48 protein-coding genes are annotated in these 50,367 nt (G+C 70.4%); 37 read left to right on the top strand and 11 right to left on the bottom strand.

Translation table 11 applies throughout. The annotated features are described in order from the left end of the window. The 6 genes from VEC03_RS18040 to VEC03_RS18015 form a co-directional block, all read left to right on the top strand. Nucleotides 1-1,019, top strand: a 1,019-nt coding sequence (locus tag VEC03_RS18040; RefSeq protein WP_324918412.1) for an ABC transporter ATP-binding protein, incomplete at its 5' end; no start/stop codon positions are given. After that, nucleotides 1,019-1,771: an ABC transporter ATP-binding protein gene (locus VEC03_RS18035; RefSeq protein ID WP_324918409.1), complete on the top strand. Its 753-nt coding sequence runs from the start codon at nt 1,019-1,021 to the stop codon at nt 1,769-1,771. The genes VEC03_RS18040 and VEC03_RS18035, both read left to right, overlap by 1 nt. A 16-nt stretch (nt 1,772-1,787) precedes the next feature. After that, on the top strand, nt 1,788-3,503 hold the full coding sequence (locus tag VEC03_RS18030; RefSeq protein ID WP_324918406.1) for an acyl-CoA dehydrogenase family protein: 1,716 nt from the start codon (nt 1,788-1,790) through the stop codon (nt 3,501-3,503). Between the two features lie 9 nt (nt 3,504-3,512). Then, a complete protein-coding gene (locus VEC03_RS18025; protein WP_324918403.1) occupies nt 3,513-3,998 on the top strand; it encodes a MarR family winged helix-turn-helix transcriptional regulator in 486 nt (161 codons plus the stop codon). A 72-nt stretch (nt 3,999-4,070) separates the two neighbouring features. Next, the gene (locus VEC03_RS18020; RefSeq protein WP_324918400.1) at nt 4,071-4,439 is read left to right on the top strand and encodes a hypothetical protein; all 369 of its coding nucleotides are present in this window, start codon (nt 4,071-4,073) and stop codon (nt 4,437-4,439) included. Nucleotides 4,440-4,560: 121 nt separating this feature from the next. Beyond that, on the top strand, nt 4,561-5,151 hold the full coding sequence (locus tag VEC03_RS18015; protein WP_324918397.1) for a peroxidase-related enzyme: 591 nt from the start codon (nt 4,561-4,563) through the stop codon (nt 5,149-5,151). A gap of 30 nt (nt 5,152-5,181) precedes the next feature. Here VEC03_RS18015 and VEC03_RS18010 read toward each other — a convergent pair whose 3' ends face one another. Continuing rightward, nucleotides 5,182-6,063 (bottom strand): N-formylglutamate amidohydrolase, encoded by an 882-nt coding sequence (locus VEC03_RS18010; protein WP_324918394.1) that lies wholly within the window; start codon nt 6,061-6,063, stop codon nt 5,182-5,184. A 29-nt stretch (nt 6,064-6,092) separates the two neighbouring features. Here VEC03_RS18010 and VEC03_RS18005 point away from each other — a divergent pair, with 29 nt between their 5' ends. Next, nucleotides 6,093-6,935, top strand: coding sequence for an alpha/beta hydrolase (locus VEC03_RS18005; RefSeq protein WP_324918392.1), 843 nt, complete (start codon nt 6,093-6,095; stop codon nt 6,933-6,935). Between the two features lie 16 nt (nt 6,936-6,951). Here VEC03_RS18005 and VEC03_RS18000 read toward each other — a convergent pair whose 3' ends face one another. Then, a complete protein-coding gene (locus tag VEC03_RS18000; RefSeq protein WP_324918389.1) occupies nt 6,952-9,612 on the bottom strand; it encodes a bifunctional acetate--CoA ligase family protein/GNAT family N-acetyltransferase in 2,661 nt (886 codons plus the stop codon). A gap of 90 nt (nt 9,613-9,702) precedes the next feature. On the opposite strand from VEC03_RS18000, the gene VEC03_RS17995 reads away from it, so the two are divergent. The 6 genes from VEC03_RS17995 to VEC03_RS17970 all read left to right on the top strand — a co-directional run bounded on the left by VEC03_RS17995 (nt 9,703) and on the right by VEC03_RS17970 (nt 19,894). Further along, nucleotides 9,703-10,428 carry an ABC transporter ATP-binding protein gene (locus VEC03_RS17995; protein WP_324918386.1) on the top strand — a complete coding sequence of 242 codons (726 nt, stop codon included), beginning with the start codon at nt 9,703-9,705 and terminating at the stop codon, nt 10,426-10,428. Between the two features lie 4 nt (nt 10,429-10,432). Continuing rightward, nucleotides 10,433-12,799: an ABC transporter permease gene (locus VEC03_RS17990; protein WP_324918383.1), complete on the top strand. Its 2,367-nt coding sequence runs from the start codon at nt 10,433-10,435 to the stop codon at nt 12,797-12,799. Between the two features lie 5 nt (nt 12,800-12,804). Then, nucleotides 12,805-13,998: an efflux RND transporter periplasmic adaptor subunit gene (locus VEC03_RS17985; RefSeq protein WP_324918381.1), complete on the top strand. Its 1,194-nt coding sequence runs from the start codon at nt 12,805-12,807 to the stop codon at nt 13,996-13,998. Further along, a complete protein-coding gene (locus tag VEC03_RS17980) occupies nt 13,995-15,413 on the top strand; it encodes an AAA family ATPase (RefSeq protein WP_324918378.1) in 1,419 nt (472 codons plus the stop codon). The genes VEC03_RS17985 and VEC03_RS17980 overlap by 4 nt, the downstream gene beginning before the upstream one ends. 129 nt (nt 15,414-15,542) lie before the next feature. Further along, nucleotides 15,543-19,265, top strand: a complete 3,723-nt coding sequence (locus tag VEC03_RS17975; protein ID WP_324918376.1) for a hydantoinase B/oxoprolinase family protein — start codon at nt 15,543-15,545, stop codon at nt 19,263-19,265. 68 nt (nt 19,266-19,333) lie between these two features. Then, entirely contained in the window at nt 19,334-19,894 is a 561-nt protein-coding gene (locus tag VEC03_RS17970) for a DUF4019 domain-containing protein (protein WP_324918374.1), read from the top strand. Between the two features lie 19 nt (nt 19,895-19,913). Here VEC03_RS17970 and VEC03_RS17965 read toward each other — a convergent pair whose 3' ends face one another. The 6 genes from VEC03_RS17965 to VEC03_RS17940 form a co-directional block, all read right to left on the bottom strand. Then, nucleotides 19,914-20,741 carry a hypothetical protein gene (locus tag VEC03_RS17965; protein ID WP_324918371.1) on the bottom strand — a complete coding sequence of 276 codons (828 nt, stop codon included), beginning with the start codon at nt 20,739-20,741 and terminating at the stop codon, nt 19,914-19,916. Between the two features lie 106 nt (nt 20,742-20,847). After that, nucleotides 20,848-21,561 carry a DUF4142 domain-containing protein gene (locus tag VEC03_RS17960; protein ID WP_324918368.1) on the bottom strand — a complete coding sequence of 238 codons (714 nt, stop codon included), beginning with the start codon at nt 21,559-21,561 and terminating at the stop codon, nt 20,848-20,850. An 84-nt stretch (nt 21,562-21,645) separates the two neighbouring features. Next, nucleotides 21,646-23,013 (bottom strand): hypothetical protein, encoded by a 1,368-nt coding sequence (locus VEC03_RS17955; protein ID WP_324918365.1) that lies wholly within the window; start codon nt 23,011-23,013, stop codon nt 21,646-21,648. 206 nt (nt 23,014-23,219) lie between these two features. Next, a complete protein-coding gene (locus VEC03_RS17950; protein WP_324918362.1) occupies nt 23,220-24,089 on the bottom strand; it encodes a ZIP family metal transporter in 870 nt (289 codons plus the stop codon). A gap of 102 nt (nt 24,090-24,191) precedes the next feature. Next, entirely contained in the window at nt 24,192-25,088 is an 897-nt protein-coding gene (locus VEC03_RS17945) for a dienelactone hydrolase family protein (RefSeq protein WP_324918360.1), read from the bottom strand. A gap of 225 nt (nt 25,089-25,313) precedes the next feature. Beyond that, nucleotides 25,314-25,991, bottom strand: coding sequence for a response regulator transcription factor (locus tag VEC03_RS17940; RefSeq protein WP_324918357.1), 678 nt, complete (start codon nt 25,989-25,991; stop codon nt 25,314-25,316). A 230-nt stretch (nt 25,992-26,221) separates the two neighbouring features. Between VEC03_RS17940 and VEC03_RS17935 the strand changes: the two genes are divergently transcribed. The 17 genes from VEC03_RS17935 to VEC03_RS17855 all read left to right on the top strand — a co-directional run bounded on the left by VEC03_RS17935 (nt 26,222) and on the right by VEC03_RS17855 (nt 41,333). After that, nucleotides 26,222-26,503, top strand: a complete 282-nt coding sequence (locus tag VEC03_RS17935; protein ID WP_324918354.1) for a PilZ domain-containing protein — start codon at nt 26,222-26,224, stop codon at nt 26,501-26,503. A 187-nt stretch (nt 26,504-26,690) separates the two neighbouring features. Continuing rightward, nucleotides 26,691-27,275 carry an A24 family peptidase gene (locus tag VEC03_RS17930; protein WP_324918351.1) on the top strand — a complete coding sequence of 195 codons (585 nt, stop codon included), beginning with the start codon at nt 26,691-26,693 and terminating at the stop codon, nt 27,273-27,275. A 31-nt stretch (nt 27,276-27,306) separates the two neighbouring features. After that, nucleotides 27,307-28,146: a Flp pilus assembly protein CpaB gene (gene cpaB / locus VEC03_RS17925; RefSeq protein ID WP_324918348.1), complete on the top strand. Its 840-nt coding sequence runs from the start codon at nt 27,307-27,309 to the stop codon at nt 28,144-28,146. Nucleotides 28,147-28,213: 67 nt separating this feature from the next. Next, a complete protein-coding gene (locus VEC03_RS17920; RefSeq protein WP_324918346.1) occupies nt 28,214-30,154 on the top strand; it encodes a type II and III secretion system protein family protein in 1,941 nt (646 codons plus the stop codon). 17 nt (nt 30,155-30,171) lie between these two features. After that, nucleotides 30,172-30,459, top strand: a complete 288-nt coding sequence (locus tag VEC03_RS17915) for a hypothetical protein (protein WP_324918343.1) — start codon at nt 30,172-30,174, stop codon at nt 30,457-30,459. A 149-nt stretch (nt 30,460-30,608) separates the two neighbouring features. Beyond that, nucleotides 30,609-30,803 carry a Flp family type IVb pilin gene (locus VEC03_RS17910; RefSeq protein WP_324918340.1) on the top strand — a complete coding sequence of 65 codons (195 nt, stop codon included), beginning with the start codon at nt 30,609-30,611 and terminating at the stop codon, nt 30,801-30,803. A 93-nt stretch (nt 30,804-30,896) separates the two neighbouring features. After that, nucleotides 30,897-32,147, top strand: a complete 1,251-nt coding sequence (locus VEC03_RS17905) for a Tad domain-containing protein (RefSeq protein ID WP_324918337.1) — start codon at nt 30,897-30,899, stop codon at nt 32,145-32,147. A 9-nt stretch (nt 32,148-32,156) separates the two neighbouring features. After that, entirely contained in the window at nt 32,157-32,600 is a 444-nt protein-coding gene (locus tag VEC03_RS17900) for a TadE family protein (protein ID WP_324918334.1), read from the top strand. Next, nucleotides 32,597-33,046, top strand: coding sequence for a TadE family protein (locus tag VEC03_RS17895; protein ID WP_324918332.1), 450 nt, complete (start codon nt 32,597-32,599; stop codon nt 33,044-33,046). Before VEC03_RS17900 ends, VEC03_RS17895 begins: the two co-directional genes overlap by 4 nt. Before the next feature lie 13 nt (nt 33,047-33,059). Then, nucleotides 33,060-34,211 carry an AAA family ATPase gene (locus VEC03_RS17890; RefSeq protein ID WP_324918329.1) on the top strand — a complete coding sequence of 384 codons (1,152 nt, stop codon included), beginning with the start codon at nt 33,060-33,062 and terminating at the stop codon, nt 34,209-34,211. A gap of 1 nt (nt 34,212) precedes the next feature. Further along, nucleotides 34,213-35,622, top strand: coding sequence for a CpaF family protein (locus VEC03_RS17885; RefSeq protein ID WP_324918327.1), 1,410 nt, complete (start codon nt 34,213-34,215; stop codon nt 35,620-35,622). 7 nt (nt 35,623-35,629) lie between these two features. Further along, nucleotides 35,630-36,625 (top strand): type II secretion system F family protein, encoded by a 996-nt coding sequence (locus tag VEC03_RS17880; protein ID WP_324918324.1) that lies wholly within the window; start codon nt 35,630-35,632, stop codon nt 36,623-36,625. An 11-nt stretch (nt 36,626-36,636) separates the two neighbouring features. Then, the gene (locus tag VEC03_RS17875) at nt 36,637-37,551 is read left to right on the top strand and encodes a type II secretion system F family protein (protein ID WP_324918321.1); all 915 of its coding nucleotides are present in this window, start codon (nt 36,637-36,639) and stop codon (nt 37,549-37,551) included. 4 nt (nt 37,552-37,555) lie between these two features. After that, nucleotides 37,556-39,079 (top strand): hypothetical protein, encoded by a 1,524-nt coding sequence (locus VEC03_RS17870; RefSeq protein WP_324918318.1) that lies wholly within the window; start codon nt 37,556-37,558, stop codon nt 39,077-39,079. 18 nt (nt 39,080-39,097) lie between these two features. Continuing rightward, nucleotides 39,098-40,165 (top strand): glycosyltransferase family 2 protein, encoded by a 1,068-nt coding sequence (locus VEC03_RS17865; protein WP_324918316.1) that lies wholly within the window; start codon nt 39,098-39,100, stop codon nt 40,163-40,165. Then, complete coding sequence (locus tag VEC03_RS17860) at nt 40,162-40,902, top strand: class I SAM-dependent methyltransferase (protein ID WP_324918313.1); 741 nt, start codon at nt 40,162-40,164, stop codon at nt 40,900-40,902. The genes VEC03_RS17865 and VEC03_RS17860 overlap by 4 nt, the downstream gene beginning before the upstream one ends. After that, nucleotides 40,899-41,333 carry a GtrA family protein gene (locus VEC03_RS17855; protein WP_324918310.1) on the top strand — a complete coding sequence of 145 codons (435 nt, stop codon included), beginning with the start codon at nt 40,899-40,901 and terminating at the stop codon, nt 41,331-41,333. The genes VEC03_RS17860 and VEC03_RS17855 overlap by 4 nt, the downstream gene beginning before the upstream one ends. Nucleotides 41,334-41,349: 16 nt before the next feature. Here VEC03_RS17855 and VEC03_RS17850 read toward each other — a convergent pair whose 3' ends face one another. Continuing rightward, complete coding sequence (locus VEC03_RS17850) at nt 41,350-41,916, bottom strand: hypothetical protein (RefSeq protein ID WP_324918307.1); 567 nt, start codon at nt 41,914-41,916, stop codon at nt 41,350-41,352. Between the two features lie 131 nt (nt 41,917-42,047). Continuing rightward, nucleotides 42,048-44,858: a DNA polymerase I gene (gene polA, locus VEC03_RS17845; protein WP_324918304.1), complete on the bottom strand. Its 2,811-nt coding sequence runs from the start codon at nt 44,856-44,858 to the stop codon at nt 42,048-42,050. 79 nt (nt 44,859-44,937) lie between these two features. Here polA and VEC03_RS17840 point away from each other — a divergent pair, with 79 nt between their 5' ends. From VEC03_RS17840 to VEC03_RS17815, 6 genes are all read left to right on the top strand, one after another. Continuing rightward, a complete protein-coding gene (locus tag VEC03_RS17840; protein ID WP_324918301.1) occupies nt 44,938-45,267 on the top strand; it encodes a hypothetical protein in 330 nt (109 codons plus the stop codon). A 12-nt stretch (nt 45,268-45,279) separates the two neighbouring features. Then, nucleotides 45,280-46,242, top strand: coding sequence for a homoserine kinase (locus VEC03_RS17835; protein ID WP_324918299.1), 963 nt, complete (start codon nt 45,280-45,282; stop codon nt 46,240-46,242). Nucleotides 46,243-46,447: 205 nt separating this feature from the next. Next, the gene (locus VEC03_RS17830; RefSeq protein ID WP_324918296.1) at nt 46,448-47,230 is read left to right on the top strand and encodes a BPSS1780 family membrane protein; all 783 of its coding nucleotides are present in this window, start codon (nt 46,448-46,450) and stop codon (nt 47,228-47,230) included. Further along, nucleotides 47,227-47,982, top strand: coding sequence for an iron dicitrate transport regulator FecR (locus VEC03_RS17825; protein ID WP_324918293.1), 756 nt, complete (start codon nt 47,227-47,229; stop codon nt 47,980-47,982). The genes VEC03_RS17830 and VEC03_RS17825 overlap by 4 nt, the downstream gene beginning before the upstream one ends. Before the next feature lie 134 nt (nt 47,983-48,116). Further along, the gene (locus tag VEC03_RS17820; RefSeq protein WP_324918291.1) at nt 48,117-48,326 is read left to right on the top strand and encodes a hypothetical protein; all 210 of its coding nucleotides are present in this window, start codon (nt 48,117-48,119) and stop codon (nt 48,324-48,326) included. Between the two features lie 40 nt (nt 48,327-48,366). Continuing rightward, the gene (locus tag VEC03_RS17815; RefSeq protein WP_324918288.1) at nt 48,367-48,996 is read left to right on the top strand and encodes a cation transporter; all 630 of its coding nucleotides are present in this window, start codon (nt 48,367-48,369) and stop codon (nt 48,994-48,996) included. Between the two features lie 3 nt (nt 48,997-48,999). On the opposite strand, the gene VEC03_RS17810 is transcribed toward VEC03_RS17815, so the two are convergent. Further along, entirely contained in the window at nt 49,000-49,362 is a 363-nt protein-coding gene (locus tag VEC03_RS17810; RefSeq protein WP_324918285.1) for a hypothetical protein, read from the bottom strand. A 205-nt stretch (nt 49,363-49,567) separates the two neighbouring features. Here VEC03_RS17810 and VEC03_RS17805 point away from each other — a divergent pair. Next, a partial coding sequence (locus VEC03_RS17805) for a P1 family peptidase (RefSeq protein ID WP_324918282.1) occupies nt 49,568-50,367 on the top strand: 800 nt, incomplete at its 3' end.

The raw sequence follows: 50,367 nt of genomic DNA, 5'->3' as shown, positions 1-50,367 counted from the left end.
GCGTGGGCCACGTCTGGGGCGCCTTCGTCGGCGCCGGCGTGGTCAAGCTCATCGAGGACCAGCTGCAGGTGCTGTTGCCCAAGCTGATCGGCACCAGCGGCAACTTCGAGATCATCGTCTTCGGCCTGGTGCTGGTGGCGGTGCTGAAGTACGCGCCCAACGGCCTGTGGACCTTCGTCACCGGCTGGCTGCCGCGGCGCGACCGCGTGCGCAACTGGGCCGACGCGCCCAGGCTGCCGGCGCGCGACAAGCCGGCGCGCGGCACGCCTCTGCTGGAAGTGGACGCGGTGCGCAAGGAGTTCGGCGGGCTGGTGGCGGTCAACGACGTGTCGTTCAACATGAACGCCGGCGACATCTACGGCCTGATCGGCCCCAACGGCGCGGGCAAGTCCACCACCTTCAACCTGATCACCGGCGTGCTGTCCACCACCGCCGGCCAAGTGCGCTACCGCGGCGAGGCGCTGACCGGCCTGCCCTCGCGCCAGATCGCCCGCCGCGGCATCTCGCGCACCTTCCAGCACGTGAAGATGATCCCCGACATGACCGTGCTGGAGAACGTCGCGCTGGGCGGCTACCTGCGCGGCAGTGCCGGCACCCTGCGCGCCATGCTGCGGCTGGACCGGGCCGAGGAGCGCCGCCTGTTCGCCGAGGCCGAGCGCCAGCTGGCGCGCATCGGCATGGCCGACCGCATGCACGAGCTGGCCGGCAACCTCGCGCTCGGCCCGCAGCGCCTGCTGGAGATCGCGCGTGCCCTGTGCAGCGACCCGGCCCTGCTGCTGCTGGACGAGCCGGCCGCCGGCCTGCGCCACAAGGAGAAGCAGGCGCTGGCCGACGTGCTGCGCCAGCTCAAGGGCGAAGGCATGAGCCTGCTGCTGGTGGAACACGACATGGACTTCGTCATGGGCCTGACCGACCGCATCGTGGTGATGGAGTTCGGCACCAAGCTGATGGAGGGCACGCCGGCCGAGGTGCAGGCCAGCCCCGCCGTCCGCGCGGCCTACCTCGGGACGGAACACTGATGAGCGACAAGCTGCTGCAAGTGGCCGGCCTGCACGCCGGCTATGGCCGGGCCGAGGTGCTGACCGGCCTCGATTTCGACCTGGCACCGGGCCAGGTGGTCACCGTGATCGGCCCCAACGGCGCCGGCAAGTCCACCACGCTGAACGCGATGATGGGGGTGCTGGCCTGCCGCGGCACCCTGCGCTTCGACGGCCAGGACATCGCCGACACGACCCTGGAAGAGCGCGTGATGCTGGGCCTGGCGCTGGTGCCGGAGAAGCGCGAGCTGTTCGGCACCATGGCGGTGGAGGACAACCTGGTGCTGGGCGGCTACCGCTCGATGAAGCTGCGGGTGCCCAACTGGAAGGGCGAGCTGGAACGTGTCTACGAGCTGTTCCCGCGCCTGAAGGAGCGCCGCACCCAGATGGCCGGCACGCTCTCGGGCGGCGAGCGCCAGATGCTGGCGGTCGGCCGCGCGCTGATGTCGCGCCCCAAGCTGCTGATGCTGGACGAACCCAGCCTGGGCCTGGCCCCGCTGATCGTCAAGGAGATCTTCCGCATCATCGAGCGGCTGCGCGACCAGGGCGTGTCCATCCTGCTGGTCGAGCAGAACGCGCGCGCCGCACTGGAGGTTGCCGACTATGGCTACGTGCTGGAAACCGGCGAGATCCGCCTGCACGGCGCCGCCCGCGAACTCGCCGGCGACCCGCGGGTGATCGAGACCTATCTGGGCGCGGGCCGCAACAACGCCGCCGCTGCAGCCGCGGGCTGAGCGCGCCGCTTTTCGCATGGATTACCGACCCGACGCCGGCGACGCCCGCTTCCTGCTCGAGCAGGTGCTGGACGCTCCCACCCGGCTGCGCGCGCTCGCGCCGTTCGCCGAGGTCGACGCCGACCTCATGGGCCAGGTGCTGGACGAGGCCGCGAAGTTCGTCGGCGCTGAAATCGCGCCGCTGAATGCGGTGGGCGATGCCATCGGCGCACACTTCGAAGCGGGCACGGTCACCATGCCGCCCGGTTTCGCCGACGCCTACAAGGCCTTCCGGGAGGCCGGCTGGCCGTCGCTGGCCTGCGCGCCGGAGGACGGCGGCCAGGGCCTGCCCTGGGTGCTGGAAGGCGTGCTGTACGAATGGCTCACCGGCGCCAACCACGGCTGGACCATGGCTCCCGGCCTGCTGCACGGCGCCTACGAGTGCCTCAAGCACCACGGCAGCGAGGCGCTGAAGGCGCGCTACCTGGGCCGCATCGCCAGCGGCGAGTGGCTGGCCACCATGTGCCTGACCGAGCCGCAGGCCGGCAGCGACCTCGGGCTGGTGCGCACCCAGGCCGTGCCGCAGGCCGACGGCAGCCATCGCCTGTCCGGCACCAAGATCTTCATCTCCGGCGGCGAGCACGACCTCACCGACAACATCGTGCACCTGGTGCTGGCGCGCGAACCGGGCGCGCCCCTGGGACCCAAGGGCCTGTCGCTGTTCATCACCTCCAAGTTCCTGGATGGCGGCGTGCGCAATGCCATCGTGTGCGAGCGCATCGAGGAGAAGATGGGCCTGCACGGCAGCCCCACCTGCGTGCTGCGCTTCGAGGACGCCACCGCCTGGCGCGTCGGCGAGCCGGGCCGCGGGCTGTCGGCCATGTTCGTGATGATGAACGCGGCCCGGCTGCACGTGGCGCTGCAGGGCGTGGGCCTGCTCGACGCGGCCTGGCAGAAGGCCCATGCGTACGCCCAGGAGCGGCTTCAGATGCGCGCGCCGGGCGCGGCCCGAAGCGCGGCCGAAGCCGATCCCATCATCCGGCACCCGGCCGTGCAGCGCATCCTGGACACGGAGCGCGGCTGGATCGACGGCCTGCGGGTGCTCGCCTACCACACGGGCCTGGAGCTCGACGCCGCCCGGCACCATGCGGACGCAGGCCGGCGGCAGTCGGCGCAGCGCTGGTGCAGCCTGGTCACGCCGGTGCTCAAGGCCCTGTGCACCGAGCAGGGCGCCGGCGGCGCCAGCCGGCTGCTGCAGGTGTTCGGCGGCCACGGCTACGTGCGCGAATGGGGCATCGAGCAGCACGTGCGCGATGCCCGCATCACCCTGATCTACGAAGGCACCAACGAGATCCAGGCGATCGACCTGCTGGTACGCAAGGTGCTGCCCGACGGCGGCGCCGGCATCCAGGCCCTGCTGCAGGAACTGGCGCAGGACGTGGACGCATTGGCCGACCATGGCGCCGACACGGCGGCGCGGCTGCAGGACGCGTGCCGCCTGACGCAGGAGCTGGTACGCGCCAGCAGAGCGCGCGCAGCCCTGCCCTTCGAGGCGGCCGACGACTACCTGCGCGCGATCGGGCTGGCCCTCATGGGCTGGGCCTGGCACCGCATCGCCCGCGCGCCCGGCGCCGCGCAGGGTCGCTGGACCGGCCCGCGGCACGCGCTGGACCTGCGCGTGCTGCCCGAGTACGCAATGCGGGCCGGAATCATCCGAACGCAATGCAGCGCCGCCGGCGCGCAGGCCGCCTGAGACACCGCCATGCCCCGCGCCGCTGCGTCCCGCACCCTTGCGCACGAGGAGCCGCCGGTGGTCGAGACGGTCGACACCAGCTTCCTGGAGAGCCTGCTCGGCTACAACGCGCGCCGCGCCGCGCTGACCGTGATCGAGGTCTTCCTGCAGCGGATGGCGCCCTACCGCCTGCGGCCGGTGGACTTCTCCGTGCTGTCGCTGATCGTGCACAACGCCGGCATCACCTCGCGCCAGCTGTGCACGGCGCTGGGCATCCAGCCGCCCAACCTGGTGCCGCTGGTCAGCTCGCTGGAGAAGCGCGGCCTGATCGAGCGCAAGCCGCACCCGCGGGACGGCCGTGCCACCGGCCTGCATCCGACTTCGGCCGGCTGCAAGCTGATGGGCGAGGCCGAGCAGGCAGCCGCGCGGCTCGAAGGCGAGATGGCCGCGCACCTCACGCCTGGCGAGCACCGCACGCTGCTGCGCCTGCTGCGCAAGGTCTACCAGCGCCCTTGAGGGCGCGTCCTACAGACGGTCCGCGGCTGTCGCGGTGAGATGGGTCCATCGCGACACGATGGACGCATCACCATGGCCCGATCGAACGACACGCCCAGCGGCACCCGCACCCGCTACCGCTTCTATGCCGCCGGCGACCGGCTCTACGCCCGCAATGTCGCCGGCAAGGTGGTGGACCTGGGACGGCTGACCCGCCACGCCGACGGCAGCTGGCACTACTTCCTGGACGGCAACCAGCTCGCGGGCGGCGGCACGCCCACGCCGGAAACGGCGATGGTCGAGGCCGCACGCCGCATGGGCTTCCTGTACCTCGACGGGCAGTTCACGGCGGTGGAGGATGCACGTACGTACCCCGACCTGGACCTGGACCGGGCGCCCGCGGTCGAGATCGACGTGGACGAACTGCAGCCCGGCGAGCGCATGGAGGACGCGCGGGTCTAGTGCACGTCGACCCTTTCGATAGCCGACACGCGCGGATCGCGGATGCCCGTGCTTGCGCGGGTTCAAGAAGGGGTCGAAGCGGATGCGCTACCCTCCCCTCCTGAGATTGACAGGAGAGTCCATGAGCCAGCCCCGCTATCCCGCACCCACCCTCGAGCAGGTGCCCGAGGACATCCGCGCCCGCATCCTGGAGGTGCAGGAAAAGTCCGGCTTCGTGCCCAACGTGTTCCTCGCGCTGGCGCGCCGGCCGGCCGAGTGGCGTGCCTTCTTCGCCTACCACGACGCTTTGATGATGCCGGAGAGCGTCGGCCGGCAGAGCGGCCTGAGCAAGGGCGACCGCGAGATGATCGTCACGGCCACCAGCGCCGCCAACGACTGCCTGTACTGCGTGGTGGCGCACGGCGCGATCCTGCGCATCTACGAGAAGAAGCCGCTGGTGGCCGACCAGGTGGCGGTGAACTACCGCAAGGCCGACATCACCCCGCGCCAGCGCGCCATGCTGGACTTCGCCATGAAGGTCTGCCTGCGCGCGCAGGAGATCGAGGACGCCGACTTCGAGGCCCTGCACGCCCACGGCTTCACCGACGAGGACGCCTGGGACATCGCCAGCATCACCGCCTTCTTCGGGCTGTCGAACCGGGTGGCGAACTTCTCCAGCATGATGCCCAACCCCGAGTTCTACCTGATGGGGCGGGTGCCGAAGCAGAAGTGACCGCGTTCGGCCGCCGACTCAGTCGGCGACCTACAACCCCCGCGGATCCACCCCCAGCAGCGCCTCGCACATGGCCCGCAGGTCCTTCCGCAGGATCTGCGCCGAGGGCAGCATCTCGAACGTGCCCTCGTCCATGTACAGCTTGCGGTTGACCTCCAGCTGCAGGCTGTGGCGCTGCCGCGCCGGCTCGCCGAAGCGGCGCACCAGCTCCACGCCCTTGTACGGGAAATTCACCTCCACGTCGTAGCCGCGCCCGCGCAGGAACTCCGCCAGCCAGGCGGTGAGCCGCGGATCCGCGGTGGTGCCTTCGCGGTCGCCGATCACGAAGTCGGCGTGCGCCAGCCCCGGGTAGTCGGTCGCGTGGCTGCCGGCGATGGCGGGCATGGAGTGGCAGTTGACGTGGATGCTGTAGCCGTGCCGCGCATGGGCCTGGTCGATCGCGCTCGCCACCGCCTCGTAGTACGGCCGCCAGCAGCGCTCGATGCGCGCCGCCACTTCATGCGGCTTCAGCTTGCGCCCGTACATGGGGACGCCATGGTCGGTGTTGCGCCAGATCAGGCCCTTGCCCAGGCGCACCTTGGACAGCGCCGTCGGGTCGGTGACCCGCTCGCCCGGCCACTCGCCGTCCAGCATGTCGATGTCGATCTCGCGCTCGCTGCGGTTCGCGTCCAGGTAGCTGCGCGGGAACAGCGCCTCGATCCACGCGATGCCCAGCTCGGGGGCGAAGTCGTACAGCTTCTCCACGTGGGTGTCCTCGGCCGTGCGCAGGGCCTGCAGCTCGCAGACGTAGTCGAAGTCCTCGGGGTAGCGGGTGCCGCTGTGCGGCGAGTCGAGCACCAGCGGCGTGCGGCCGGGTTCGGTGCGGATGCAGGGTTCGGCGGCGGCAGCGGTGCCTTGCGGATCGGAAGCCATGTCCGACTCTAACGCGCCACAATGGGCCGATGCACTCGGCCACGTTCGACCTCGGCGCGGTGCGGCTGGAGGCACTCACGGCCGGACCGTCCAGAGGCCGGCTGGTGATCCTGCTGCACGGCTTTCCCGAGTCCGGCGATGCGTGGCGCGTGCAGGCCGCCGCGCTGGCCGGTGCCGGCTGGCGGGTGCTGGCGCCGCACCAGCGCGGCTACGCCGGCTCATCGAAACCGGCCGGCCTGCTGCCCTATCGCCTCGACGTGTTGGCCGCCGATGTGCTCGCGCTGGCCGATGCGGCTGGGGCCGAGACATTCAGCCTGGTCGGCCACGACTGGGGCGCCGCCATCGCCTGGCACCTGGCCAGCACCTCACCCACGCGGCTGGACCGCATGGTCGTCATGAACGGGCCGCATGCCGGCACCGTGGGGTTGCACACGCTGCTCCACCCGACCCAGCTGCTGCGCAGCTGGTACATAGGCGCGTTCCAGGTGCCCTTTCTTCCGGAGGCCCTGCTGCGCGCCGACGATTTCGCCCTGCTGCGCCGCGCGATGCGCGACACCGCGCGGCCCGGTGCGCTGCCCGACGCCCTGCTGGACCGGTACGCCGCCCAATGGGCCCAGCCGGGCGCGCTCGGTGCCATGCTCGCCTGGTACCGCGCGATCGGCCTGCAGGTGCCGACGCCGGCCCGGACCATCGAGCTGCCGGTGACGGTGATCTGGGGCGAGCAGGACCCCATGCTGGACCGCGGGCTGGCCGACGCCGCGCTGCGGCTGTGCAGCAAGGGCAGGCTCGTGGCGCTGCCCGATGCGACCCACTGGCTGCACCACGAAGAGCCGCAGCGGGTGAACGACGTGCTGCTCGAGGCGCTGGCCTAGGCGCGCTGCCCGGACCTCACCCCAGCCGCAATCGCAGCGTGGTCTGGTCGTCCCCGGGCCGCACCTCGAAGCCGAGCCGCGCGGCCAGCGAGGCCATCACCGCGTTCTCCGGCAGGCAGGTGCCGACCACCTCCCGGGTGCCGCGCTCGCGCAGGTGGCGGATCAGCTTGTCCAGCAACAGCCGGCCCAGGCCCCGGCCCTGCCACTCGCGCGCGACCTGGATCGCGAACTCCGCCACCTCGTTGTCGGGGTCGCAGATCGCGCGCACCTCGCCCGCCATCTCGCCGCTGCCGTCCTCCGGCAGGGCCACGAAGGTCATCTCGCGGTCGTAGTCGATCTGGCTGAAGCGGGCCAGCTCCGAATGCGGCACCTCGCGCCGCATCATGAAGAAGCGCAGCCGCAGGTCGCCCGGCGTGGCCGCGTCGTAGAAGGCGTGCAGGCGCGCGCCGTCCTCGGGGCGGATCGGCCGCACGCGCAGTGGCCGGCCCGCGATCGCGACCGTTTCCTCCAGCTCCTGCGGATAGGGCCGGATCGCCAGCGGCACCGCCGCCGAGGCCGCGGGACGCAGCCGCACCCGCGCGTCCAGCGCGACGGCGCCCTGCGCGTCCACCAGCAGCGGATTGATGTCGAGCTCGGCGACGCCGTCCAGGTCGCAGGCCAGCTGCGACACCTTCACCAGCGCGTCGAGCAGGGCTGCCCTGTCGGCCGCCGGCCGGCTGCGCCAGGCCCGCAGCAGCGGTTCCAGGCCGCTGCGCCCGACCAGCTCCTGCGCCAGCGCCAGGTTCAGCGGCGGCAGCGCCAGGGCATGGCGCCGATGCAACTCGACCTCGGTGCCACCGACGCCGCACAGCAGCACCGGGCCGAACACCGGATCGGTGGACAGGCCGACGATCACCTCGCGCGCCCCGGGCCGGCGCACCATCTCCTGCACCGCGAAGCCCTTGATCACGGCGTCGGGCCGCGCGGCCCGGACCCGGTCCAGCATGCGGCGCGCCGTCTCGCGCACCTCGTCGGCGTCGCCCAGGTTCAAGGCCACGCCACCGATGTCGGACTTGTGCACCACCTGCGGCGAGACGATCTTCAGCGCCACCGGAAAGCCGATCGCCTGCGCCGCGGCCACCGCTTCGTCCACGCCGGCGGCCATCTCGGTGCGCACGATCGGAATGCCGTAGGCCGCCAGCAGGCGCTTGGCCGCCACTTCGTCCAGCCACTCCAGCCCTTCGGCCGCTGCGCCCTGCAGCAGCGCCTCGGCGCCGGCGCGGTCCGGGGTGAACTCCGCCACGGCCGCCGGCGCGATCTCCTGCAGCGCGCGCTGGTTGCGCGCATGGGTGACCATCTGCAGCCAGGCAGCGACGGCGCGCTCGGGCGTGGCGTACGACGGCAGCCCCGCCTGCGCCGTGGCCTCGCGGGCCGCGGCCACAGCCGGCCCGCCGAGCCAGCAGCTCAGCACCGGCTTGCGGCTGTTCTGCATCACCGGTGCGCAGGCCTGCGCGATGGCCAGCGCCGGCACCAGCGCCGTGGGGGCATGCACGAACAGCACCGCATCGACTTCCGGCGCCTGCAGCAGCACGCGCATCGCGTCCACGTAGCGCGCCACCGGCGCGTCGCCGATGATGTCCACCGGGTTGCCGCGCGACCACGTGCCGGGCAGCACCGCATCGAGCGCGGCCAGGGTGTCGGACGCCAGTTCGCCCAGGGTACCGCCCTGCAGCGAGAGCGCATCCGCCGCCAGCACGCCGGCACCGCCGCCGTTGGTGAGGATCACGATCCGCTCGCCACCCACCGGCCGCGCCCGGGCCAGCGTCTCGGCGGCATCGAACAGGTCCTCCAGCGTGTCCACGCGCAGCATGCCGGCGCGGCGCACGGCGGCATCGAACACGCCGTCCGAGCCGGCCAGCGCGCCGGTGTGCGAGGCCGCCGCCTTCGCGCCTTCCGGCGCCCGGCCGGCCTTGACCACGATCACCGGCTTGTTGCGGGCCGCCGCGCGGGCGGCCGACATGAACTTGCGCGCCGCCTTGACCGACTCGGCGTACATCAGGATGGCGCGGGTGCCGCTCTCGCTGCCGAGGTAATCCAGCACGTCGCCGAAATCGACGTCGGCGCTGTCGCCCATGGAGATGAAGTGCGAGAAGCCGATGCCGCGCCCGCGTGCCCAGTCCAGCATGGCGGTGGCCAGCGCGCCCGACTGGGTGACGAAGGCCAGCGGGCCGGTCAGCGCCTGCGCCGGCGCGAAGCTGGCGTTGAGCCCCAGCCCGGGCAGCAGCAGCCCGATGCAGTTGGGCCCCAGGATGCGCATCAGCCAGGGCCGCGCCGCCTGCAGCATCTGCTGCTCGGAGCTGGGCGCGCCGGGCTCGGGCCGGTTCTTCAACCCGGCGCTCAGCACGACCGCTGCGCGGGTGCCCCGGCGCCCCAGTTCCTCGATGAGCTGCGGCACGGTGGCGGGGGGCGTGGCGATGATGGCGAGGTCGGGCGCCGACGGCAGGCTGGCGACATCGCGCCAGGCCCGCTCGCCGCCCACGACATCGCGCCTGGCGTTGACCGGCCAGACCGGCCCGCGAAAACCGCCTTCCTTCAGGTTGCGAAACACGACGGCACCCACGCTGCCCTCGCGATCGGAAGCGCCGATCAGCGCGACGGAGGCCGGGCGGAACAGGAACTCGAGGTTGCGCACGCTCATGGCGTGCATCATCGTGCGGAACCGGCCGGCTGGGGCTTGAGAACTCTCAACGAGGCGTGCGACGCCCCGGGCTAGAGTGGCCGGGACGCCATGAATCAGCCCTTGCCAGCGGACCTGCCCGTCCTGCGCGCCGAATCGCTCAGCCGCACCTACGGCAGCGGCGACACGGCCGTACACGCGTTGCGCGAGGTGGACCTGGAGATCCGCAGCGGCGAGTTCATCGTGCTGCTGGGCGCGTCGGGCTCCGGCAAGTCCACCCTGCTCAACATCCTGGGCGGGCTGGACCGCCCCACCGGCGGCGAACTCTGGTTCCGCGACCAACGGCTGACCGCCGCCAGCGACGACGAGCTGACCACCTACCGCCGCGAGCACGTGGGCTTCGTGTTCCAGTTCTACAACCTGATCCCCAGCCTGACCGTGCGCGAGAACGTGGGGCTGGTGACCGACATCGCCAGCGACCCGATGCCGGTGGACGAGGCGGTGGACCGGGTCGGCCTCTCGCCGCGGCGCGACCACTTCCCCTCGCAGCTGTCCGGCGGCGAGCAGCAGCGGGTGGCCATCGCCCGCGCCATCGTCAAGCGCCCGCAGCTGCTGCTGTGCGACGAGCCGACCGGCGCGCTCGACTACGTGACCGGCAAGCTGGTGCTGGAGACCATCGCCCACATCAACAGCGAGCTGGGCACCACCGCGATCGTGATCACGCACAACGCCGCCATCGCCGGCATGGCCGACCGCGTGGTGCGGCTGGCCGACGGCCGGGTCGCCAGCGTGGAGGTGCCCGAGCGCCGGCTGACCCCGGCCGAGCTGTCCTGGTGAAGTCATGAAGGCGCTGGATCGCAAGGTGCTGCGCGACCTGCGCCTGCTGTGGAGCCAGGCGCTCACCATCGCGCTGGTGGTGGCCAGTGGCCTCTCCGCCTTCGTCGCCACCCTGTCGGCGGTGGACTCGCTGGCGGCGGCGCGCGAGAGCTTCTATGCCGCCGCCCGCTTCGCCGACGTGTTCGCCAGCGCGCGCCGCGCGCCCGATGGGCTGGCCGACCGGCTGCGCGGCATCGAGGGCGTGGTGGACGTGCAGGCCACGGTGGAGTCGCAGGCCCGCGTCACCGTGCCGGGCAGCAGCGACCCGGTGATCGGCCAGCTGATCGGCCTGCCGGCCCGCTCGGCCCAGCGCCTGAACCTCGTCAGCCTGCGCAGCGGCCGCTTCCCGCAGGCCGGCTCGCGTGCGTCCGGCGAACTGGAGGCGGCGGTGTCGGAAGGCTTCGCACTGGCGCACCGGCTGAGGCCGGGCGACCACGTGCAGGCGCTGGTCAACGGCAAGCTGCGCCGGCTGCGCATCACCGGCCTGGCGCTGTCGCCCGAGTACGTGTTCGCCGGCCTGTGGGGCATGCCCGACCTGCGCGCCTTCGGCGTGTTCTGGGTCGACGAGGACGAGCTGGCGGCGGCGCTGGACATGCGCGGCGCCTTCAACCGCGTCGCGCTCAAGCTGCAACCGCAGGCCTCGCAGCCGGCAGTGGTCGACGCTGCGACCCGGCTGCTGGCCCCTTTTGGCGGGCAGCTGGCGCGTGGCCGCTCCGAGCAGGTGTCGGACGCGATGCTCAACGACGAGATCCGCAGCCAGCAGGTGATCGGCACGCTGCTGCCGACCATCTTCCTCGGAGTCGCCGCCTTCCTGCTGCACGTGGTCGCGGCCCGGCTGGTGTCCACGCAGCGCGAGCAGGTCGCGGCGCTCAAGGCATTGGGCTACCGCAACCGCTCGATCGCCCTGCACTACCTGAAGCTGGTCGCGCCCATGGTGATCGCCGGCTTCCTGCTGGGCCTGGCGGTCGGCAAGTGGATGGGCGTGCAGCTGATGGGCCTTTACGCCGAGGTGTTCCGCTTCCCGGCGCTGGTGCACGCCCTGCCGACGGGCCTGGTGGCGGCCAGCCTGGGCATCGTCGCGCTCACTGCCGTGGCCGGCACGCTCACGGCCATCGCGGGCACGGTGCGGCTGCAGCCGGCCGAGGCCATGCGGCCGCCGGCACCGGGTCGCTACCGACGCTCGCTGCTGGAGCGCCTGCCGCGCCTGCGCACCGGGCCGGCGCTGCGCATGATCCTGCGCAACGTCGAGCGCCGCCCGCTGCGCGCGGCGGTGACGGTGGGCGGCATCGCCTTCGCCGTGGCCATCGTGGTGCTGGGCAACTTCTTCCGCGACGCGATGGCCGTGATCATCGATGCCAACTTCACCCTGGGCATGCGCGGCGACGTCGCCGTCTGGACGGTGGAGCCGGTGCCGGCCGGCGAGGGTCGCGCATTCGCCCGCATCCCCGGCGTGCAGCAGGTGGAGCTGGGCCGCCGGGTCGAGGTCCGCTTCGTCAAGGGCCATCGCAGCGAGACCGGGCAGATCCAGGGGCGCCCGGTCGACGGGCTGCTGCAGCGGGTGATCGACGTCGATCGCCGCGCCGTGCCCATCCCCCGTGACGGCCTGCTGATGGGCGAGCGGCTGGCCACCAAGCTCGGCGTCCAGCCGGGCGACACGGTGACGGTGGAGTTCCGCGAAGGCCGACGGCACGTGCGCGAGGTCCTGGTCGAGCGCACCGTGCGCGACATGATGGGCCTGAACGCCTGGCTGGAGCGGCGCGCGCTGAATCGCCTGCTCGGCGAGAGCGACCTGGCGTCCGAGTTCACGCTCGGCATCGAGCCCGGCCGCGTGCCCGCCGTGCTGCAGGCGACGCAGGCGATCCGCGGCGTCGCCGGCGCCTTCAGCAAGGCCAGCATGCTGCGCAACATGCAGGAAGTGACGGCACGCAACATCCTGATCATGAGCACCATCCTGACCGTGTTCGCGGCGGTGATCGCCATCGGCGTGGTCTACAACAACGCCCGCATCGCGCTGGCCGAGCGCAGCTGGGAGCTGGCCAGCCTGCGGGTGCTGGGCTTCACGCGGGCCGAGGTCTCGCTGCTGCTGCTGGGCGAGCTGGCGCTGGGCATCGCCATCGCGCTGCCGCTTGGCATGCTGGTCGGCTGGGCACTGGTGCACCTGCTGGTGGGGCTGATGCAGACCGACCAGTTCCTGTTCCCGGTCGCGATCAGCCCGCGCACCTATGCATGGGCGGCGATCTGCGTGCTGGCCGCCGGGGTGGGCAGCGCGCTGGTGGTGCGCCGGCAGGTCGATCGGCTGGACATGGTGGCCGCACTCAAGACGAGGGAGTGAGCACGATGAAATGGAATCGCACGACGCTGTACGCCGGGCTGAGCGCGGCGCTCGCCATCGGCGCGCTGGCCTGGGCCTTCGCGCCGCGGCCGGCGCCGGTGGAGGTCGCGACGGCGCGGCAAGCGCCCTTCGAGCAGTGGATCGAGGAGGACGGCCAGACCCGGCTGCGCGAGCGCTACACGATCTCGGCGCCGGTCGCGGCGCGGGTGGCGCGCAGCACGCTGCGCGAGGGCGACGCGGTCGCGGCCGGCGACGTGGTGGCGGTGCTCACGCCGGTGATGTCATCCATGGTGGACGAGCGCAGCGCGCGCGAGGCGGCGGCCCGGCTGCGCGCCGCCTCGGCCGGGGTCGAGCGCGCGGCGGCGCGGGTCGAGCGCGGGCGCATCGCGCTGGAGGAAGCGCGCCTGAACCTGCAGCGCGACGAGCGCCTGGCCGCCGACGGCTACGTCTCCGTGTCGCGGCTGGACAGCTCGCGGCTGGCGGTCGGCGCGGCCCAGCGTGAGCTGGACGCGGCGCGTGCCGAACACGAGCTCGCCACCCACGAACGGGCGCAGGCGGCCGCGGTCTTGCAGCCGGCGCGGCCCGGCACCGCCACCGGCGAGCCGCTCGCGGTGCGATCACCGGTGGCCGGCGTGGTGCTGCGCCTGCCGCTGCAGAGCGAGGCCACGGTGACGCCCGGCACCGCCCTGCTGGACGTGGGCGACCCGAAGCAGATGGAAGTGGTGGCCGAGCTGCTGACCACCGATGCGGTGCAGGCCAGGCCCGGCACCCGGGTGGCGATCGAGCGCTGGGGCGGCCCGCCGCTGGAAGGCCGGGTGCGGCGCGTCGAGCCGGCCGCCTTCACCAAGGTCTCGGCGCTCGGGATCGAGGAGCAGCGCGTGAAGGTGCTGATCGACCCGGTCGATCCGCCGCCCGAGTGGCAGCGGCTGGGCGACGGCTTCCGGGTCACGGTGCGCGTGATCACCACCTCCGCCGCCGATGCGCTGCAGGTCCCGGTCGGCGCCCTGTTCCCCACCGGCGAGGGCTTCGCGGTGTTCCGGCTCGACGAGGGCCGCGCGAAGCTGCAGCCGGTGGACGTGGGCGGGCGCAACGGCAGCATGGCCTGGGTCGAGGCCGGTCTGGTAGCGCAGCAGCAGGTGATCCTGTACCCGCCGGCGACGGTGCGCGAAGGCAGCCGCGTGGCGGTGCGCAAGCCGTGAGCGCCGAGTTGGTGCAGGCGCTGGCGGCGCGTCTCGGCGCCCGCCTGATCGAGACCCACATCTCCTGGGTGCTGCTGGCCGGCGACACGGCGCTGAAGATCAAGAAGCCGGTCACCCTCCCCTTCCTCGACTACGGCAGCCTGGCCGCGCGGCAGCGCTGCTGCGAGGAGGAACTGCGGCTGAACCGGCGGCTGGCCCCCGGCATCTACCGTGACGTGGTGGCCATCACCGGTTCCGCGGCACAGCCGAGCCTTGGCGGAGATGGCCCGGTGCTGGAGTACGCGCTGCGCATGCGGCGCTTCGCGGACGGGATGCTGTTCTCCGAGCTGCTGCCGGCCGGTGCCCTGCAGGCGCGCGACGTGGACGATCTGGCCGCGCTGCTGGCGGACTTCCATGCGCAGGCGCCGATCGCGACGCCGCAGGATGGCTACGGCACGCCGGCGCGTCGCCGCGATCTCGCGCTGGCGGCCTGCGCCGGCGCTGCGGCTGCGCTGCGGGCGGACCTGTCGGACCTGCACGGCTGGCTGCAGGCGCAGGCCGACGCCCAGCAGCCGCTGTGGGCCGCGCGGCTCGCCGCCGGGCGGGTGCGCGAGGGCCATGGCGACCTGCACCTGGCCAACCTGGTGCGGCTGGACGAGGGCGTGGCGGCCTTCGACGGCATCGAGTTCGACCCGGCCCTGCGCTGGATCGACGTGCTGGACGACATCGCCTTCGCGGTCATGGACTTCGCCGCCGTCGGCAGCCGGGCCTTCGCCTTTCGCCTGCTCAATGGCTGGCTGGATACGACCGGCGACCACGAAGGCCTGCCCGCCCTGCCCTTCGCCTGCGCCTACCGGGCGCTGGTGCGGGCGCAGGCCCATGCCCTGCGGAGCGACGCGCCGCAGGCGCGTGCCTACGTGGACGCCGCGCGGTCCTGGACGGCGCTGCCCGCCCCGAGGCTCGCCATCACCCACGGCCTGCCCGGCTCCGGCAAGACCTGGCGCTCGCAGCAGTGGCTGCAACGGCACGGCGCCATCCGCCTGCGCTCGGACGTGGAGCGCAAGCGGCTGGCCAGGCTGGCCATGCTGGCCGACTCGCGCGCCGCGGGCGTCGACCTGTACACCGGGGACTGGGGCGCCCGCACCTACGAGCGCTTGTTGACGCTGGCGCGCACGGTGCTGGCCGCGGGGCTGCCGGTGGTGCTGGACGCCGCCTTCCTGCGCCGCCCCGAGCGCGACCGGGCCCGCGCGTTGGCCACCGAACTCGGTGTGCGCTTCGGCATCCTGGCCTGCGAGGCGCCGGCCGAGGTGCTGCGACAGCGCCTGCGCGATCGCCGCGGCGATGCGTCGGAAGCGGACGAGGCCGTGCTGGTCCGGCTGCAGGCGGACGCCGAGCGGCTGGGCGCCGACGAGCTCGCCTGGATCGAGGCAGGCTGACGCCACCACGCCTGGTCATTCCCGCGGAGGCGGGAATCCAGACCTCGGCCCTACTTGGGGGCAGAGGGGCGCGCGGGGGGGACGACCCGACAAGGGGCGATACAGTCGCAACAACACCCCCAGGCTCCCATGAATTCGAACCCTTCCCCCCGCCCCGCCCGCTGGCAGTTCTGGATCGACCGCGGCGGCACCTTCACCGACATCGTGGCGCGCCGCCCCGACGGCTCGCTGCTCACCCACAAGCTGCTGTCGGACAACCCCGAGCAGTACCGTGACGCGGCGGTGGCCGGCATCCGGCACCTGCTGGGCCTGGAACACGGCGAAGCGATCGGCCCCGAGCTGGTCGAGAGCGTGAAGATGGGCACCACCGTGGCCACCAACGCACTGCTGGAACGCAAGGGCGAGCCGACGCTGCTGGTCACCACGCGGGGCTTCCGCGACGCCCTGCGCATCGCCTACCAGAACCGCCCCCGCCTGTTCGACCGCCACATCGTGCTGCCCGAGCTGCTGTACAGCCGGGTGATCGAGGCGCACGAGCGGGTCGGCGCCCAGGGCGAGCTGCTGGAGGCGCTGGACGAGGCGCACCTGCGCGAGCAGCTGGCGGCCGCCCACGCCGCCGGCCTGCGCAGCGCCGCCATCGTGTTCCTGCACGGCTGGCGCTTCACGGCGCACGAGGCCGCCGCCGCGCGGCTGGCGCGCGAGGCCGGCTTCACCCAGGTGAGCACCTCGCACGAGACCAGCCCGATGATGAAGTTCGTCAGCCGCGGCGACACCACCGTGGTCGATGCCTACCTCTCGCCCATCCTGCGCCGCTACGTCGAGCACGTCGCCGCCGAGATGCCCGGCGTCAAGCTGTTCTTCATGCAGTCCTCCGGCGGCCTGACCGACGCCCACGCCTTCCAGGGCAAGGACGCCATCCTGTCCGGGCCGGCCGGCGGCATCGTCGGCATGGCGCGGACGGCCCAGCTCGCCGGCCAGCCCAAGGTGATCGGCTTCGACATGGGCGGCACCTCCACCGACGTGTCGCACTTCGCCGGCGAGTTCGAGCGCGAGTTCGAGACCCAGGTCGCCGGCGTGCGCATGCGCGCGCCCATGATGAGCATCCACACGGTGGCGGCCGGCGGCGGCTCCATCCTGGAGTTCGATGGCGCCCGCTTCCGCGTCGGCCCGCAGAGCGCCGGCGCCAACCCGGGGCCGGCCTGCTACCGCCGCGGCGGCCCGCTGGCCGTGACCGACGCCAACGTGATGGTCGGCAAGATCCAGCCGCGCTACTTCCCGCGGGTGTTCGGCCCGGGCGCCGACGAGCCGCTCAGCCACGAAGCCGCGGCGGCGCAGTTCGCGCGCATCGCCGCCGACACCGGCCGCAGCGCCGAGGACGTGGCCGAGGGCTTCATCGCCATCGCCGTGCAGCAGATGGCCAACGCGATCAAGAAGATCTCGGTGGCACGGGGCTACGACGTGACGCGCTACACCCTGCAGTGCTTCGGCGGCGCCGGCGGTCAGCATGCCTGCCTGGTGGCCGATGCGCTGGGCATGTCGCGCGTGCTGGTGCACCCATTGGCCGGCGTGCTGTCGGCCTACGGCATGGGGCTGGCGGACCAGAACGCGATCCGCGAGCAGGCGGTGGAACTGCCGCTGGACGCGCCCTCGCTGCCCGAGGTCGACGCGACGCTGGACGCGCTGGCCGAGGCGGCCCGCAGCGAGCTGGAGAAGCAGGGCGTGGGCGCCGGTGCCGTGCGCATCGCCCGCCGGGTGCACGTGCGCTACCAGGGCACCGATTCGGCCCTGGTGGTGCCGCACGGGGACCTGCCGGCCATCGTCGCCGCGTTCGAGGCCGCCTACCGGCAGCGCTTCTCCTTCCTGATGCAGGGCAAGGCGCTGGTGGTCGAGGCGGTGTCGGTGGAGGCCGTGGTGGCCGGCGACGCGCCGGCCGAACGGCGCCACGAACTGCAGCCCCGGCGCGAGGTGCCGCGGCGCGAGACGGTGCGCATGTACTCCGGCGCGCAGTGGCTGGACGCCGCCCTGGTGGTGCGCGAGGACCTGCGCGCGGGCGACGCCATCCCCGGCCCGGCCATCATCGCCGAGAAGAACGCCACCACCGTGGTGGAACCCGACTGGGAGGCGCGCATCACCGAGCTGGACCACATCCTGCTGGAGCGCATCGTGCCGCGCGAGAGCCGCTTCGCCGCCGGCACCCACGTGGACCCGGTGCTGCTGGAGGTGTTCAACAACCTGTTCATGAACATCGCCGAGCAGATGGGCCTGCAGCTGCAGAACACCGCCTACTCGGTGAACATCAAGGAGCGGCTGGACTTCTCCTGCGCGCTGTTCGATGCCGAGGGCAACCTGATCGCCAACGCCCCGCACATGCCGGTGCACCTGGGCAGCATGGGCGAGAGCATCAAGACCGTGATCCGCAAGAACCGCGGCACCATGGCGCCCGGCGACGTGTACGTGCTGAACGACCCCTACCACGGTGGCACGCATTTGCCGGACGTGACGGTGATCACGCCGGTGTATCTGGAGGCGGAGGAGCGCCCCCACCCCAACCCTCCCCCAGAGGGGGAGGTAGCAAGACCGGGTTCACCCGGCACGCCCCGGAAATTGGAATCTGACCCCGGTTTCCGTCCCCTCTTCTACGTCGGCTCGCGCGGCCACCACGCCGACATCGGCGGCACCACGCCGGGTTCCATGCCGCCCTTCTCGACCCGCATCGAGGAGGAAGGCGTGCAGATCGACAACGTCAAGCTGGTCGACCGCGGCGTGCTGCGCGAGCGCGAGATCCTGGAGCTGCTGCGCAGCGGCGAATACCCGAGCCGCAACCCCGAGCAGAACCTGGCCGACCTGAAGGCGCAGATCGCCGCCAACGAGAAGGGCGTGCAGGAACTGCGCCGCATGGTCGGGCAGTTCGGCCTGGACGTGGTGCAGGCCTACATGCGCCACGTGCAGGACAACGCCGAGGAGTCGGTGCGGCGGGTGATCACGCGGCTGAAGGACGGGCAGTTCACGCTTCCGCTGGACAACGGCGCCGAGATCCGGGTCGCGATCCGCGTGAACGCGGCCGAGCGCAGCGCCGAGATCGACTTCACCGGCACCTCGCCCCAGCAGGTCAACAACTTCAACGCGCCCACGGCGGTGTGCATGGCGGCGGTGCTGTACGTGTTCCGCACGCTGGTGGACGACGACATCCCGCTGAACGCCGGCTGCCTCAAGCCGCTGAAGGTGATCATCCCGGCCGGCTCCATGCTCAACCCGGACCCGCCGGCCTCGGTGGTGGCCGGCAACGTCGAGACCTCGACCTGCATCACCAATGCACTGTTCGGCGCGCTGGGGCTGATGGCGTCGGGCCCCTGCACGATGAGCAACTTCACTTTCGGCAACGCCCGCCACCAGTACTACGAGACGATCTCCGGCGGCTCGGGCGCGGGCGGCGTGTACGACGCCGAGGGCCGGCTCGTCGGCGGCTTCGACGGCACCAGCGTCGTGCAGACGCACATGACCAACTCGCGCATGACCGACCCCGAGGTGCTGGAATTCCGCTTCCCGGTGCGGCTGGAGAGCTACGCCATCCGCCACGGCTCCGGCGGCGCGGGCCGCTGGCGCGGCGGCGACGGCGGCATCCGGCGCGTGCGCTTCCTCGAGCCCATGACCGCCAGCATCCTGTCCAACGGGCGCAAGGTGCCGGCCTTCGGCATGGCCGGCGGCGAGCCCGGGCAGGTGGGCATCAACCGGGTCGTGCGGCAGGACGGCCGGGTGGAGGACCTGGGGCACATCGGCTCGGCCGCCATGGAACCGGGCGACGTGTTCGAGATCCACACGCCCGGCGGCGGCGGGTTCGGGAAGGCCAGCTGACGGCGGCCAGCCGAGCCGGGCGCTGCGGATAGACTGGCCGGATCGAAGCCATTCCGACCCGTCCACGCATGACCTGCATTCCCACTGCGCTGGCCACCGCCCTGCTGGGCCTGGCCCTGGCCGCACCGGCCGCCGCGCAACTCAAGGCACCCGGCTCATCCCAAGGCCTGGGCGTCTCGCCCGGACGCGCACCCGCGCCCGCCGCGCCTGCGCAGCCGGCACCGCAGGCCGCCGAGTCTGCGCCAAAAGCCGCCGAGCCTGCCTCCAAGTCCTCGGCCATCGAGGAGAAGGAGAACGCCGGCCGCGTCGCCGCCGCCGGTTGGCTCACCCTGCTGGACCGTCGCGACTGGGGCACGGCCTGGGAGACCTCCGCCACCGCCTTCCGCAAGTCGGTGCCGCTGGCCCGGTGGATGGACGGCATCCCCAAGGTGCGGGCCGACCTGGGCGCACTGCAGGAGCGCGCGCCGGCCACGGTGGCCTACAAGGAGCGCATCGAAGGGCTCCCGCCGGGCGAGTACGTGAGCGTGATCTTCCTGAGCAGGTTCGAGCAGCGCGAGATCCAGGAAGTCGTGACCACGGTGCTCGACCGCGATGGGCGCTGGCGCGTGACGGGCTACTCCACGCGCTGAGCCCGCGCGCTTCACGGCTTCAATCGACGATCCGGTCCCAGTCCAGCGACAGGCTGCGGTCGGCCTGCCCGTCACCGTTCTCGTCCACCGCGGAGACCAGCCCCGCGGCATCGGTGCTGATCGTCGCGTGCACCGGCGCGGTGGTGGTCAACGTGCGACGCGTGCTGTCGCCGGAGAGGCTGAATTCCTGGGCCGACAGCGACGCCAGAGTCCCGGTGGGGCGGAACTCCACGCCATCGATGAAGGTCGAGGCGCCCGAGGCCTGCGCCTGCACCTGCAGCACGCCCGCCGTGCTCGTCTCCTGCCGCCAGTTGCTGCCGGTGGCACGCATGGCCGCCCTGCCGTAGCCGAAGCGAGCCGACGCGCTGTCCAGCGTGGCGGTGAGCACGCAGCTCGTCGCCGCCGGACAGCTCCCGTCGGCCGCATGACCGACGTTCGACTGCACCACGAAGAGCCAGCTGCCGTCGTACAGCAGCGGATCGCCGGCCACCAGCTGGCACTGGCGGGCTTCCAGCACGAAGGTGGTGGCGGCCGTCTTGCGCGTCACGATGCTGCCGCTGGCGCACGCGCGCTCGGCGCTGGTGCCGGCCGCGCCGGCCAGTTGCGCGTGGGCGCCTGCCGCAGCCATCAGCCGCTCGATGCCCGCCAGGCTGTCGAACAACGCCAGTGCCACCACGCTGGCGCGCAGCTCGCTGTCACCGTGCGGCAGGTGCAGGCCGTCGCCGCGAAAGTCATCGCGGAAGAAGCCGTCGTCGTCGAAGAAGGCGATGCTGATGCCGCCGCCGCAGCCGGCCAGCATCGTGGCCAACAGGCACGACAGCACCGAGGTACGGGCGGGGATCCGCATGCGGCCATTGTTGGGCCGGGCGGCTCACCGGCGTGTCGGCGCAGTCGCACCGGCACGTAGGACGCCGGGGACAGGGCCTTTCCCGACCCCCGGCATCAGTGGCGGGCTACTTGGACGGGCTGCCGTAGCTCGAGCCCGACGACTTGCTGCCGCTGCCTGCACCCATCTTCGTGGTGTCGCTGCCCGCGCCCTTGCCCATCATCTCGCCGCCGGACTGCGGCAACTGCTTGGCCTGCGCCAGGTGCTCCTGCAGCACCGGCAGCGTCTTGGTTGCCCAGGCCTTCAGTTCGGGATCCTTCACGTCCTTGCTGGCTTCCTGGAACTTCTTGATGTCCTTCTCGTGCGCCTGGATGCCGACTTCCTTCATGAATTCCTTGTCGAATTCGGCGCCCTGCTTCTTGCCCAGGTCTTCCACGTCCTTGCGCTTGGACCGCGGCGCCGTGGCCGGCAATTCCACGCCCTTGGCCTGGGCGAGCTGGGCCAGCTCCTCGCTCGACTTGGTGTGCTGCTCCACCAGCATCTCGGCGTACTTCTTGACTTCGGGATCGCTCGCCTTGGTGCTGGCCAGCTTGGCGGCCTGCAGTTCGTACATGCCGCTCTCGGCGGCTTCCTGCATGAACTTGCGGTCGCCGCGCGCGAGCTTGTCGTCCTTCTTGCTCTCGGCATTGCGGGTGCCGGCGCCGGGCTGCGCGGCCGGGGCCGTACGCGCCGAGGATCCGCTGCCGGACGAGGTGGCGGGGGCCGTCGATTGCGCAAGCGCACCGCCCATGGCGAATGCCGCGGCGGCCGCGATGGTGGACAGTTTCAGAAAAGAGGTCATTGCCGTACTCCTGGTGGCCTTGGGAAGAAAGAGAGGAAAGCATCGGCGCCGCGCCGGGCGCCGTATCGAAGCAAAGCGCGTCGTCTACTTCTTGACGGACGACGAGCCCGAACCGGTGGACGAGCTGCCGCCGCCCGGCTTGGCTTCGCCGCCGCTGGAGGCCTGCGTCCCGGACGAGCCGCTCATGCTGCTGCCGGCGGACCCCATGCCGCTGGAGCCGCGCAGGTCGGACATGGCACCGCCGCCCGAGGAACCCGCGCCGCTGGCGCCGCTGCCCTGGTGCGAGCCGGTGGCACCGCCCGTGGGTCCGAAGTTGCCGCCGGTGCTGCCACCGCGCTCCATCGTGTTCTGGCCCTGGCCGCCGCTGCGGCTGGCGCGCCAGCTGTTGAACTCGTCGGAGAAGCGGCGATAGCGGTCCTGCCGCCACGTCTGGTAGTCGTTGTCCAGGTTGCGGATCTGCTCTTCGCGCCACTGGTGGTAGTCGGGATCGTGGTGCTGCTGGCTGCTGCCCTGGCCGTAGCCATAGCCTTGCTGCTGGCCGTAGCCTTGCTGGCCGTAGCCCTGCTGGCCGTACCCCTGTTGCCCGTACCCCTGCTGCCCGTAGCCTTGCTGGCCATAGGACGGCTGCCCGTAGCCTTGCTGGTACTGGCCCGCATGCGGCTGCCCGTAGCCAGGCTCCTGCTGGCCATAGCCCTGCCGGGACGATCCGTAGCCCTGGCCGTAGCTCCCCTGGCCCTGCCCTTGGCCGCCGTAGCCGCCCTGCGCCTGGCCGTACAGGCCCTGCTGGCCGTAGCCCTGCTCCTGCGGGTAGTGGCTGCCCTGGCCCTGCATGCCGCCACCCCAGTGGCCCTGTTGGCCCCCCCAACTGCCGCCCTGGCTGCCATAGCCGCCCTGGCCGTAGCTGCTGGCGCCGCCACCCTGGCCATACGAGGTGCCCATGCCGCCATACGCCTGGCCCTGCGAGGGCCCGCCCTGGTACTGCGCATGCCCGTAGTGGCCCTGCTCGCTCCAGCGCTCGCTGCGTTCCGGCTGGCCGAACTGGCTGCCCTGGTGTCCGCTCCACTGCGACTCCTGGCCGCGCTGGCCCTGCCAGCCGCCTTGCTGCGCCTGGCCCCAGTTGCCGCCATAGCTGCCCTGCTGCGGCGACGAGCCCTGCTCCCAGCGGCCCTGGCTGCCGAACTCGCCGCCGCCCGAGCCGAATTCACTGCGGCGGCTCCAGTCCTGCTGTTGCTGGGAACTGCCACGGCCTTCGGCGTGGTGCTCGCCGCCATAGCCGCCGTAGCCGCCCGACTGCCGCGAGCCCGGATCGCCGTAGCCGCGCTGGGATTCCCAGCCGCCCTGCTGTTGCGACTGCGATGCGCCCTGGGAGCCCTGTGCGCCGCGCCCCTGGTCCTGCGACCAGCGGCCCTGCTGCTCCCGCTGCCGATCGCGGTCGTCGTCACGTGATGCCATGGATGGTTCTCCTTTGCGTCCTGCGGATGTGGCGCATTGCCGCGCCGCTCAGGGCACCTTATGACGCAGCCGGAGAGGGACCTGTCGGACAAGCGCGGGGCATCTGTAGGACTGCCCGGCCGTTGGCAATCCGCGCCCGGAGTACAGGCGGAGGTGGGAACCACCCGTCATCTCCCCGCGATGGCGGGGAACGGAAATGACAAGCTTCAGTGCGCGTGCGCCGCGATGCTCACCAGCGTGACCAGGCCGATGCCCAGCCCCAGCCACAGCACCTGGGCGATGGTCTCGCGCGCGCCCAGGCGCTTCTGCAGCTGGGGGATCAGGTCGGCCAGTGCGACATAGACGAAGCTGCTGCTGGCCACCACCAGCAGGTAGGGCAGCAGGTGGTCCAGCCTTCCGACCACCCACCAACCGACGAGGCCGCCCAGCGGCGTGACGGCGCCGGCCAGCGACACCTTCACGAGCGCCGCACGGCGGCTGCCGCTGGTGGCGCGCAGCACGGCCAGGTCGCCGATGTGGTGCGGCACCTCGTGCGCCAGCACCGCCAGCGCTGCGACCAGGCCCAGCCGCAGGTCGGCGACGAAGGCCGAGGCGACCAGCACGCCGTCGCCGAAGCAATGCACGCTGTCGCCCGTGAGCACGGCCCAGCCCCCCGAGCGGGGCCGGTCGTGCGCGTGGTCGTGGCCATGCGAGTGATCGTGGCCGTGCGCGTGCGAATGGGCGTGATCGTGGACGTGCCCGGGCGCAGCGGCCGCCTCGACGCCCGGCTCGCCATGCTCGTGCCCGTGGTGCCACAGCTCGGCCTTGTCCAGCAGGAAGAAGAACACCACGCTCACCAGCAGCGTCCCGAACAGCGCCTGGGCTTCGGCCCCGCTCTCGAAGGCCTCGGGCAGCAGATGCATGAAGGCCGTGGCGAGCAGTGCCCCGGCGGCCAGGCTGAGCAGGTGCTGCGCGCCGGCGCCGGGCCCCTCGCGCGCCACGCGGGGCAGCAGCCCCAGGCCCATCAGGGCCGCGGCCAGCCACACGCTGCCGATGCCGGCCGCCAGCGTGGCCGCAAGAATCGCGAAAAGGGTCATCTGCCGAGCGCCGGAGAGCAGGCTTGCACTCCGGCGAATTCCTCCATCCCACACACACGAAAGCCGCCCGCAGGCGGCTTTCTCCTGCCGTCGTGGCCGCTGTCAGGCCACGCCGTGCGCCTTGAACCAGTCCAGCGCCCGCTTCCAGCCGTCCTGCGCCGGTTGCGCGCGGTAGCTGGCCCGATAGTCCGCATGGAAGGCATGCGGCGCGTCGGGATACACCACGAACTGCGAGGCCTTCGCCGCGGGCGAGCCGTTCGCGAGGGCGGCTTTCATCTTATCAACCGTGTCAAGCGGAATGCCCGTGTCGGCAGCCCCGTAAAGGCCCAGCACCGGTGCCTTCAGGCCGGCGGCGAGGTCCACCGGGTGCCGCGGCGTAGCTTCGCTGGCATGGCCCACCAGCCGCCCGTACCAGGCCACGCCGGCCTTGATCGGCGCGTGCGCCGCATACAGCCAGGTGATGCGCCCGCCCCAGCAGAAGCCCGTGATGCCCGCCTTGCCCGCATCGCCGCCATGGGCCGCCGCCCACTTCAGCGCGCCGTCCAGGTCGGCCATCACCTGGGCATCGGGCACCTTGGAGACCACTTCCGACATCAGCTTGGCGATCTCGCCGTAGCTGCCCGGGTCGCCCTGGCGTGCGTAGAGCTCGGGCGCGATCGCCAGGTAGCCGGCCCGGGCGAAGCGCCGCGCCGTGTCGGCGATGTACTCGTGCACGCCGAAGATCTCGTGGATCACCAGCACCACCGGCAGGCCGGTCTTGCCTGCCGGCGCGGCGCGGTAGGCCGGGACCTTGAAGCCATCGACCTCGTAGCTGATCTCGCCCACGGTCAGGCCGTCGGAGGGCGTCCGGATCGCCGTCTGCGCCATGGCTGCGCCGGCCGCCGCGGCATAGCCGGCGCCCAGCACCTTGAGCGCCGTCCGCCGGCTGGGGCCCGCCTCGCCGGCGAGGGCGGGCGGCAGCAGGGCATCGAAGTCGCTCTTCAGGTCGTCTCGCAGCATGGGTCGGTCTCCTTGTCGTTTGCGGTGGATGCGCAGGCGACTATAGGAGGGATGGCACAGCCGTGCCTTGCCCGAGCGTGGTGCAAGGAAATGGCGCGCGCGGCGCCGAGGGCGGAGTGCCCCTTGATGGTCATCCCCGCGCAGGCGGGGATCCAGGAATTCCTGAAGGAGCGAGAAGAAGGACGTCGCCTGGCAAGGTCGCGAACGCTACCGACAGTCGCGTCCTCAGATCGCCTTGTGCAGGCTGTGCCGCGTCGCGTAGGCGTACAGGTCGAGCCGGTTCTGCAGGCCCAGCTTGCCGTAGATGGAGCTGAGGTGGTTGCGCAGCGTGTGCTCGCTGATGCACAGCCGGCTGGCGATCACCTTGCCGGGCGCGGCGGCGTCGCTGGCGATGGCGACGATGGTCTGGCGTTCGCGCGCGGTGAGCGACGCGATCTTCAGGCGCTCGGGGTCGTTGGCGCGGGCGGCGTTCTGGCGGGCCATCTCCATGAAGATGCGGCCGGCGGCGCTGCGGTCGATCCAGAGTTCACCTTCGTGCACCTTCTCCACGGCCTTGAGCAGGGCCGCCGGCGGATCGCTCTTGCGCACGATGCCGCGCGCGCCGGCCACCACGGACCGGTCGAGCATCGTCTGGTCCTGCGACGACGTGAGCAGCACCAGGCGCAGCTGCTGCGGCAGGTGCAACTCGGCCAGCATGTCCACCTCGTAGCCGCCATCCATGTCCAGCAGCAGCACGTCGGCCGGCTGGCCTTCCAGCGCCTGCTGTGCCTGCGCCAGCGTCGCCGAAGTTCCGGTCAATTCGAAACGGGGATGGGCCGACTGCACCAACCTCTCGAGCCCCCAGCAGAGCATGGCCGGCGCCACCACGAAGACCTTGATCGAATCGGAGCGGATTGCGTTCATCGTCGGACCGAGCGGTTGTTGTTCGTGGGAGCGATCCTACGAATCCCGGCCGCTGGCGTGGTCCAACTTGCAAACGCTTTCAGACATTGCGAATGCTCATGACACGGTTGGGTCGGCCGGCACCTACTCAAGGAAGAGCTCTTGTCATGCCCCGACCCATGACAAGCAAGCACAGGGATTCGGCCGTTTGCACCATGCAGGCCGCGGGGGCGACAACCACAATGGCCTCCATGTTTCCCGAACGCCGCGCCAGCCCGCGTGAGCCCCTCCGCCTGCCCATCAAGCTGGCAGGCGGTGCCACGGCCCTGACGCGCGACATCAGCGAGCACGGGCTGTTCCTCTTCGTGCCGCGCGGCGAGTCGGTGGACGACTGGCTGTCCTTCGAGTTCGCCGTCCCGCAGGCGGGCCTGAAGTTCGACGCCGTCGGCGAAGTGGTGCGCATAGAGCCGGGCATGCGGCAGGTCGGCGTCGCCATCCGCCTGCACCGCCCGCGCCTGGTTCCCGTCGACTGATCCGCTCCCGGCCGGAACGCAAGCGCGTCCCAGCGCGTCCGTGCGCGGGCCGTTCGCAGCCCCCAGGTACCAGTCCCGCCAGACGCTTGTCCTGCCCAAATCGGGACGAACACGTGATGTGTCGCGTTGCCGCGGTTCCTAGATTTGCCTCCATCGACGAACCCGACTTTCGCAAGGCCGACGCACGATGACCGAACTGGACGCACTGATGGAGCTGCTGTGGATGCTGGTGGCCGACCCCGGCACCGGCCCCCTGATCGGCCTGCTCCTGGTCGCCGCCGTCATCGACTGGCGGACCCTACGCATTCCCAACTGGCTCACCGTCGGTGGCATGGCCTGGGGCCTGCTCTACAACGCCACGCACGACACCTCGATCGCCGCCGGCCTGGCCTTCAGCGCCGGCGGCCTGGTGACCGGACTCGCCCTGCTGCTGCCGCTGTGGCTGCTGCGCGTGATGGGCGCCGGCGACGTGAAGCTGATGGCCGCGGTGGGCGCCGTGGTCGGCGTGCCGGGCGTGCTGCACGCCGTGCTGTGGAGCTTCATCGTCGGCGGCGTCGCCGCCATCGGCTATGCGCTGTCGCAGCGCGTGTTTCGCCGGATGACGTCCAACGTCACGGCCATCGTGCAGTCCATGGCCTTCGCCGCCATGGCGGGCCTGCGCCCCACGCCCGCCCTCGCCGGGCGCGCTTCCGTCGGCAAGCTGCCCTACGCCCTGAGCATCGCCGTCGGAACCATCTCGTGGCTGGTCGCGCGCCAGCTGGGATTCGCCTGATGCCACACGCTTTTTTTCCTGGAGAACCGAGATGAAGAACATCAAGGCCCTGGGCCTCCTGATCCTGGCCGTGATCACCGGCCTGGCGGCCGCGGTGTATGCGGCGAGCTGGGTGGCGCAACGCGGCAACATCGCATCGAGCAAGGTGGTGGTGGCTGCCATCGACATCGAGCTGGGGAGCAAGCTCAACCCGCAGATGGTCACGACGGCGGACTGGCCCACCGGCTCGGTCCCCGATGGCGCCTTCAGCGACATCAAGGAGCTCCAGGACCGCGTGCTCAAGGTCGGCGTGCAGCGCGGCGAGGCGATCCTGGAACGCAAGCTGGCGCCGGCCGGCACCCTGGGCGGCCTGTCGGCGGTGATCGCCGAGGGCAAGCGCGCCATGACCGTGCGCGTGAACGACGTGATCGGCGTGGCCGGCTTCGCCCTTCCTGGCAACTACGTCGACGTGATGGTCAACACGCAGCAGGAGCGCGGCGGCAGCGGCGCCAGCCAGATCAGCATGACGGTGCTGGAGCACGTGCTCGTGCTGGCCGTCGCCCAGGAAGCCAACCGCGACGACACCAAGCCCAAGGTGGTCAGCGCCGTGACGCTGGAGCTGACGCCCGAGGACGCCGAGAAGCTGGATCTCGCACGCAGCGTCGGCAGCCTGTCGCTTGTGCTGCGCAACCAGTTGGACAAGACCATGGCCGCCAGCACGGGGATCACGCGTGCCCAGCTGCTGGGCCTCAAGGAAGTGGCCGCCCGGCCCGAGCCGAAGCCGGCCGCACCGGTTCGCACCGTGATGCGGGTTGCACCCAAGCCGGCCCCGGCACCGCGCGAGTGCGTGGAAGTGATCAGCAACGCCTCCAGCGCCATGCACTGCTTCTGAACGCGCGCGGCGCGCGACCTCCGGCTAACGACAACAAACCAAGAACAACGCACAGGGAGAAATCACGATGCACCCCACCCCGTCGGCCCTCATGGCCGCCGCGCTCGCCGCCGCCGCGGTCCTGCCGGTGACGAGCCGGGCGCAGGATCGCCAGTCGGGCCCGCCTCCCGCCGCGACCACGCCTGCCACGGCGAGTCCCGTCGACCTGAAGATCATCCCGGCCACTTCGCTGTCGGTCTCGGGGCCACCCGCCCGGCCGGCATCCCCCGTGCTGCTCGCGCAAGCCGCGCCGCCTCCTGCCCCCGCCGCGTCCCAGGCCCGCCCCGCCCGGCCCGCGGCGAGCCGCGACCGTGCGCTGGCGACCGCCACGTCATCGGGAGCGCTGCGGCCGTGCAACAGCGTGGTGGTGGACCCGCCGACCATGCTCACGCTGGGCAAGTCGCAGGTGGTACGGCTGCCCTTCCCGGTCTCGCGCCTGATCGTGGGCGGCCAGCCCGGCGGCCATGCAGGTCGGCCGGCCGGCGCCGGCGCGCCGCCGGCGGTACCCGGCGCGCAGCCGGCGCCGCAGGGCCCGGAGGCCAACGGGGGCGTCGCAGAGACCGACGTGACCCTGCTCAGCCCGACCGAGCTGTTCTTCCTGGGCCGCCAGACCGGCACCATGAACGTCGTGCTGCAAGCCAACGACGGGCGCTGCCTGGTCAAGGACCTGGTGGTGACCATCGATCCGGCCAGCCTGCAGGCGACCATCAAGGACGTGATGCCCGAAGAGACCGGCGTGCGCGTGCGCGGCGCCGAAGACTCGCTGGTCCTGACCGGTGACGTCAGCGACGCCATCAAGCTGCAGCAGATCGTGACGCTTGCGTCGTCCTATGCCGACAGCAAGAAGGTCGTGAACCTCATGCGGGTGACGGCACCGCAGCAAGTGATGCTGGAGGTCAAGATCGCGGAGGTCAGCAAGACGCTGCTCGACCGGTTCGGCCTGGACTTCTCGCGGGTGATCCGCTCGGGGCCGAAGTTCTCCGTCTTCTCGGGCGTGTTCGGCGGCGAAACGCTTGGCTCCGGGACCATTCGCCCAAGGCCCGACCGCAACGGCGAGTTCAGCGTGCCCGGCACCTTCCCCGGCGCCGACCTCATCAACTCGGCGAACGGATCCACCCAGTTCGGCATCGATGCCCAACGGCAGGATGGTGTCATCCGCGTGCTGGCCGAACCGAACATCATGGCGATCAGCGGCCAGCAGGCCAGCTTCCTGTCGGGCGGCAAGATCTTCATCCCGGTGGCGCAGACGGCCCAGGGTGCCGGCACCGTCATCACGCTCGAAGAGAAGGAATTCGGGGTCGGCCTGAAGTTCACGCCGACGGTGCTGGACGGCCGCATCAACCTGAAGGTGGTCTCCGAGGTCTCGGAGCTGTCGCAGACGGGCACGCCCTTCACGACCGTGGCCGGCGTCACCGCCATCCTGCCCTCGCTGTCCACCCGGCGGGTGGACACCACCGTGCAGCTGGCCGATGGCCAGAGCTTCGCGGTAGCCGGCCTGATCCGCAACAACTTCACCGAGGCCCTGAGCAAGTTCCCCGGCCTGGGCGAAACGCCGGTGGTCGGCGCATTGTTCCGCTCCACCGAGTTCCAGAACGACCAGACCGAGTTGCTGTTCGTGATCACGCCGCGCCTGGTCAAGCCGGTCAGCGGAGCCGTGACGCTGCCGACCGACAACCATATCCAGCCCTCCCGCAGCGATGTTCACCTGATGGGCGTGGGCGAAGGATCGGGATCCGTCGCACCGGCCCCTGCCCCTGTCCCTGCCTCCGCGCCGGCACCTGCACCTGCACCTGCACCTGCACCTGCACCTGCACCGGCACCGGCACCGGCACCCACGTCAGAAGCCGAACCCGTGGTTCCGGCGGACCAGGTCGCCGGGAATCCGGATCCGGCGCCGGAGCCGCAAGCGGCGCAACCGACCGATGGCGAGCCGACCCTGATGGGGCCGCTGGCGCTCTGGCTGCCCTGACCACCGAGGAGAACGTGATGAACAAGCTCGCTTGCATGCTGCTCGCTGCCCTTCTGGGTGGGTGCGCCAACAATTCGATCACCCCGAACTGGGACGCACGCTTCGGCGACGCGGTTCGCGAGGCGCGCCAGCGCCACACGCTCAACCCCGCCGCCGGCACCGACACCCGCCCGGTCGCGGTGGACGGTACCGCCGCCAGGGAAGCGGTCGAACGCTACAACAACACGCTCAAGGAACCGCCGCCGGTCGTGAACGTGATCAACATCGGCGGCGCCGTCGGCGGCTCGAACGGCGGCGGCCGGTAAGGGGAGGACTGCGATGAACGCGAATCGAAGCTGCCGGATCGCCGGGGCAGCAGAAAGGAGCGGGTGCCGATGAAGTAGCCATGAACACCCACTCGAATGCAGTACCCGTTTCTTTTCTTCTTTTTCAACGTTTCTTCAAGGAGCCAACCATGAACAAGCTCATGCAACAAGTCCGCGCTTTCGGCCGTGACGAGGAAGGCGCGCAGGTGATCGAGTACGCGCTGATCATCGCCGTGGTGTCCATCACCCTGGTGGTCGCGCTGCGCAACCTGAACGGCAACAACTTCAGCGGCTTCATCAACCGCGTCGGCACCTGCCTGACCAACGGCACGTCCTGCGCCTGATCGGCGCCCGGGCCCGGCCCTGCCGGGCCCCTTTCCCGTCTTCCAGGAGGAACTTCCATGCGCAGCCCAGCACCGCGGCGCCAGAGAGGCGCAGTGATCATCACCGTCTGCCTGTTCCTGCTGTTCCTGCTCGGATTCATGGGCTTCGCCCTGGACCTCAGCAGGTTGTTTGTCGTCAAGACGGAACTGCAGACGGCCATGGACGCGTGCGCACTGTCAGCAGCGCAGGAACTTGACGGGCTAGCCGGTTCCATTGCTCGAAGCCGAGAGGCTGGAGAGACCGCCGCCAATCTCAATCGCGTCAACCTGCAGTCGTCTGCCTGGGTCGGCACGTTCACAGGTGACGATGTCCAGGTCCTCACAGACTCGCTGAATCCGGCCACTTCGGATGCGGAAGCAACGTATGTCCGCTGCGAGCACACGGAGCCCAGCGTGCGACTGTGGCTCCTGCATGCGCTGGGGGCCTTCTACGACGGAAACACCACGCGGTTTCCCCCGACTCACGACGTCTTCGCCAGCGCACTAGCAACACGAATGCACGCACAGAGCACATGTCCGCTCCCGTTGGCGCTGCGGCCCAAGGCTGACGGCGCAGGGCCGCCGCACTATGGATATACGCCTGGCGAATGGATCACGTTGTTGGTATGCCCGGGTTGTGGTGGTAATGGTTACATCGGTTGGGCCAACTTCAACGGATCCAGCTCGGCAGCAGACACCCGGGCCTACGTAGAAGGTCGACGCTGCGATATCGCTACAGGCGCTGAACTCGCGACTCCCGGCGTGGAAGCTTCAGTTGCGGAAGCGTGGAACGCCCGCTTCGGGATCTACCGCGGATCTGCCGGCCCAGAGGATCCGTACATGCAGCCCGACTACACCGGCTACATCTATACGTCGACAAACTGGCCCAGCGGACGTGACGCGCTACGCGGAGTCACCCCCGCGGGCGCCCATCCGACTGCAGAAAATTTCGAAACCAAGCGCCGACAGTTCGCTTCTTGCGCCGATACGGGCACCAACATGAACGGCCCTAACGGCTGCCGCACCATCAGCGGCCTTTCGATCAACAGCTTCAACTCAGTGGCAGTTCCGGGGGAAGGCGCCCTCGATGGTCACTTCCAGTATGGCCAGAGCCGCCGCATCGCGCTGGTTCCGATCTCCGTTGATTATCCCGGCGGCCATATCGATGACTGGGCCTGCATGCTGATGCTGCAACCAATGAGCTTGCCTCCCGCCAACGTACAGCTTGAGTACATCGGCAATGCCTCCGATTTGGGCAGCCCGTGTACGACTAGCGGCCTTCCAGGCGGCGTCGCCGGTCCGCGCGTCCCCGTACTCGTTCGATAGGAGTTCCTCATGGCTAGATACGCTAGGAGGCAAAGCGGCGTCGCCATCGTCGAGTTCGCGCTCATTCTCCCGATGCTCCTGGTGCTGACGTTCATCACGACGGAGTTCGGCCGCGCGCTCCACCAGTACAACACGATCGTGAAATCGGTGCGCGATGCCGCGCGGTACCTTTCCATACAGACCCCTGGCGACACCACCGCGATGCTGCGCGCCCGGAACCTCGTGGTGTACGGAGATCCCGGCGGCAGCGGCACCCCGATCGTGCCCGGTCTCGCCCTGAGCCACGTGCCAGACCCGGTCTGGAGCACGTCGGGCACGGCGCCAGCCATCAGCGCGGTGACCATCCGCGTCTCCGGCTACACGTTCCAGCCAATGTTCCCTGCCGCATTCGGGCACACCTTCACGCTGCCGGCCTTCTCGGACATCACCGCCACCATGAGGAGCCACGTATGAAGGACTATCAGCGAGGCAGCACGGCCGTCGAGTTTGCGTTCGTGCTCATGTTGTTTCTCACGTTCATGCTGGGCATCGTGGACTTCAGCAGGCTGCTCTTCACCTGGAACGCCGCCAATGAGGCCACGCGCGCCGGCGCTCGCTTCGCGGCTGTTTGCGACAGCAGAGCCAACCCGGGCGAGGTGCTGGCCAAGATGCGCGCGATGCTTCCCGAGGTTCAGTCCATCACCGTGGATTGGTTCGATCCGGACATGAACATGAACACCTGCGACTCGACGTCCTGCATGGCGGTTCGCGTCCGGATCAACAACCTGAGCTACCGGTGGATTTCTCCCATCGCGGGCATCGCCTCGCTGGCGAACATCCCGATGCCGACCTTCTCCACCTTCCTGATCCGCGAAGCCATGCGCCAGGACGCGGTCAGCCCTGCAGAGTGCACCCGTTAGAGGAGCGGATCCCATGAAGATTGCCGTGATTTCGCCCAACCCCCATCACCTGGCGGGCATTGGGCCGTTGCTGGAAGCGCGCGGCCACGCCGCGCTGCTGTTCGAGGGTGGCAAGACCCGCATGCAGCAGGTCGCCGAAAGCGAGCAGCCCGACATGATGCTGGTGGACGGCATCTGCTGCGACACCAACGAACTGGCGCATGTGGAGTACGTCACCAACCACCACCCGGGCATCGCCGTAGTGCTGATGTGCTCCGCGCACACGCCCGAGTTCCTGATCAGTTCCATGAGAGCCGGCGTGCGCGAGGTGCTGCCGTCGCCGGCGCCCCAGGAAGCGCTCGAAGCGGCAGTCGACCGCGTCGCCGCCAAGATCACCCGCGGCAGCGCCGCCAGGCAGGGCAAGATGCTGGCCTTCCTGCCGTGCAAGGGCGGCAGCGGCGCTACCTTCCTGGCCACCAACATCGGCTGGCAGTTGGCGGAGACCCGCTCGGTCCTGCTGATCGACCTCAACCTGCAGTTCGGCGATGCCGCCGCGTTCGTGCACGACGGAACGCCACCTTCGACGCTGGCCGACGTGGCACGTGACATCAGCCGGCTGGATGCCTCCCTGCTGGCCGCCAGCACCGTCAAGATCACACCGAACTACAGCGTCCTGGCGGCGCCCGAGGACCTCTCGCAGGCCATGGAGATCAAGCCCGAGCACGTGGATGCCATCCTCGACCTGGCAGTGCTTCACTACGACTTCGTGATCGTCGACATCGGCCGGTCCATGGACACGATAGCGATCCGCGCGCTGGACCGCGCCTGGCGCGTCTTCCCCGTCATGCAGACGGCGCTGCCCGACGTGCGCCACGCCCGCCGCCTGGTCGAGGCATTCCGTGCGCTCGGCTATCCGGCCGAGAAGACCGAGATCCTGGTGAACCGCTACGAGAAGGGCAGCGACATCGGCCTCGAGCAGGTGCAGCGCTCGCTGGGTGGGGTGCGGCTCCGCACGGTGCCGAATTCGTTCAAGGAAGTGAGCAATTCCATCAACCATGGCGACGCGCTCGGCAAGACCGCACGCGGCAACCCGGTTGCGCGGCAACTGGCCGAGCTGGCACTGGCCCTGAGCCCGCGCCAGGAGGAAAGCCGCAGCCTGCTCGGGCGCCTGTTCAGGAGGGCATGACATGAGCACGATCCAGCCGATCACGACGAGCGGCATTCCCGGCGCGTCGCTGCGCGCGCGCCTCAACGGCGGGTCCATCGCCGGCCTGCAGGGGTCCGAGGCGGGCTTCCGTCCCCCCGCCCAGGCCTCCGCCGACAACTACAAGCTGCTCAAGGGCCGCATGCACCTGAAGTTGCTGGAGAAGTTCGACCTGACGGCGCTGGAGACGCTGCCGCCGGACGTGCTTCGCCAGGAAATCGCGGTCATGGTCGAAAAGCTCCTGCAGGAAGACCAGGCCGTGATCAATGACAGCGAGCGAAGCACGCTGATCCGCGACATCCAGCACGAAATGCTGGGTTTCGGGCCGCTGGAACTGCTGATGGCCGATCCGACCGTGTCGGACATCCTGGTCAACTCGTACCACCAGATCTACGTCGAGCGACGCGGGCGGCTGGAACTGACCAACGTCACCTTCACCGACGAGAAGCACCTGCTGCGCATCATCGACAAGATCGTCTCGCTGGTCGGCCGGCGCATCGACGAGTCCAGCCCCATGGTGGACGCACGCCTGCCGGACGGCTCGCGCGTCAACGCGGTGATCCCACCGATCGCGCTCGACGGGCCGATGATGTCGGTGCGGCGCTTCGCGCACATCCCGTTGCGCATGGAGAACCTGATCGGCGAGCAGCTCAAGACGCTGACACCGGAGATGGCCCTGCTGCTGCAGGGCCTGATCCGCTCCAAGGTCAACATCCTGATCTCCGGTGGCACCGGCGCCGGCAAGACCACCCTGCTGAATATCCTCTCGGGATACATCCCCGAGGTCGAGCGCGTCGTGACCATCGAGGACGCAGCCGAACTGCAGATGCAGCAGCCGCACGTGGTCCGTCTCGAGACGCGGCCGATGAACATAGAGGGAAAGGGCGAAGTCACCCAGCGCGCCCTGGTGCGCAACGCCCTTCGCATGCGTCCCGACCGCATCATCATCGGCGAGGTGCGCGGCGCCGAGGCGTTCGACATGCTGCAGGCGATGAACACCGGCCATGAGGGATCGCTCACCACCATCCACGCCAACAACCCGCGCGATGCCATTGCCCGGCTGGAGAACATGATCGGCATGGCCAACATGAACCTACCTCACCGCGCTGCGCGCCAGCAGATCGCCTCTGCCATCACGGTGATCGTGCAGGTGCTGCGCCTCATCGACGGACGCCGCAAGGTCACCAGCATCCAGGAGATCACCGGCATGGAAGGCGAGGTGATCACCATGCAGGAGATCTTCGGCTTCCGGCAGACCGGCCTGGGCCCCGACGGAACGGTGCAGGGCCACTTCCAGGCGACGGGCGTGCGGCCCAAGTTCACCGACCGCCTCAGGGCCTTCGGCGTGCAGCTGCCCGATTCGATGTTCGACCCACAGCGCACCTTCCAGTGAGGCCGCCATGGACATCTCACAGATCGCAGGCAACAACTTCCTGATCTTCTCGGTCCTGGTGTTCGTGAGCGTGCTGCTGCTGGTGGAGGGCGCCGTCTCCATGTGGCGCGCGCACAAGGGGCCGGAAGCCTCCCGCCTGAAGCGGCGCCTGCAGGCGCTGGCCGCGACGTCCGACCGCAGCGAGCAGACCCGGATCCTCAAGCAGCGCCTGCTGAGCGAGACGCCGGGCCTGGAGCGGTTCCTGCAGCGGCTTCCGCGGTTGCAGCAACTGGATCGCCATCTCCTGCAATCCGGCCTGAAATGGACGGTGTCCGGCCTGCTGCTCGGATCGCTGGTACTGGCCATGGCCGGGTGGGCGGGGATGTCGGAGATCGCCCCCCAATCGCGCCTGCTGGCCGCGATGGCCGCCCTGGCCGGGGCCGCTGCGCCGCTGGCCTACGTCAGCTGGCGCCGGGCCCGGAGGTTGCGGCACATGGAGCGGCAACTGCCGGAGGTGCTGGACCTGATCACGCGAGCACTGCGGGCGGGGCATGCGTTCACGTCGGCACTGAGCATGGCCGGCACCGAGATGCCCGAGCCGATCGGCGGCGAGTTCCGCACGGTGCACGACGAGATCAACTTCGGCGTGTCACTGCAGCAGGCACTTACCCACCTGAGCGAACGGGTGCCTCTGACCGACCTGCGCTACTTCGTCGTTGCAGTGCTGATCCAGCGTGATTCGGGCGGCAACCTCACCGAGATCCTGACCAACCTGAGCCGCCTGCTGCGCGAGCGCGCCAAGCTGATGGCCAAGATCCGCGTGCTGTCCGCGGAAGGGCGGCTCTCGGCCTGGATCCTGGGCTTGATGCCGTTCGCGCTGGCGGGCGTCATGAACCTGGTCAATCCGGAGTTCATGAGCCTGCTGTGGACCGACCCGATCGGCATCGCGATGATCCAGTACATGCTGGTGCTGATGGCCATCGGCGCGCTGATCATGCGCAAGATCGTGCGCATCCGGGTCTAAGGAGGCCGATCGTGATCACCCTCATTGCCCTCGTCTTCATGGCCGTCACCCTTGCGCTGGCGGCGGCGTGGCTGCATTTCACGCCGAACCGGACCGAAGAACGCCTCAAGGCCCTAAACCCGCAGGCCGCCACCGGTACGGAATGGACCGAAACCATCGTCAAGCTGGTCGGCCCGCTGGCCAAGCTGTCCACCCCCGGTGGCGACTGGGAGTCCTCGCCGCTGCGGATCAAGTTCCTAAACGCCGGCATCCGGCGGGCGGACGCACGACTGATCTACTTCGGAGCCAAGACGCTGCTGCCGTTGCTGCTGGCCTTCCTGGTCTTCACCGCCATGCGGCTGTCGACCGGCGCCCAGGGCATGACGCTCCTGATGTTCGTGCTGATCGCGGCCCTGGTCGGCTGCTACCTTCCTAATTTCGTGGTCTGGCTCGCACGCCGCTCGCGCCAGCGCGAGATCTTCGAGACCTTCCCGGACGCAGCGGACCTGATGCTGGTCTGCGTGGAAGCTGGCCTTGGCCTCGACGCTAGCCTCACCAAGGTCGCGGACGAGATGGGTCGCCGCAGCGTGGCGCTGTCAGAGGAACTGCACCTGACCAACCTGGAGCTGAGGGCAGGAGGCACGCGCGAGAAGTCGCTCCGCAACCTGGCACTTCGCACGGGGCTGGAGGAGATTGGCACGTTCGCCACCATGCTGACGCAGGCCGACCGGTTCGGGACCAGCGTGGGGGACTCCCTGCGCGTGTTCTCGGACGACCTGCGCCACAAGCGCCAGGCACTGGCCGAGGAACGCGCGGCCAAGATCCCGACCAAGATGCTGATTCCGCTCGTGCTGTGCATCTTCCCGGCCGTGATCCTGGTGATCCTGGGCCCGGCCGTGATCACCATCATCCGCACCATGCTGCCGATGCTGACGCAGGGGAGCTGACCTCATGGCCGTCCAAGGCATCCGATCCCCCGCACCCATCGGCCTGTCCGCCCTAGCGCCCTCGTTCTGGCGCCCGTCCTGGCCGCTCCTGGTAGCGCTGTACGTCTACCTGCTGACCCTGTACCAGGGCAACGTGCTGAACCTGCTGCTGCTCGACGGCGACACCTACTGGCACATAGCCGCCGGCCAGTGGATCCTGCACAACGGGGTGGTACCCACGGCCGACCCGTTCTCGCACACCATGCCCGGCGCCCCCTGGACGGCCCACGAGTGGCTCTCGGAGGTCGTGCTCGCGCTGGCGCACGACCATGGCGGGTGGACGGCGGTGGTGGCGCTGACCGGCCTGGCCTTCGCCGCGAGCGCCGGCCTGCTGATGCGGGCACTGCTCGCTCACATGCAGCCCGTGCGGGCACTGATGCTGACCGTGATGGCCGTGCTGCTCACGGTGCAGCACCTGCTTGCAAGGCCCCACATGATCGCCCTGCCGTTCATGATGCTCTGGATGATCGGCTTGGTGCAGGCGCGCGACAGGGGCCACACGCCCAGCCTGTGGCTGCTCCCCGTCATGGTGCTGTGGGCCAACCTGCACGGGGGGTTCACGCTGGGCATCGCCTTCGCCGGCTGGTTCGCGCTGGAGGCCGTCGCGCAGGCCTGGGGGACGCCCCGGATGCGAAAGGCGATCGCCGGTTGGGGACTGTTCGTGGCCTTGGCTGCCGGCAGCGCGCTGCTGACGCCGCACGGCCCGCAGGCCTTCATCTTCACCTGGCAGGTATTGATGGAAGAGCAGTACGCATTGTCCCGCATCTCCGAGTGGGCCTCGCCGAACTTCCACGCCTTCCAGCCACTGCAATTGTGGCTCCTGGGCGGCCTCGCGCTGGCGCTGTACCAGGGGCTACGGCTGCCGGTGTTCCGGCTGGTGCTCCTGCTCGGGCTGCTGCACCTCTCGCTCAAGCACGTGCGCTACATCGAGCTGCTGGGCCTGCTGGGCCCCTTGGTGGTGGCCAAGTCTTTCGGGGAGCAGTGGGCCGCCTCGCCGGCGGACCCCAAAGAGCCATCGCGCCTGGATCGGCTGTCCGCGGCACTGGCCGGCAGCAGCAGCGCCGGAGCCCTTGTCGCCGCGTTGACCGTGGCGGTTGGCGCACCGCTGCTCCTCGCCGCCGCCAAGCCACTGCAGCCGCCCGCCTTCGCGGCGCCACAGGCCGCACTGCAGGCAGCACGTGATGCGGGCGTGGCCGAGGGCCACGTGCTCAACGCCTACGGGTGGGGTGGGTACCTGATCTATTCCGGCATTCCGGTGGCGATCGACGGGCGCGCCGACATGTATCGGGAGGCCTTCCTGCGCGAATTCCTCACCGGCACCGAACTGACTGCGCCCGGCGCACTGGACAAGCTGCTAGACAAGTACCGGATCGGCTGGACCTTGCTGCCCCCCGAGACGCCGGCCGTCTCGCTGCTCGACCGATTGCCCGGATGGCAGCGCATCCACTCGGACACGACCGCCGTCGTCCACGCGCGGAAGAACCCCTGAACCCAGGCGAGGTCTGCCATGCCCGTCAAAGCCGTCGCACCCATCCCTGCCCTGTCCATCGTCGTGCCTTGTTTCAACGAGGAGGCCGTCCTGCTCGATACCTGCGATCGCCTGGCGGCGCTGCGACGGCGGCTCGTGGCGGCGGGCAAGGTTTCGTCGGACAGCGACATCGTGCTGGTCGATGACGGGAGCCGCGACCGCACGTGGGAACTGATCACTGCGATGGTGCGCGAGGGCGCCCCGGTGGTCGGCATCAAGCTCTCGCGCAACTGCGGGCACCAGAATGCGCTGCTGGCAGGCATGTCCTCGGCGGCAGGGGATGCCATCGTGACCATCGACGCCGACCTGCAGGACGATGAGGACGCGATCGAAGCCATGGTGGACGCGTACCGGGAAGGGCATGAAGTCGTCTACGGCGTGCGCGGGTGCCGCGACAGCGATACCTGGTTCAAGCGCAGCACCGCACGGGCGTTCTACTCGTTGATGGGTCGGCTGGGCGTGCACACGGTGCACGACCATGCGGACTACCGGCTCCTGAGCCGACGGGCTGTGCGTTGCCTTGAGCAGTTCAGCGAGGCCAACCTGTTCCTGCGCGGCGTCGTTCCCCTGATCGGCCTGAGCAGCACGGTGGTGCGCTACGACAGGCGACCGCGCATGGCCGGTGAATCCAAGTACCCGTTGCGCAAGATGCTCGAGTTCGCCCTCAACGGCATCACTTCGTTCTCGGTCGCGCCCCTGCGCGCTATCACCTTCCTCGGGTTCGCCGTGTCCTTTGCCTGCATCCTGCTGGCCGGCTGGGCGCTCGCGGTCAAGCTGTTTACCAGCGACGCGGTGCCAGGCTGGGCCTCGACGATCCTGCCCATCTATTTCCTGGGCGGTGTGCAGCTGTTCTGTGTCGGAGTCCTGGGCGAATACGTCGGCAAGATCTACACCGAGACCAAGCGGCGCCCGCGCTTCCTGGTCGAGAAGGTGGCGCAGCTTCGACACCGGCCGGCCCTGGCGCATGCCGTGGAGGCTGGTATGTCCGCCGGGCGCCGCCGCAAGCTCACGCATCCCCGCAACCCCCACCGCACGGTGATGCAATGAATCCGTCGGCCTATGACGAGATGGCCGGCGTCCAGGAGCGGCACTGGTGGTATGTCGCCCGACGCGAGATCCTCTGCTGTCAGTTGCGGCAGCTGCGGCTGCCCAGGAACGCGGAAATTCTCGAAGTCGGCAGCGGAACGGGCGCGAATCTCTCGCTGCTGGCGCGCTTCGGTCGCGTCACCGGCCTGGAGATGGAGCAGCGTGCGATCGAACTGGCCCGCCGCTCGCTTGGGGCGCGTGACGACATCCGCCTGCTGCAGGGCCGCTGTCCCGAGGACCTAGACCGGCTTGGCCAGAGATTCGACCTGGTCTGCCTGTTCGACGTGCTGGAGCACATCGAACAGGATCGGCTCGCCCTGGAGCGGCTGAAATCGCTGCTCAAACCGGGCGGGCGCCTGTTGTTGACGGTGCCGGCCTACCAGTGGATGTGGGGGCCGCATGACGAGCACTTCCATCACCGGCGTCGCTATGCCAAGGCCCAGCTGCTGGACGCCTGCAGAGGCGCGGGTTTCAGCGTGGTGCAGGCCTGCCACTTCAACACCCTGCTGTTCCCGCTGGCGCTGGCCGAGCGCCTGCGGGAGAAGTGGTCCGGCCGGCGCGGCCCGGCCACACGCACGCCGCCTTGGGCGCTTAACGCGCTGCTGGCGCGCGTCTTCGCAGCCGAGCGCCACCTGCTTGCGCGCATCGCGCCTCCATTCGGGCTGTCACTCCTGGTGGTGGCCGGGACTGGCACATGATCGACTTCCGATTGGCGAGGTTCGCGCTGGTGGGACTGGCCAACACGGCGGTGGGGCTGGCCATCATCTTCGGCTGCAAGGCGTTGCTCGGAATGGCCGATGCGCCTGCCAACCTCACGGGCTACACCATCGCGTTGTTGCTCGGCTTCACCCTCAATCGGCGCTGGACGTTCGGCCACGCCGGGAATCCGCAGGCGGCGTTCGCGCGCTACCTCCTGGTGCTGGGCTGTGCCTACCTGGCGAACCTGGCGACGGTGATGGCGGCGATCGACTGGCTGCACCTGGACAGCTACCTGGCTCAGGCCGCGGGCATCGTGCCCTACACCGTCACGTCCTACCTCGGCTCGCGGCTCTTTGCGTTTCCTGCCACGAAGCGCGATGCGCACATCGACAGGTCTCGCCAGGAAGCGCAGACGGCGCGGTCCGGCTGAGCGCTTCCCACCACCCTCACCCAAAGTGCTCCCACTCCCCCTCCCCCAACCCCGAGAGGAACTCGAACACCGCCTGCAGCGCCCCCTGGCGCTGCGCCCACTCGATCTGGTCGCGCAGCCGCAGTCGCTTCTGCATCGCGGAGCTCGCCGCCCAGGCCGGCCCGTCGATGGGCGCCGGCGCGGGAATGCGCTGGCCACCGGCCAGCCGCGGCGGCAGCACGGTGTGGAAAGCGGCCCAGGGTTCCGGTAGCGGACAGGCCCGGTTGTTGCGCCGGACCAGCTGCATCACGATTTCGAGATCGACGGGCGGCCGCTGCCGCTGCGTCGGGGAAGGTGTCGCCGCCGGAGCGGCGGCGTGCATGGGCTGGGTCGGCTCGAAGCCGCCGAGTCCGGGTCCGGGCGCGGGTTCGCGTGCGCCGGCGGCCGGCGGCGTGACCGGCATGCCGTGCATCCGCTGCAGGTCCTGGAAGAGCTGCCAGGCGGACTCGCCGCTTTCCTCCAGCGCCATCGGTGCCGTGGCGCGGGTGCCCGCCACGAAGGTGGCCGGCGCGGGAGGGCGGGGGCGTCTGCTGTCAGCAGCCATGGCAGCGGCCATTATGGGTCGGTGCAGCCGAGCTTGCACTCGGTGCGGACACCTGTCCGGGGCCGCTTCGGTGCGTCGCCCCACACTGGCGGCCGCCCCGCCCCGCCGTCGGAGCGGAGAAGAAAGCCCGCTCAGTGCGCCTTGTCCCAGTTCTCCCCGACGCCGATCTCCGCGACCAGGGGCACGCGCAGTTCCGCGACGGCGGCCATCAGCTTCGGGATCTCGGCGCGCACCCACTCGACCTCGTCCTCGGGCACCTCGAACACCAGTTCGTCGTGCACCTGCAGGATCATCTTCGTGCGCTTGCCGGCACGATCCAGCACGTCCTGCACCTTCACCATGGACATCTTGATCAGGTCGGCCGCGGTGCCCTGCATGGGGGCGTTGATGGCGGCGCGTTCGGCACCCGCGCGGCGCGGGCCGTTCGGCGAGTTGATCTCGGGCAGGTACAGGCGGCGGCCGAACACGGTCTCGACGTAGCCGCGGCTCTTGGCCGAGACCTTGGTCTCGTCCATGTACTGCTTGACGCCCGGGTAGCGCTGGAAATAGCGGTCGATGTACGCGGCGGCGGCCTTGGTCTCTATGCCCAGGTTGCGCGCCAGCCCGAAGCTGCTCATGCCGTAGATCAGGCCGAAGTTGATCACCTTGGCGTACCGTCGCTGCTCGCTGGACACCTCGTCCGGCGCGACCCCGAACACCTCCGACGCGGTGGCGCGGTGCACGTCCATGTTCTCGCGGAAGGCGCGCAGCAGCGCGGCGTCCTCGCTGATGTGGGCCATGATGCGCAGCTCGATCTGGCTGTAGTCGGCGCTGGCGATCACGTGCCCCGGTGCGGCGATGAAGGCCTCGCGGATGCGGCGGCCCTCGGCGGTGCGGATCGGGATGTTCTGCAGGTTGGGGTCGTTGCTCGACAGCCGCCCGGTGACGGCCACCGCCTGCGCGTAGTGCGTGTGCACCCGCCCCGTGCGCGGGTGGACCATCAGGGGCAGCTTGTCCACGTAGGTGCCCTTGAGCTTGGACAGGCCGCGGTGCTCCAGGATCTTGGCCGGCAGCGGGTAGTCCTCGGCCAGCTTCTCCAGCACCTCCTCGTCGGTGCTGGGTGCGCCGCTGGCGGTCTTCTTCAGCACCGGCAGGCCCTGCTTGTTGAACAGGATCTCGCAGATCTGCTTGGGGCTGCCCAGGTTGAAGGGCTGGCCGGCCAGCTCGTGCGCCTCCTGCTCCAGCTTCAGGATGCGCTGGCCCAGCTCGTGCCCTTGGCGCGCGAGCGCCTGGCTGTCGATCAGCACGCCGTTGCGCTCGATGCGGTACAGGGTCTCGCTGCTGTCCATCTCCAGCTCGTAGATGAAGCGCAGCTTGGAATCCCGCTCCAGCTTAGGCCACAGCGCCAGGTGCACGTCCAGGGTCTGGTCCGAGTCCTCGCAGGAATACTCGGCGGCCTTGTCGATCGCCACCTGCTGGAACGGGATCTGGTGCTTGCCGTTGCCGGCGATGGTCTCGTAGTCGATGCCGCTGCGGCCCAGGTGGCGCTCGGCCAGGCTGGCCAGCCCGTGCGGCTTGTGCACCTCCAGCACGTAGCTCTGCAGCATGGTGTCGTGCGCGTAGCCGTGCACCTCGACGCCGTGGTTGGCGAACACGTGGCGGTCGTACTTGACATGCTGGCCCAGCTTGCGCTTGGCGGGGTTCTCCAGCCAGGGCTTCAGGCGCGCCAGCACCTTGTCGCGGGGCAGCTGGTCGGGCGCGCCAGCATAGCTGTGCGCCAGCGGGATGTAGGCTGCGATGCCGGGCGCGGTGGAGAACGACAGGCCGATGATCTCGGCCTGCATCTCGTCGAGCGAATTGGTTTCGGTGTCGATCGCCACCAGCTCCGCGGCCTCGAGCTGCGCGAGCAGCGCATCCAGCTGCGTCCACGTGAGGATGGTCTCGTACTGCAGGTTGGTCACCTGCGACAGCCCCGAGAGGTCCGGCTCCGGGAACAGCGGGGCCGAAGCCGGCGCATCGGCGCGGCGCTTGTGCTCCTTGATCTGCTCCGGCGGGACTTCGTGCGTCTCGAGCTGCCTGGCCAGACCCTTGAATCCGTACTGCTCGTAGAAGGCCTTGAGCTTCTCGGTGTCCTGGCCGTTGATGACGATGTCGTCCAGCGAGGGAATGCCGGGGATGTGCTCGGCCAGCGCGCAGTCCCTGCGGATGGTCAGCAGCTCGCGCCCCCTGGGCAGCCAGTCCAGCGCCTTGCGCAGGTTCTCGCCGACGGCGCCCTTGACCTCGTGGGCGCGCGCGATCAGGTTGTCCAGCGAGCCGTACTCCTGCAGCAGCTTGACGGCCGTCTTGGGGCCGACCTTGTCGACGCCGGGCACGTTGTCCACCGCGTCGCCCACCAGCGCCTGGTAGTCCACCATCAGCCGCGGCGGCACGCCGAACTCGGCCTCCACGCCGGCCAGGTCGCGCACCTTGTCGTTCATGGTGTCGATCACCGTCACGTGCTCGTCCACCAGCTGGCTCAGGTCCTTGTCGCCGGAGGAGATCACGGTGCGGATGCCGCGTTCGCTGGCCAGGCAGGCGAGCGTGCCGATCACGTCGTCGGCCTCCACGCCGGGCACGTGCAGCACCTTCCAGCCGAGCAGCCGCACCACCTCGTGGATGGGCGGGATCTGCGCCCGCAGGTCGTCCGGCATGGGCGAGCGGTTGGCCTTGTACTCGGGATACAGGTCGTCGCGGAAGGTCTTGCCCGGCGCATCGAACACGCAGGCCGCGTAGTCGGCCCGCACGTCCTTGCGCAGCTTCTGCATCATGTTGATCATCCCGCGGATGGCGCCGGTGGCCGGGCTGGTCGGGTCGCCGGGCACCGCCCGCAGGTCGGGCATCGCGTGGTACGCGCGGTACAGGTAGCTGGAGCCGTCCACCAGCAGCAGGGTCTTGGGGGTGGCGGGGTCGGCAGCGTCGGTCATCCACGGGATTGTGCCCAAGCCGCCAGCCGCGATCGGGTCCTGCGCCGCGATGGCCGGGAGCGGCGCCTACAATCGACGCATGTCCCGCCTTGCCGCTTCGGCCTCCCTGTTGCTGCTCTCCTGCGCGGCCCTCGCACAGGCCCCGGCCGTGCTGCCGCCGCAGGAGCAGGCGCCGCTCGACGGCCGCCGCAACCAGCGCATCGAGCACCTGGTGCACGAGGACGCCGGCAGCCGCATCGAGGAGACGCGCTACGCCGGCCAGACCCAGAGCATCACCGTGCAGCCCAAGACCGGCGACGTCCCGGCCTACGAGGTGGCACCGGCGACGCCCTCGCGCAACCGCATCGCCGACGAGCGCCAGGGCTCCAGCGGTGGCGGCCAGCGCTTCTGGAACGTGTTCCGCTTCTGAGCCGGCGCTGCCATGGCCGTCTTCACCGAGGTACCGGAGGAGGAAGCGCGCAAGCTCGCGCAACGGCTGGGCCTGGGCGAGTTCGTCGCCCTGCGCGGCATCCACGGCGGCATAGAGAACACCAACTACTTCCTGTCCACCGAGCAGGAGGGCCAGCGCAGCGAGTGGGTGCTGACGCTGTTCGAGCGCCTGGGCCACGAGCAGCTGCCCTTCTACCTGCACCTGATGAAGCATCTGGCGCACCGCGGCATCCCGGTGCCGGACCCGCAGGGTGACCGTGACGGCGACATCCTGCACACGCTGTGCGGCAAGCCGGCCGCGGTGGTGAACCGGCTGCCGGGCCACAGCGAGCTGGCGCCGATCGCCGCCCACTGCGCGGCCGTCGGCGAAATGCTGGCGCGGCTGCACCTGGCGGGCCGCGACTACGACCGCAGCCAGCCCAACCTGCGCGGCCTGGCCTGGTGGAACGAGACGGTGCCGGTGGTGCTGCCCTTCCTGGAGCCGGCCCAGGCCGACCTGCTGCGCAGCGAGCTGGCGTTCCAGAACCACGTGGCGGCCTCGTCCGCCTGCACGGCGCTGCCGCGCGGCCCGATCCACGCGGACCTGTTCCGCGACAACGTGCTGTTCGAGGGCGGCACGCTGACCGGCTTCTTCGACTTCTATTTCGCGGGCGTCGACAGCTGGCTGTTCGACGTGGCCGTGTGCCTGAACGACTGGTGCATCGACCTGCCCACCGGCGCGCACGACCCGCTGCGCGCCGACGCCTTCCTGCAGGCCTACCAGCGCGTGCGGCCGCTGGCAGCCGCCGAGCGCCGCCTGCTGCCGGCCATGCTGCGGGCCGGCGCGCTGCGCTTCTGGGTGTCGCGCCTGTGGGACTACCACCTGCCGCGCGAAGCCGCCCTGCTGCAGCCGCACGACCCGGCCCACTTCGAACGGGTGCTGCGCGAGCGGGTGGCGCGGCCGGTGCAGGCCTGAAGCCTGTCGATGGCCCTCGCCTCCGCGAAGGCGGAAGATCCGGGCTTTCGCGCCTCCATCGCCATCTAAACCGGAAGCCCTGGATTCCCGCCTGCGCGGGCATGACGGTGCCTTGCGTTAAATTCCTCACGCATCCCGGCGCAGCCTTGCTCGCGCCGGCCTCTCCGCCCCATCCAACCGACCAGCTCCTGCGCACCCCTCCCGAATGAAACTCAACGTCGTTCCGCCCCGCACCGGTTTCCTCTGGGTGCGGATGGGCATCCGCACCTTCCTGCGGCAGCCACTCGCCCTGGCGGGCCTGTTCTTCATGTACATGGCCGTGGTGCTGGTGGTCACCCAGATCCCGCTGGTGGGCATGGTGATCGGCGGGGTCCTGGTGCCGGCCGCCACGCTCGGCCTGATGGCGGCCACGGCGGAAGCCTCCAGCGGGCGCTTCCCCATGCCCACGGTGCTGCTCAGCGCCTTTCGCGCCGGCCGCGAACGCCTGCGTTCCATGCTGGTGCTCGGCGTGATCTACACCGTCGGCTCGATGCTGGTCAGCCTGCTGGGTTCGCTGCTGACCGGCGGCGCACCGACTCCCGCACCTGGCGGCACGGCGCCCGAGCAGCCGCAGGTCGACTCCGGCCTGCTGGTCACGCTGCTGCTGCACACGCCGCTGTTCCTGATGTTCTGGCACGCCCCGGCGCTGGTGCACTGGCACGGCATCTCGCCGGCCAAGAGCCTGTTCTTCAGCGCGGTCGCCTGCTGGCGCAACATGGGGGCGCTGCTGGTCTACGGCCTGGCCTGGATGGGCGTGTTCCTGCTGGTGGGCAGCGTGCTGGGCCTGCTGGGTGCGGTCGCGGGGGGCGCCAACCTGGCGCGGGCCGTGATGGTGCCCACGGCGCTGCTGATGGCCGCCATGTTCACCAGCTCGATCTGGTTCACCTTCCGCGACAGCTTCACGGCGGACGACGCCCCCGTCCCCGCCACCGAGGGAGACCGCCCATGACCCGGCACCAGCTCCAGGGCCGCAGCGAAGCGGACGTCCTCTGGTTCCGCCGGCGCGGCTTCCTGCAGGCCGCCGCCGCGTGGACGGTTCTCGGCGGCTACGGCGCCGCGCAGGCCCAGCAACGCAGCAACATCGTCGAACTGCTGGGCGACGCCCTGCTCAATGGACAGCGGTTGACGCCGCAGTCCTTCATCCAGAGCGGCGACGCGATCGAGACGGGGCCGCGGTCGCACCTGGTGTTCGCCATCGGCCACTCGGCCTTCCAGGTGCGGCCGAACAGCCGGCTGGTGGTGGACCGCGGCGCCACGCTGAACGCCGTCAGCGTGCTGCGCCTGCTCACCGGGGCGGTGGCCAGCGTCTGGGGCAAGGGCCCGCAGCGCCGCATCGTCACGCCCACGCTCACTGCCGGCATTCGCGGCACGGGGGTGTATGCCGAGGTGTTCCCGGAGCAGTCGATGCGCAGCTACCTCTGCAACTGCTACGGCGAGGTGCAGGTGAACGCCGGGACGGACTCGATGCTCTCGCGGTCCAGCTACCACCAGTCGTTCTGGGGCGAGGTCGAACCGAGGAACGGGCGCTGGCTGACGCCGGCGCGCGCGATCAACCACACCGACGAGGAGATCGAGCACCTCGCGCGGCTGGTGGACCAGCGCACGGCCTGGCAGGAACTGGGGCGAAAAGGCATCAAGGACGGCCAGGGCTACATGGCGCCGCAGCCGCCGGCGGCGCATCCGGCGGCGGTGCCGAAATAGCGGCCGGCGGGCCGGCGCGCTGCGTAGCCCTTTGTGCTGCGCGCAGCTTCCGTCAGGGTGACGGCGCTTCTTCCGACAGCCACGGATCAGCGGGACCGCTGAAATCGCTCCTGGACTGACGAAAGGAGACCGCCATGTCCCAGCAAGCCCTGATCCGGGGAGAGGTCTGCTTCCGCGCCGGCGACGGCATGCTCCTGACGATCCCGGACGGCCCGGTCGACATCGAGCTCGCCGACGACAGCGTGACGCTCGGCTGGCACGAAGGCCGCGACGCCAGCTCGGCCGCGATCACGCGCGACGAGTTCGACCGCTACGTGCGCGAAGGCAAGATCCGCCTCGACTGACCCGCGCGCGGTGCGCGGGCGGCCCGCGCCCGCTGCCTGCATGTCGCTGCACCACGACCACGCCTTCGACGATGCACCGAACGAGGGGCCGGCCCCGGCCGGCTATGCCCGCGTCCTGTGGGTGGCGCTGCTCGTCAACGCGCTGATGTTCGCGGTGGAGGTGGGTGCCGGCGTCCGCGCCGGCTCCGTTTCGCTGCTGGCCGATGCCATCGACTTCTTCGGCGATGGCGCCAACTACGCGCTGTCGCTGGCGGTGCTCTCGCTGCACCTCGCCTGGCGGGCGCGGGCGGCCCTGCTCAAGGCCGGCAGCATGGCGCTGTTCGGGGCCGGCGTGCTGGCGCGTGCGCTCTGGTCGGCCTGGCATGGCGTGGTGCCCGAGCCCGCCACCATGGGCCTGGTCGGCCTGCTGGCGTTCGCGGCCAACGTGGGCGTCGCCGTGCTGCTGTACCGCTACCGGGGCGGCGACGCCAACATGCGCAGCGTCTGGCTGTGCACCCGCAACGATGCGCTGGGCAACCTCGCCGTCATTGCCGCCGCGGCCGGTGTCTTCGGCACCGGGACCTCGTGGCCGGACCTGCTCGTCGCCACGGCCATGGCGCTGCTCGCGCTCACGGCCGCGTGGAGCGTCACGCGGCATGCCCTCGGCGAGTTGCGCGCGGGCCGCCGGTGATCGTCACCGCATGAACAGCTTGGAGAAGATGACGCCGACGGCGAAGGCGACGCCGAGCGCGGCCAGCGGGTTCTCCCGGACCTGCTCTCGCGCCATGTCGCCGTACTCCTGCTGCCAACCCATCATCCGCTCGCTGCCCGAGCTGAACGACTGCTCCAGGCGGTCGACCGCTTCGTGGGCGCTCTGCGCCATGCGATGGACGCGGCCGCTGTCGCCGCCCATGCCGCCGGCGTTGCTGCCGCCCGTGTAGGCGCCACCGGACATGCCGCCGGCGCTGGTGGAGCTGCTGCCCGACATGCCGCCGGCGCCGGTCGTGCCGGTGCTGCTGCTGGTGGGGAAGGGTGAGCTGGAGGTTTCGCTGTTCATGGTGGGTACTCCGTGGTGCTGGCCGAAAAAAATGCCGGCGTCGTCGGCGGCAAGGATCGCCGGCTGGCGCCGACGGCTCTTCGACTGTAGAAAGCCCAGCGTTGGGACCCTGTCGTCCGGCAGGGGAGGACCGGGTAGGACGTCACTGACAGGTTCGATGCCACGGTTCGCGCCGGGGTCCCGCGCTTATGATGAGCCGCATCCCATGAGTGCTTCCCAGACGCTCGCGCCGCAGGGCGCCATCACCGACGTCGCCGGCATCGAGGTCGGCCATTTCACCCACGCCCGCCGCGCCACCGGCTGCACCGTGGTGCTGGCGCGCGAGGGCGCCGTCGCCGGCGTGGACGTTCGCGGCGCTGCGCCCGGCACGCGCGAGACCGACCTGCTCTCGCCCGCCAACCTGGTGGACCGCGTGCATGCCGTGATGCTCTCGGGCGGCAGCGCCTGGGGCCTGGACGCCGCCAGCGGCGCGATGCGCTGGCTGGAGGAGCAGCGCATCGGGCTCGCGGTGGGGACGGCACTGGTGCCCATCGTGCCGGCGGCGGTGCTGTTCGACCTGTACCTGGGCGACCTGTCGGTGCGGCCCGATGCGGTAGCCGGCCATGCTGCCTGCGCGGCGGCGTCGGCGCGGCCACCGGAGGAAGGCAGCATCGGTGCGGGCGCCGGCGCCCTGGTCGGCAAGATCTTCGGGCTGGAGCGCGCGATGAAGGGCGGCATCGGCACCGCGTCGGTGCGCGCGGCGGGCTTCACGCTGGGGGCGATCGTCGCCTGCAACGCGCTGGGCGACGTGGTCGATCCGGACACGGGCACGCTGGTCGCGGGCGCCCGGCAGGACGACGGCCGCACGCTGATGGACTCGCGCCGCGCCCTGCTGGCCGGCGTGCCGCCCAAGCGGCTGATCCCCGGCAGCAACACCACCATCGGCGTGATCGCCACCGATGCCGTGCTGACCAAGGCCCAGGCCGCGCGCCTGGCGACCGTGGGCCACGACGGCTTCGCGCGGGC

The organism is Ramlibacter sp. (assembly GCF_035627355.1).
Lineage (GTDB): Bacteria > Pseudomonadota > Gammaproteobacteria > Burkholderiales > Burkholderiaceae_C > Ramlibacter.
This window is presented reverse-complemented; position numbering and strand designations above follow the sequence as displayed.

What these genes read in the sequence shown, in the direction of transcription:
- VEC03_RS18035 (WP_324918409.1), top strand. Translation starts at nt 1,019, where the DNA reads ATGAGCGACAAGCTGCTGCAAGTGGCCGGCCTGCACGCCGGCTATGGC.
- VEC03_RS18030 (WP_324918406.1), top strand. Translation starts at nt 1,788, where the DNA reads ATGGATTACCGACCCGACGCCGGCGACGCCCGCTTCCTGCTCGAGCAG.
- VEC03_RS18025 (WP_324918403.1), top strand. Translation starts at nt 3,513, where the DNA reads ATGCCCCGCGCCGCTGCGTCCCGCACCCTTGCGCACGAGGAGCCGCCG.
- VEC03_RS18020 (WP_324918400.1), top strand. Translation starts at nt 4,071, where the DNA reads ATGGCCCGATCGAACGACACGCCCAGCGGCACCCGCACCCGCTACCGC.
- VEC03_RS18015 (WP_324918397.1), top strand. Translation starts at nt 4,561, where the DNA reads ATGAGCCAGCCCCGCTATCCCGCACCCACCCTCGAGCAGGTGCCCGAG.
- VEC03_RS18010 (WP_324918394.1), bottom strand. Translation starts at nt 6,063, where the DNA reads ATGGCTTCCGATCCGCAAGGCACCGCTGCCGCCGCCGAACCCTGCATC.
- VEC03_RS18005 (WP_324918392.1), top strand. Translation starts at nt 6,093, where the DNA reads ATGCACTCGGCCACGTTCGACCTCGGCGCGGTGCGGCTGGAGGCACTC.
- VEC03_RS18000 (WP_324918389.1), bottom strand. Translation starts at nt 9,612, where the DNA reads ATGAGCGTGCGCAACCTCGAGTTCCTGTTCCGCCCGGCCTCCGTCGCG.
- VEC03_RS17995 (WP_324918386.1), top strand. Translation starts at nt 9,703, where the DNA reads ATGAATCAGCCCTTGCCAGCGGACCTGCCCGTCCTGCGCGCCGAATCG.
- VEC03_RS17990 (WP_324918383.1), top strand. Translation starts at nt 10,433, where the DNA reads ATGAAGGCGCTGGATCGCAAGGTGCTGCGCGACCTGCGCCTGCTGTGG.
- VEC03_RS17985 (WP_324918381.1), top strand. Translation starts at nt 12,805, where the DNA reads ATGAAATGGAATCGCACGACGCTGTACGCCGGGCTGAGCGCGGCGCTC.
- VEC03_RS17975 (WP_324918376.1), top strand. Translation starts at nt 15,543, where the DNA reads ATGAATTCGAACCCTTCCCCCCGCCCCGCCCGCTGGCAGTTCTGGATC.
- VEC03_RS17970 (WP_324918374.1), top strand. Translation starts at nt 19,334, where the DNA reads ATGACCTGCATTCCCACTGCGCTGGCCACCGCCCTGCTGGGCCTGGCC.
- VEC03_RS17965 (WP_324918371.1), bottom strand. Translation starts at nt 20,741, where the DNA reads ATGCGGATCCCCGCCCGTACCTCGGTGCTGTCGTGCCTGTTGGCCACG.
- VEC03_RS17960 (WP_324918368.1), bottom strand. Translation starts at nt 21,561, where the DNA reads ATGACCTCTTTTCTGAAACTGTCCACCATCGCGGCCGCCGCGGCATTC.
- VEC03_RS17955 (WP_324918365.1), bottom strand. Translation starts at nt 23,013, where the DNA reads ATGGCATCACGTGACGACGACCGCGATCGGCAGCGGGAGCAGCAGGGC.
- VEC03_RS17950 (WP_324918362.1), bottom strand. Translation starts at nt 24,089, where the DNA reads ATGACCCTTTTCGCGATTCTTGCGGCCACGCTGGCGGCCGGCATCGGC.
- VEC03_RS17945 (WP_324918360.1), bottom strand. Translation starts at nt 25,088, where the DNA reads ATGCTGCGAGACGACCTGAAGAGCGACTTCGATGCCCTGCTGCCGCCC.
- VEC03_RS17940 (WP_324918357.1), bottom strand. Translation starts at nt 25,991, where the DNA reads ATGAACGCAATCCGCTCCGATTCGATCAAGGTCTTCGTGGTGGCGCCG.
- VEC03_RS17935 (WP_324918354.1), top strand. Translation starts at nt 26,222, where the DNA reads ATGTTTCCCGAACGCCGCGCCAGCCCGCGTGAGCCCCTCCGCCTGCCC.
- VEC03_RS17930 (WP_324918351.1), top strand. Translation starts at nt 26,691, where the DNA reads ATGACCGAACTGGACGCACTGATGGAGCTGCTGTGGATGCTGGTGGCC.
- cpaB (WP_324918348.1), top strand. Translation starts at nt 27,307, where the DNA reads ATGAAGAACATCAAGGCCCTGGGCCTCCTGATCCTGGCCGTGATCACC.
- VEC03_RS17920 (WP_324918346.1), top strand. Translation starts at nt 28,214, where the DNA reads ATGCACCCCACCCCGTCGGCCCTCATGGCCGCCGCGCTCGCCGCCGCC.
- VEC03_RS17915 (WP_324918343.1), top strand. Translation starts at nt 30,172, where the DNA reads ATGAACAAGCTCGCTTGCATGCTGCTCGCTGCCCTTCTGGGTGGGTGC.
- VEC03_RS17910 (WP_324918340.1), top strand. Translation starts at nt 30,609, where the DNA reads ATGAACAAGCTCATGCAACAAGTCCGCGCTTTCGGCCGTGACGAGGAA.
- VEC03_RS17900 (WP_324918334.1), top strand. Translation starts at nt 32,157, where the DNA reads ATGGCTAGATACGCTAGGAGGCAAAGCGGCGTCGCCATCGTCGAGTTC.
- VEC03_RS17895 (WP_324918332.1), top strand. Translation starts at nt 32,597, where the DNA reads ATGAAGGACTATCAGCGAGGCAGCACGGCCGTCGAGTTTGCGTTCGTG.
- VEC03_RS17890 (WP_324918329.1), top strand. Translation starts at nt 33,060, where the DNA reads ATGAAGATTGCCGTGATTTCGCCCAACCCCCATCACCTGGCGGGCATT.
- VEC03_RS17885 (WP_324918327.1), top strand. Translation starts at nt 34,213, where the DNA reads ATGAGCACGATCCAGCCGATCACGACGAGCGGCATTCCCGGCGCGTCG.
- VEC03_RS17880 (WP_324918324.1), top strand. Translation starts at nt 35,630, where the DNA reads ATGGACATCTCACAGATCGCAGGCAACAACTTCCTGATCTTCTCGGTC.
- VEC03_RS17870 (WP_324918318.1), top strand. Translation starts at nt 37,556, where the DNA reads ATGGCCGTCCAAGGCATCCGATCCCCCGCACCCATCGGCCTGTCCGCC.
- VEC03_RS17865 (WP_324918316.1), top strand. Translation starts at nt 39,098, where the DNA reads ATGCCCGTCAAAGCCGTCGCACCCATCCCTGCCCTGTCCATCGTCGTG.
- VEC03_RS17860 (WP_324918313.1), top strand. Translation starts at nt 40,162, where the DNA reads ATGAATCCGTCGGCCTATGACGAGATGGCCGGCGTCCAGGAGCGGCAC.
- VEC03_RS17855 (WP_324918310.1), top strand. Translation starts at nt 40,899, where the DNA reads ATGATCGACTTCCGATTGGCGAGGTTCGCGCTGGTGGGACTGGCCAAC.
- VEC03_RS17850 (WP_324918307.1), bottom strand. Translation starts at nt 41,916, where the DNA reads ATGGCTGCTGACAGCAGACGCCCCCGCCCTCCCGCGCCGGCCACCTTC.
- polA (WP_324918304.1), bottom strand. Translation starts at nt 44,858, where the DNA reads ATGACCGACGCTGCCGACCCCGCCACCCCCAAGACCCTGCTGCTGGTG.
- VEC03_RS17840 (WP_324918301.1), top strand. Translation starts at nt 44,938, where the DNA reads ATGTCCCGCCTTGCCGCTTCGGCCTCCCTGTTGCTGCTCTCCTGCGCG.
- VEC03_RS17835 (WP_324918299.1), top strand. Translation starts at nt 45,280, where the DNA reads ATGGCCGTCTTCACCGAGGTACCGGAGGAGGAAGCGCGCAAGCTCGCG.
- VEC03_RS17830 (WP_324918296.1), top strand. Translation starts at nt 46,448, where the DNA reads ATGAAACTCAACGTCGTTCCGCCCCGCACCGGTTTCCTCTGGGTGCGG.
- VEC03_RS17825 (WP_324918293.1), top strand. Translation starts at nt 47,227, where the DNA reads ATGACCCGGCACCAGCTCCAGGGCCGCAGCGAAGCGGACGTCCTCTGG.
- VEC03_RS17820 (WP_324918291.1), top strand. Translation starts at nt 48,117, where the DNA reads ATGTCCCAGCAAGCCCTGATCCGGGGAGAGGTCTGCTTCCGCGCCGGC.
- VEC03_RS17815 (WP_324918288.1), top strand. Translation starts at nt 48,367, where the DNA reads ATGTCGCTGCACCACGACCACGCCTTCGACGATGCACCGAACGAGGGG.
- VEC03_RS17810 (WP_324918285.1), bottom strand. Translation starts at nt 49,362, where the DNA reads ATGAACAGCGAAACCTCCAGCTCACCCTTCCCCACCAGCAGCAGCACC.